The organism is Pseudomonas sp. 21 (assembly GCF_000955805.1).
Lineage (GTDB): Bacteria > Pseudomonadota > Gammaproteobacteria > Pseudomonadales > Pseudomonadaceae > Pseudomonas.
The window spans coordinates 1-57671 of the sequence record NZ_JYOA01000017.1 but is presented as its reverse complement, the minus strand read 5'-3'; the positions used below and the strand labels follow the sequence as shown (position 1 = coordinate 57671).

Here is a 57671-nt window from a genome sequence, read left to right as displayed (position 1 = left end):
ATGTTGTTCATCGGCGTTGCGATGGTTGCCAGCGTCGGCGGCAGCCAGCCCCAACTGGTGGCGTGGCACAAACAGATCGGGTTGGCCTTGCTGGTGCTTCTGCTCGTCCGCCTGCTCGTGCGCAGCGTCACGGCGCGTCCGGCCCTGCCGGCATCCGTGAATACCTGGCAGCGTCACCTGGCCGGCCTGGTACACCTTGCGCTGTATGGTCTGCTGATTGCGCAACCCTTGGTCGGCTGGGCCATGCAAGGCGCCGCGGGTTATCCGCTGCGCTTGGCGGGCTGGCACGTGCCGCCGCTGGTCGATGCCAATGCGGACCTTTATGGCCTGCTCCGCTTCGCCCACAGCTGGATAGCCTACGGTCTCTTCGCCTTGATCCTTGCGCATGCCGGCGCCGCGCTGGTTCATGCGCTGCTGCATCGCGACGGTGTCTGGCAGAGCATGTGGCGGGTTCGCTCCAGCAAGGCGTGCGACAGCTGAGCAGCGCCAGCACGTCTGTCGGCCAGCAATCCCGGCGCGGGAGGTCGTCCGCTATCGAACTGAGGCGAAGCCGACAGCTGATTGCCGGCAGCCGCCTTCAATGGACCTGCTGGCTGCGGTATTCGCCGGGCGTCATGCCTGTCCAGCCCTGAACATATGCACGGTCAGCCCCGTAAGGGCGCAGGCTATCAGTACCTGAATCACACCCCGCTTGTAGCGGAACAGGGCGATTGCGGCTGCCAGGGCGATCAGCGCCGAGGGCCAGTCAAAATGCCCCTCGAACCCGGTGGGCCAGAGCACGTGGTAGCCGAAGAACAGTGCCAGGTTCAGGATCACACCCACCACCGCAGCGGTGATACCGGTGAGCGGCGCCGTGAACTTCAGTTCGTTGTGCGTCGACTCCACCAGCGGCCCGCCGGCGAGGATGAACAGGAACGATGGCAGGAAGGTGAACCAGGTGACGAGGCTTGCCGCGACAGCGCCTGCCAGGAATGGATGGTCGGCGCCGAACATCGGCTGGACGTAGCCCCCCACGAAGCCTACGAAAGCCACCACCATGATCAGTGGCCCCGGTGTGGTTTCGCCCAGGGCCAGGCCGTCGATCATCTGGGTTGGAGACAGCCAGCCGTAGTGACCGACTGCGCCCTGATAGACATAAGGCAACACAGCGTAGGCGCCACCAAAGGTGAGCAGTGCCGCCTTGGTGAAGAACCAGCCCATCTGCGTGAGTGTCCCGTGCCAGCCGAAAGTGGCCGTCAGCAGCCCCATCGGCAGCAGCCATAGGGCCGCGCCGACCAGCAGCAGTTGCAGCAGGCGTGCCCAACGGAACCGTGCGTGATCGGGAGTAGGGGTGTCGTCATCGATCAGGGCGGGTCCGTAGCCGGCTTTGCCTGCCTGGTGCCCCCCGCCGATAACGAACTTGGTTGGCAGTAATCGACCACCCATGTAACCGAGGAGGGCAGCTCCCAGGACGATCAGTGGGAAGGGGACGTTCAGCGCAAAGATCGCGACAAAGGAGGCTGCAGCGATGGACCACAACCAGCCATTTTTCAACGCGCGTGAACCAATACGGTGGGCGGCGTGGACGACAATGGCGGTCACTGCTGGTTTGATGCCGTAGAAGAGGCCGGCCACGACCGGTACTTCGCCGAAGGCGATGTACACCCACGAGAGACCGATCAGGATGAACAGCGATGGCAGCACGAACAGCGCGCCCGCTATCACTCCGCCCCAGGTGCGGTGCATCAGCCAGCCGATGTAGGTGGCCAACTGCTGAGCCTCGGGGCCAGGCAACAACATGCAGTAGTTGAGTGCATGCAGGAAGCGCCGCTCGCTGATCCAGCGCCGCCGCTCGACTAGCTCCTGGTGCATGATCGAAATCTGCCCGGCGGGGCCGCCGAAGCTGATGAACCCGAGCTTGAGCCAGAAAAGGAAGGCGGATAACAGTCCAACCGGCCTGGCGTGATTCGCGGTGGTATCGGTCGCGTCCAGGTGTGTTTCAGCCATTACTCTTTTCCTCACTCGCAAACGCGATAAGCAAACCGTCGAATACGCCGGCAGCCGCCTGCAGGAGCAAGTCATCGTCAGTGATGCTCTCGCGCAGCCCCGCCAGTACACGCTCAATGCCGGAAGCTTCAGCGGGCTGGGCACCGCCCACGTCAAGGTAATGCACCAGACCGGCCAGACGACCGAGTCCGGGGGCTTCTAGCTGGAAGCTCTCCTGCAGTGTTTCGAAGGTGACGCGCGGCCCGTTGTGGGTGAACGTGGCACCATCAAAATCGAAACCCAGAGCATCGTTCGGGCAATCACCAGGCGACTCCAGCCAGAGAATTTGCGCATCCGAATCGATGAATCTGCGAATCAACCAGGCACTGGCAAGCCGATCCACCCATGGACGGCGGCGGGTTGCCCAGCGGCGGCCCTGGAAGTCCGCGCAAGCTAACCGCTCGATGGGGATCTCGCGAGCGCTTGGCTCATCGGGTGACAAGGCACGGCTGATGGCCGTTTCCAGGTCTTTCAATGCCAGGTCGACCTGTTCCCTTGCGTCACCTGAGAAGAAGTCGATGGCAACGATCTGTCCGAAGCTCTTGCGCAGCTTCCTGACCTGACGTGCCGTTTGCAGAGCGTTGTCGGGAGAAATCTCGGCATGGCACGCCGAGATTTCCTCGCGAAGCTTGATGTACTCCTCGGCGCGATCAAATAGAGCGGCAAAGCGCTCGGCAGGCTCCTGGACAGAAAACAGAAGGGCAGTGCCGTTGATGGCCAGGACGTCACGCTCGATGGCCTCCAGCGCGGCGCGTCCCGCCTCCTGATCAGGTAGCAGGTAGACGCCATCGCGCAGGACAGCAGCTCCACAGCCTTTCAGGGCTCGCCAGGCGCGCATGCGTTCGGTGGCGTTCGCAGTAGGTAATCCGAGTACCAGTAGCAGCCAATTCATCTATAGAGATCACAACAAAAATTGTTTGTATCTCTACAGTAGCAGTTTGCACATGTACGTAAAGTGAGACCTAGTGCGGCAACGAGGTGGTAGGGCGTTATCGGATCGGGTCAGGGGTGGTGGAACGTCCGCTCCTGGCAGGTTGCTGTCTCTGACGAGGGGCTGCTACCGACCCATAGCGGACGTCTTTGCTTCTCTCTAGGCGACCCGCATCGCATACGCGATGGCGGGTTGGGCGAACGAATTATGAGTGGGATAGGGAGGCTGATAACACCGTGTGGTGGGGGATATTTGCAAGACGCTCACCAGGTTGCAGATAAATGATCCTAACGGGGCGCCCTATAGGCGCCCCGTCGGTCAGAGGGTAGATTTTCAGAACTTCACCTTAATACCTAGTACGCCTTCGTAGCTGCGGCCTTCTCCATCGAGCGATTTCTGGTATCCCAGTGAGCCGGTGACGCTCGTCCTGTCGTTAAGCTGGTAATCCACGCCCAGGTTCAGTTCGCCCCAGGTGCCATCCATGTCGGTGCCGAAGGGGATATAGCCGTTGGCCGAAGAGAACTCCGTCTTGGCCTTGCCCTCGAACTCATGCCAGACGCTCGGACGTACCCAGGCGTTGGTGCGATGGATCTGCCCTTTGTCGTCCGTGCGGAACCAGTCCTTGTCGATCCGCACGCCCAACCGGCCGGTCAGGGAATCGACGTCTTCGAAGCGGACATCGGCGGCATCGTCATGGGCGTCGTCGAGTTTCAGGCGGCTCGCGATCACCTGGGCCTGGGGCTCGAGGTGGAGCGTCTTGTCGCGGTTGAGCTTGAGCGGGTAGCCGGCTTCCAGCGAGGCCGTGACGCCATGCCCGCGTGTCTTCAGCGAGTAGGCATCATTGGCGCGGGCCTGCATGTCGAAGCGGTTCAATTGTAGTACGCCATCGAGGTACCAGCCTTTGGAGCCGAAGTGGGTCCAGTAGCCGCCTATGCCATAGGAGCGCAGGGTATCGTCGCCGGCGCCCTGACCGTCGGTGTGATCGACGTTGCCCTTGATGCGCCCGGCCTGCAGTGACAGCCCTGCCTGGTCCGTGCTGCCGTCGGTGTCTTCGTTGCGATAGAGGTCGGCGCCGACCTGGAAGGCCTGGATGTGGTAGTCGTAGTCTGCGCCGCTGGGGAGGCTGTCGCGGCCTTTCTGGTAGATCAGCCGGCCCCAGCCGAGCGAGGGGCCGTAGGTGTCGGTATCTTCGCTGGGCAGTGGATCAGTGGCGTTGCGCCGCTCCTCGCCGACGCGTTCGTGCAGGGTGTCGACCAGGGCACGGCTGTAGCTCAACGCCATGGCGGGGAGGGCGCTGTACAGCGAGGTCTCTGCACGGTAATTGGGGATTTGCGGTGTTGGCGCAGGGGTGTCTGGTGTGACCGGGTCAGTAGGTGTCACAGGGTCCGCCGGATCAACTGGATCGACCGGATTGGCTGGGTCGACGGGATCAACAGGATCCACCGGGTCCACCGGATCGACGGGGTTGGCGTCCGTCGTCGAGCGCAGGTACCAGGCTTCGCCGTTGCTGTCGTCGAGGCTTGAGCGATGCAGCGTGTACTCATACGGGCCGGCCTTGACCCGGTTGAGCAGGTGGAAGGCGTCCGCTTGCGTGGTGCCCCCGTTGACGGCGTCTACCACCTTGATGCCGTTGCCCTCGGTCAGCGCGCCGGGGCCGCCCGCATTCTTGATGCGCAGGTTGCTCTCGCCGGTGGCCTTGCCGCCATCGATCACCAACTGGTCGGACGGCGAGTCGTCCTTGTACAGGTAGGTATTCAGGGCAATGGTGCCGTTGGCGCCGTGGTAGTCATTGGCGGTGAGCCGCTTGTAGCCACCCTCGGAACTGAAGTCGATCAGGCTGGATTCGTTGTGCAGGCTGCTCAGGTTGGAGTCACCGGTGAGCTGCCAGAGGCTGGTGTCGCGCAGGGTGACGTCGGAGTGGGCGCCGCTGGCGGTTTTCGCCGTACCGGTGACCACGGAGGATGACAGGTCCAGGCGCGCCTGGCCGGCAGCATCCTGGCTGCTGCCGATACCTTGCCACTGGCCAGTGCCCATGTCCGGAACGCTGGTGCCATCGCTGGCCACCGAGCTGTCCACGTTCAGCCATTGGCCGCTGCCGCCGGCGAGGCTGTGGCTCAGGGCGATGTCCGCGACGCCGGCCGTGGCGATAGTGGCACCGTCGCGGTTGCCCAGCGTGGCCTGGTCCATGCGTACCTGCCCGGGGAGCGCATCGGTGCCTTGCACGTAGAGCGCCGCCGATTGCCCGCCGTGGGCGGCGACCACGACAGACTAGGCGTCGACGCTGCCACCCTGGCGGGCCACCACGCCGTGGCCGAAATCGCCTTGGGTATTCACGCTCACTCCGTCCAGGCGAGCGCTGGCGGTGTTGTTGGCGAACACGCCAGTGGCCTGTTTGCCTTGCGTGCTGACGGCGCTGTTGCTCGCACTCAATGCTCCGCCGGATTCGGCCCGCAGCCCGTGGGAACCCATGCCCTGGGTGGAGATGCTGCTGTCCTTGAGATCCAGCGTTGCGGTCTCGCTCTTGTACTGCCGGCTGACCATGGCTCCGCTGGCGTGATCTCCCAGTGTCTGCACCGTCACGTGGCTGGCGCTCAGGCCGACCGTGCCCGGCTTGCACCCCGCACTGCTGCTCTTTATGCGAGCCTGCGGCCCCTTAGGCGCTGCGCCGTACGTGCGCCGACACGACGTCGTACGCCTCGCGCTCGCCGAGGTTGTTGGCGAGCGCGGTCAGCGTGTCGGATGTAGGTCTAACCAGCTACCGTCGGCATGATGTTCTTGACAGTGAGCTGAACGAAACGCTCTCGATACCAGTCATGCCACCAACGGGAGTGATGCTTGCCTACTTGGGATTTACGACGCTGAAGTTCAGGGTGCTGCCAGAGGTGGGCTACGCTTTTCTGCGAGCAAGCCGCGCGTAGGACACAAGGATGAGCCGCATCGTTATAGCCGATCCGCACCCGTACATTCGTGAGGCGCTACATCAAAGGCTCGAGCGCTCCGGTCACGAGGTAGTCGGCATCTCTGGCGACGGACGGGAATCGCTGAGTCTAGTGCAACGCCTGCAGCCGGACTTAGTGATCCTTGACCTGGATCTGCCACGTCTTGGCGGGCTGGAGCTGCTGCGGCGGTTGCGCGCAGAAAAGCCCCACCCAAAAGTGCTCGTCTTTACCAGCCTGTCAGGTGCGCACTATTACGAAGCAAGTCAGCAGGGTGGCGCAGCTGGCTTCGTCCACAAGGACAGCGTAGGCGTTCGCCTCTCGCCATAAGCGGACGCTCCAACCAATGTCAGAATCTGAGCTGATATCGCAAGTAGAGCGACAAAATGAAGTTCGTCTTCGCTCTGAGCACTAATAGCGACCGTGCTTTAGGCACGTCTAAATGGCCTTTGTGTAGGCTTGAGCGAACATTTCGACAGCCGCATCTAGCCGCTCTTTGCTAACTACCAGGGGGCTGCTGCAGTCTAGGCTGCCAACCGCCAGCAGAAGGAACTGTATAGCTGCTTGCTCGGGCTCTGGGCAGCGAGCCCAGCGGGACAGGGCCTTTGCCAGGTAGCGCTGATACGGCAGAAAGCGCTGCCGCCAGCGTTTATGTGCAATCCGGTTCGAACGCAACACCATTTGAGTAAGGGCGTGAGAGGCAGTGTGTTGGTTCTGTAGCAGCAGCTCATGTGCGGCTCTCTCCAGGCAGACGCGCAGTCCGCCTCGGGCCTGGATTGGCAGTCTCGGCTCTGGAAGTTGCTCCAGCCAATATTCGATCACTGCGCGGTAGAGCTGTGCCTTGTCGCTAAAATGGGCGTAGAGCGTTGCCTTGGTCACACCAGCCGAATCGGCTATGGCCTGCATGTTCGCATGGTCGAAGCCGAGCACCATGAACACCTCGCTCGCGGCCTGCAGCATGGCTTGTCGACGCTTGTCACGGCGCAAGTCCTTGGCGGTTGGCTGGTCCATATTCAGACCTTCCAGCGCCGGAACAACAGGCTGGCATTGACGCCGCCAAAGCCGAAGCCATTCGACAGGGCATAATGTAGGGGCATTTGCCGGGCAGTCAGAGCGACCAGATCGAGGCCTTCAGCGGTCTCATCGGGAGCGGTGAGGTTGAGCGTCGGCGGTACGACCTGATCACGCAGGGCCAGCACGGTGAAGATGGCCTCGACGCCACCGGCAGCGCCAAGCAGATGTCCCGTGCTGGATTTGGTCGAGGTGATCGCCACGCCCGATCCACTGCCGAACACCGCGCGGATGGCAGCCAACTCTCCACGGTCGCCCACTGGCGTTGAGGTGGCGTGGGCATTGATATGTTGCACTTCACTGGGGCCGATACCGGTCTGGCGTAACGCCTGTTGCATGGCGCGGCGGGCACCGTCGCCATCTTCAGGGCCGGCGGTAAGGTGATAGGCATCGGCACTGGTGCCGTAGCCGATCAGCTCGGCCAGCGGTTGTGCGCCTCTTGCCAGGGCATGTTCCAGCGACTCGATCACCAGTAGCCCTGCGCCTTCGGCCATGACGAAACCGTCGCGGTCGCGATCGAACGGGCGTGATGCTTCGTGAGGACGATCACTGTAGCCGCTGGACAGCGCCCGCGCCGCGGCGAAGCTGCCGAGCGTGACGCGATCGATGGCAGCTTCGGTACCGCCGCACAAGGCGATATCGGCCTCACCGCTACGAATCAGTCGGGCTGCGTCGCCGATGGCCTGCGCGCCGGCGGCGCAAGCGGTCACCGGTGCTCCGAGCGGCCCTTTGAAACCATGCCGGATGGAGACCTGGCCGGCCGCCATGTTGGCCAGGAACGATGGTGCGGTAAAAGGGGAAAGGCGCCGTGGGCCGCGTTGATCGGTGATCCGTACGGCCTCTGCAATGGCGCCGAAGCCGCCGACTCCTGACGCAATAATTGTCGCGGTGCGCTGGCGTTGCGCTTCGTTCGTCGGCCGCCAGCCGGCCTGTGTCAGGGCTTCCTCGGCAGCGACCAGGGCGAACTCGATGAAGCGATCCATCTTCTTGCGCTCCTTGGCGGGGATGTAGCGCTCGGGATCGAAACCGGCCTTTGGATCGTCGGCAATGCCGGGCACCTGCCCGCCAACCGCGCTGCCGGTGCCTTCGCTCAGCTCGACCGGTAACGTACGGATGCCCGAGTGGCCGGCCAGCAGGCGTGTCCATACCGTCTTGCTGCCACAGCCCAGAGGGCTGACGATGCCCAGGCCGGTAACGACGATGCGTGTGCTGTGTTCTCTGTGCATGGTGTGGTCTCGTACGTGAAGACATTAATCAGCCGAGGCCGAAGGTCTTGCGCAGGCCCGAATCGACTGGGCCCGCCGGCATGAAGCGACGCAGGCGTCTGAGCAGGGTGGCCTCGCCTTTGGGGGTATGGCGCATTTTCCACGCGCCCAGGGCAGCCTCGACGATGGTCGCGGCGACCGCATCGGGCAAAGGTGCCTTCTGCACGTTCATCTGGATGGCCTGGGAGACGGTTGCCCGCTCGCTGTCGTAGGCGGCGATGTGCAGGGCGGTCTGTGGCGCGTTGAGGTCGAGGCTGGTCTTGGTGAACGAAGGTTCGACCAGCGCGATGCGGATACCGAAGCGCCGCACCTCGTGATCCAGGGTCTCGGACAAACCTTCCACGGCATGTTTGGAGGCCGAGTACAGGCCCATGTAGGGCGCCGGTAGGAAGCCGAGCACAGAACTGACGTTGACGATGCGCCCGCTGCCTTGCTTGCGCATCTGTGGCAGTACCGCCTGGGTGACGCGCAGGGTGCCGAAGACATTGGTGTCGAACAGCGCCTGGGCCTCGTCGATGGCGGTTTCCTCCGTCGCTCCGAGCAACGTGGTACCGGCATTGTTGACCAGTACGTCGATGCGCCCGGCCTCCGCGATCACATGATCGATACTGTGGCGAATCGAGTCTTCGTCACGGATATCCAGCTGAATCAGCTCGACGCCGGGGATGGCCTGCGCGGTGGCCGGGTTGCGCACGCTGCCGAACACGCGACAGCCGCGTCGGGCGAACTGTTCGGCCGCCGTGCGACCGATGCCTGATGACACGCCGGTTATGACGACCACTGGGGAATTGGACATGGCAGTTACTCTCGCTCAAGTAAGGGGCGGTTCATGCAGGTTTTGCCTGCGCGAGTGGTTCGTGGGGGATAGGGCGGATGCCGAACCAGATGGCGTACATGGCCGGCAGGAACACCAGGGTCAGCACGGTGCCGGCGAAGGTGCCGCCGATCAGGGTGTAGGCGAGCGTGCCCCAGAACACCGAATGGGTCAGTGGGATGAACGCCAGGATCGCCGCCAGCGCGGTGAGGATCACCGGCCGAGCACGTTGCACGGTGGCTTCGACCACGGCGCGGAACGGATCGAGCCCCGCCGCCTCGTTCTGGCGGATCTGCCCGATCAGGATCAGCGTGTTGCGCATGAGGATGCCGGACAGCGCGATCAGCCCGACCAGCGCGTTGATGCCGAACGGCTGCTGGAATAGGATCAGCGTCGGCACCACACCGATCAGCCCCAGCGGGCTGGTGAGAAAGACCATGATCATCGCGGCGATCGAGCGCACCTGCAGGATGATGATGACCAGCGTGACGGCCAGCATGATCGGGAACAGCGGCAGCATGGCCTTGCTGGCTTTGCCCGACTCTTCGATGGAGCCCGCTTGCTCGATGCGATAGCCGCTCGGCAGCCTGTCGATGATAGGTTGCAACTGCTGGCTGATGGCGGCCGACACGTCTGGCGGTTGGAGGCCTTCGGCGATATCGCCACGCACGGTGATAGTCGGCACACGATCCCGCCAGCGCATGATCGGCTCTTCCATGCGCACTTCCACTTCACCCACCTGCGACAGCGGAATGCGCTGGCCATTGGCACCGGCCAGGGTGAAGTCCATCACCCGCGCCGGGTCGAAGCGGATATCGCCGGCAGCGCGGGCCATGACCTGCACCGTGCGGATGTCTTCGCGCACGGCGGTGACGGGCACGCCGCTAAGCAAAAACTGCAGCTGCTGCGCGACGGTACTGGAGGTCAACCCCACCGCCTGCAGGCGATCCTGCTGCAGATTGAAGTGCAGCGTGGGGACACGGGTGCCCCAGTCGGTATTGACCGTGCGCATCAGCGGGCTGGCATCCATCACCTGCTGTACCTCGGCGGCTATTTCGCGCAGACGCTGTGGATCCGGGCCGGTGACCCGGTAGGCCACCGGATACGGCGAGTAGGGTCCGAACACCAATTGACTGACACGCACCTGCGCCTCGCTGGCCAGCCCCTCGGCAATCGCCTTGCGCAGGCGATGCTTCAATGCCTCGCGCTCATCCGGGTTGTCGGTACGCACGACGATCTTGGCGAACGACGGATCCGGCAGTTCCGGGCTCATGGCCATGAAGAAGCGCGGTGCGCCCTGGCCGATGTAGGCCGTGACGATCTTCGCCTCTGCCTGTTGGGCCAGCCAGGTTTCGACTTTTTCCGCAGCAGCGCTGGTCTGGAGGATCGAGGTGCCATAAGGCATCTGTACTTCGACCATCACTTCGGGGCGGTCGGAGATGGGAAAGAACTGTTTCTTGACCAGCGCCATGCCGAGTACGGCCGTCACGAACAGCCCGACCACGGAGCCTGCGACCAGCCATTTGTGGGCGATCACCCTGCCCAGAATCCGCCGAAATCGGTTGTAGCGTGGGGTGTCGTAGATGGCGTCGTGACCGCCCTCGACCTTCTTGATCGCGGGCAGCAGCTTGACGCCGAAGTATGGCGTGAAGATCACCGCGACTAACCAGGAAGCGATCAGCGCGATGCCGACGATCCAGAACATGTTGCTGGTGTATTCGCCGGCCGTGGAGCGGGCGAAGCCGTTAGGCATGAAGCCGACGGCAGTGACCAGGGTGCCGGAGAGCATCGGCGCCGCTGTGTGGCTCCAGGCGTAGGCGGAGGCTCGCACGCGGTCGTAGCCTTCCTCCATCTTCACCACCATCATCTCGATGGCGATGATCGCATCGTCCACCAGCAGGCCGAGAGCGAGGATCAGCGAGCCCAGGGTGATGCGGTCGAAGTTCTTGCCGCTGGCGGCCATCACCACGAAGACCATCGCCAGGGTCAGCGGCACCGCCACCGCGACCACCACGCCGACGCGCCAGCCCATGCTGACGAAGCACACCAGCATGACCACCAGCAGCGCGACGAAGAACTTGATCATGAACTCGTCGACGGACGCGCTGATGTTGACGGCCTGGTCGGTGACCTTGCTCAGGCTCATGCCCAGCGGCAGTTCGGCATTGATCTGCTGCACCTCGTCGTTCAAGGCCTTGCCCAGGTCGAGCCCGTTCCAGCCTTCACGCATGATGATGCCGAGCAACAGGGACGGTTCGCCGCCGTTGCGAATCAGGAAAGTGGCCGGGTCTTCGTAGCCGCGCTTGACCGTGGCGACATCGGAAAGCTTCAGGGTGCGGCCTTGGGCGATGATTGGAGTGTCGCGGATCTTCTGCAACTCATCGAAGGCACCGTCCAGACGCAGGAACACGTCGGGGCCGCGGGTTTCCACGGAGCCGGCCGGGGTCAGGGCGTTCTGCCCGTTGAGCGCGGCGAACACGTCCTGAGGGCCGATACCCAGGGTGGCCAGGCGCTCGTGGGAGAACTCGACGAAGATACGCTCGGCTTGCTCGCCGATGATGTTGACCTTTTTCACGCCGGGTACATGCAGCAGGCGCTGACGCAGGGTCTCGGCGTCGCGCACTAGGTGGCGCTGCGGCTCGCCCCTGGCTTTGAGTGCGAACAGGGCGAAGGTGACGTCCGAATACTCATCGTTGACCAGCGGGCCGATCACCCCGGCCGGCAGCGTCTTGGCCTCGTCACTGATCTTCTTGCGCGCCTGGTAGAACTCCTCGGGCACCTCCGAGGGCGGTGTGGTGTCGAGCAGCGACAGGGTGGTGAAGGCCAGGCCCGGGCGGGTATAGGTTTCGCTGCGGTCGTACCAGCGCAGCTCCTGCAGACGCTTCTCGATCTTCTCGGCGACCTGATCCTGCATTTCCTGGGCGGTGGCGCCCGGCCAGGCGGTGACGATGGTCATGACCTTGATGGTGAAGGCCGGGTCTTCGGCCCGCCCGAGCTTGAAGAAGGCGACCAGCCCCGCCAGGGAGATCAGGCAGACCAGGAACAGGGTGACGGAGCGCTCGCGCACGGCGAGTGCGGAGAGGTTGAAACGACCTTCGCTCATGGCTGGCCTTCCTCGGTTGCCGCCACGGTGGCCGGCTCGGCCAGGCGAACGGCTTGGCCGTCGCGCAGCAGGTGCGCGCCCAGGGCGACGATCTGGTCGCCTAGCTTGATCGCGCCGCTGATGCGGGCGCTCTCATCGTCCAGCGACTGAACGCTGACGGGCGTCCATGCAACCTGCGTCGGCTCTCCGCGAATCATCCAGATGCCAGGCCCGTTGCCGGCGTCGTACAGCGCGGCGATGGGCACCTGCACTGCACTTGGTGAAACGGTTTGCGACTCGCTGATTTGCACGGTGATGGTGGTGCCCAGCGGCGCGTTGGCCAGCTCGCCTTCGAGCACGTAGCGCGCCTCGAAGGTGCGGGTCTGGCGGTCGGCGACATCCGACAACTGGCGCAGCCGGGTGGCGACGCTGATGTCTTGCCTACCGAAGAGCCTGGCCTCAGCACTGGAGCCGACTGCCGGGCGCAAGGTTTCCGGCAGTTGCACCAGCGCTTCGCGTGGACCGGCATGTGCAAGCCGTACCACGGCCTGGCCGGCGCTGACTACCTGGCCTGGCTCGGCCAGGGTTTCCATGACGATGCCGTCGGCATCGGCGAGCAGTTCGGCGTAGAGGGTGGCGTTACCGGCAACCTTGGCTTGGGCCTCGGCTGCACTCAGTTGCGCGCGAGCCGCATCCGCCGCTGCCTTGTACTGGTCGTAAGCGGACGCGGAAACGGCACCAGTCCCGCGTAGCGCACGGTAACGAGCCTCGTCATCGCTGGCCTGCTGAGCCCGTGCCCGCGCTGCGGCCACCGCCTCGCGCTGCGCATGGGCAGCGAGTTGCAGATCGACTGGATCGAGACGCAGCAGAACCTGGCCACGCTTGACGGTCTGGCCGGTATCGACCAGGCGTTGCAACACCTTGCCGGACACGCGGAAACCCAGATCGCTCTGCACCCTGGCCGCGACGATGCCGGTGAAGGCGCGCGATGTAGCGGTTGCCGACTGGATGGTGGTGACGCGGACCAGTGGCGCGTCAGTGCGGGGATCGGGGGGCGTCTGGTCGCTGCAGGCGACCAGCACGAACGGCATCACGCCGACCAGAGTGGACAGAAGGAGGTTGCGCCGGCGCATGAGGAACCCGTTGCGAAGTCGTAGGGAGCCTCACTTTGATTCGCGTGACCAATTTAGTCAATAGTCACTAATCAGGGTGACAGACTGCGCAACACCAGGCTGGACAGCAGGGCCGGCGCTTCATCGGTGGTTTCGAGCCCGTACTGGAGCAGCAGCGGGTTGAAATAGGGGCGCATGATCAGGTGGATCGCGCGGGTGGTTTCGTCCAGTGGCGTCTTGCGCTCGAAGTCGCCGCTCTGCCGGCCCTGCTGCAGGATCTCGCGAAGGGTCTGCTCGATGAAGCCTTCGTAGAGCAGGGTTGCCGGCCAGCGCCCGGAGGCGGCGGAGGCGGCGATTTCGTAGAGTTTGCGATCCTGGAAGAACAGCCGCAGGCAAGCTTCCACCAATGCCTTGAGCATGCGCCGCAGCTTCTCCGGCGGGCTGTCCACCTCATCGATGGCAGCATTCACCTCGGTCTGTATCTGCTGCAGGCAGTTCGCGCAGATCATCTCGCCGATGGCCTGCTTGGACTCGAAGAACTTGTAGATATAGGCCTTGGAAAAACCGATGGCCTTGGCCAAGTCGGAAACCGTGGTCTTCTCGTAGCCATACAGGCGGAAGTGCTCGGTCGCCGCTGCCACGATCTGATCACGCACCTCGTGATCCACCGGACCACGTGCTGCAACTTTGGGGGAGGGGGTCTTGTTCATGGGGGATAGCCTACAGAGCGGCAGGGTGATAGACAATTAGTGACCAAAATGTATTATGGTCACAGTTTCTGCAGTCTCCTCCCTTGCCCTGGAAGAACATCCCATGCCGTCGAAGCGACTCCTCGTTGTACTGATCAGCACCGGCCTGGTGGCAGGCTGCGCGGTTGGCCCCGATTACCAGCGTCCGGAGATATCCCTGTCCGAGCGCTTCCTGGGACAGAACACGGTCGAGCAACGGCCTGTGAGCTCTACGGCCTACTTGGTCGATTGGTGGGCAGGCTTCGGCGACCCACAACTGACTCGCTTGGTAACGCTCGCCCTGCAGCAGAACCTGGATCTGGCCCAAGCCACCGCACGTATCGCCCAAGCCCACGCCGGCCTGGGTGCGGCCAATGCGGCACTGTTGCCGTCCGGCTCCGTCAACGGCCAGGCAGCGCGCGCCTACCAATCGGTGGAGACGCCGTTGGGCCAGGTACTCGATTCCACGCCAGGGTTCGACCGCTATGGCAACAGCTACGAAACCAACCTCGGCGCCAGTTGGGAACTGGATGTCTTCGGTGGTCTGCGTCGTGATCGCGAGGCGGCACTTGCGCAATACCAAGCCTCGCAAGCGGGAGCCACTGCTACGCGACTCGCCATCGCAGCGCAGACCGCCGACACCTACATCAGCATTCGCGGCCTGCAAACCCGTATAGCCGTGGCGCGTCAGCAGGTGAAGACGCAACAGGAGCTGGTGGCCACCATCGAGTTACTGCAAGGCCAGGGGCTGGCTGCCGAATTGCAGGTGCATCAGGCCCGCGGCGCACTGGCTCAGGTAAGCGCCTCGGTGCCGGTGCTGGAGGCCGGCTTGGATGCTGCGATGAACGCTCTCGACGTGCTACTCGGTGCGCAACCTGGCACGCATCGCGCCGAGCTGGCCGGGAGTGAGGCCATTCCGGTGACACCGCAGATCGCTGCGAGCGGTACGCCTGGCGACCTGCTGCGTCGCCGGCCCGACCTGATCGTCGCTGAGCGCCGCCTGGCTGCTTCGAACGCCCGCATTGGTGCGGCCATTGCCGAGTACTACCCGAAGTTTTCGCTGAGTGGGCTGATCGGCAGTGCCACGTCGGTGTCCGATGGCAACCTGTTCAGTAGCGGCGCCAGCCAGATGAGTGGTGTGCTGGGGCTGCGTTGGCGCCTGTTCGACTTCGGCCGTATCGATGCCCAGATCGACCTGGCCAAAGGGCAGGAAGCCGAGCAACTGGCGGCCTACCGCCTCGCCGCGCTGCGCGCTACCGAGGACGTGGAAAATGCCTTCTCGGCACTGGTCAAGCGTGAGCAGCAGGCCCGTGTGCTGGAGCAGGGCGTGGACTCGCTCAGCCGCGCGCGGCAGGCATCGTTCGAGGCTTACCAGCAGGGTGTCGTCAGCCTGATCGAAGTGTTGCAGGCCGATGAAAATCTGCTGCGTGCTACAGATGCCCGAGCCCAGGCGCAAACCGAGTCGGCCCTCGCTGGCGTCGCGGCATTCAAAGCGTTGGGCGGTGGCTGGAAAGCGCCCGAGGCGCTTGCGGCCAAGTGATTGCAATGCTGTATCAGGTAGTTGCTTTGTGCTGATCTTCAGTAACTAGTGATAGCGATGCCGACAGTCCGCTATTGGCCGATAGCTGCCTCTCGCCCGCCAATTCCCACAGCGTTGCTGATGGCAGGGTTTCGCAGGGGACTCCCGCGTCCGCTGGGGTGCAATAGGCTGGCTGACGCAGGCGCTGCGCAAGAATGCGTCAATTGGATCTGTAGTGAGAAATTGAGCGCGGCCAGGGCGCGTTCTTATCGTGGGTGCGTCGGACAGCGGTCCGGCGCACAGCTCACTCTTACCGTGTGCTGCGGGCACCGGCAGGTGTCGGCGGGCGAGGGGGTGAGGTGGACTCAACTCTGGAGTTTCAGCTCATGCACGATAACAACAAGAATGCCGGAGCCGGCGGAGCCATCCCCAGGAATAGCCTGTCGAAAGGGCTCAGCAGCCGGCAGATCACCATGATTTCCATCGGCGGCGTGATTGGCGCGGGGTTCTTCGTCGGTTCCGCCAGCGCCATCATGGCCGCCGGCCCCGCCGTGCTGGTGTCGTTCGGCGTCGCGGCGGTGCTGGTGGTGCTGGTCATGGGGATGCTCGGTGAACTGGCGACCGCCAATCCCGACTCGGGGTCCTTCTCCACCTATGCGCAGAACGCCCTCGGACGCTGGGCTGGCTTCTCCATCGGCTGGCTCTACTGGTGGTTCTACGTGCTGGTGATCCCGCTGGAGGCCATAGTCGCGGCGGACATTCTCGGTGGCTGGCTCGGCCTGCCGTCGATGCTGATCGGCGTAGCGCTGATCGTCGCACTGACCTTCACCAACATCCTCAGCGTGAAGAACTTCGGCACGCTCGAATACTGGTTCTCGCTGATCAAGGTGGTCACTATCCTGGCGTTCATCGTCCTCGGTTTGAGCGCCATCGCCGGGCTGCTGCCAGGCAGTTCCGCGAGAGGCCTGGAACACCTGTGGGCCGATGGCGGGTTCGCCCCGACCGGGCTGCCGGGCATGGCTTCGGCGCTGGTGCTAGCGCTGTTCAGCTTCACCGGGATGGAGATCGTGACCATCGCTGCCGCCGAGTCGGAGGACCCGCGGCGCAACATCCACAAGGCGATCCGTTCGGTGGTCTGGCGGATGCTGATTTTCTACTTCGGCTCGATTTTCGTGATCGTCAGCCTGGTCGCCTGGAACTCCCCGGCGTTGGCCAACGGCTCCTTCCAGTCCGCGCTGGAAGCGATGAACGTGCCGGGCGCCGCCACTATCGTGCAAGCGGTCATCCTGGTCGGCGTGGCCAGCACGCTGAACTCGGCGATCTTCACCGCCTCGCGCATGGGTTACTCGCTGGCTACCCGCCGCGATGCGCCACGCTCCTGGGCGCACACCACGCAGCAGGGCGTGCCGCGGGTTTCGGTGCTGTTCGCCAGCGCCGGGGCTCTGGTGCTGCTGGTGGCCAACTACACCTTGCCACAGAGCGTGCTGGTGCCGCTGATCGCCACTATCGGCACCATCGCCCTGGTGATGTACCTGGTGATCGCCGTCAGCCAGGTGGTGCTGCGCAAGCGCGCCATTACCCGAGGCGAGCAGCTGCGGGTGAAGTTCCCGCTGTTTCCGGCGCTGTCGTACCTGACCATTGCTCTGATCGTCGCCTTCCTCGGGCTAATGGCAGTGGTGCCGGGGCACCAGATGGAGCTGCTGGTTTCCTCGATCCTCACCGGAGGGCTGATCGTAGTCGGCTGCTGGTTGCAGTATCGCGACCGCAGCCAGGCCGGGAGCGCGGCTGAACTGAGGTCGCCTGCCTGAGTCGGCAGGGCCGGCGCTGCCAGGCGCCGGCCCTGTGCGTCTGTCTGCGTCGGTGGAGCAGGCGTTGCGAAATTGAGCGCAGGGCCTGCGTCAATTAACTTGGCGGGAGCTCGCGGCCAGCTGCCGCTCACTTCGCTCCAGGTCGTTCTGACGGCCCTTCGCACCGCCTGCCAGAGTTCTCCATGTCCAGCGTCGATTCCTCCACCATCTCCGCCCGCAACCTCGCGGCCTGCCGCCTGACCTTCCTGCTTTCCGGTGCCGCCATGGGGGCCTGGGCGCCGCTGGTGCCCTATGCCCGCGAGCGCGCCGGTATCGAGGATGCCCAGCTCGGCCTGCTGCTGCTCTGCCTGGGCTGCGGCTCGATGGTGATGATGCCGCTGGCCGGTTGGGTGGTGTCGCGAATCGGCTGCCGGCGCACGATCTTCCTGGCCGCCAGCGCGGTGGCGCTGAGCCTGGCGTTTCTCGCCTCGGCCTCGTCCTTCCCGGCGCTGGTGGCGTTCCTGCTGCTGTTCGGCGCTGCGGTCGGTACCGCCGACGTCACCATGAACATCCAGGGCGTGATAGTCGAACGAGCCTGCGGGCGTTCGATGATGTCCGGCTTCCACGGGCTGTTCAGCCTGGGCTGCATTCTCAGCGCCGCCAGCCTCAGCGCGCTGCTGTGGCTGGGCGCCTCGCCGCTGCAGGCTGTTTGCGGGCTGCTGGTGGCCGGCGCGCTGGTACTGGTGATCTATGGCAATGCGTTGCTGCCCTACGGCGAGGGCGGCGCGAGTTCGCCGTTCATCCGGCCTTCCGCAGAGGTCCTGCTGCTCGGTGGGCTGTGCTTCATCGCCTTCCTGGTGGAGGGCGCGCTGCTGGACTGGAGCGCGGTGTTCCTCGCCACCGCCAGGGACGTCGACAAGGCCCAGGCCGGCCTGGGCTACGCCTTTTTCTCGCTGACCATGGCGGCGGGGCGGCTGTGCGGGGATCGCATTGTCAATCGCCTGGGGGAACGCGCCGTGCTGGTCGCCGGCAGCCTGCTGGCCATCACCGGAATGGCCCTCGCGGTATTGTTGCCACACTGGTACTTCGCCCTGTTGGGCTTCGTGCTGGTGGGGGCGGGGATTTCCAACATGGTGCCGGTGTTCTGCACCCTGGCCGGCCGCCAGCGGCGCATGTCGGTGGGCATGGCGATCGCCGCTATGACCGGCATTGGCTATCTGGGGATTCTGCTGGGGCCGGCGCTGATCGGCGGCGTTGCCCACTTGGCGAGCCTGAGCCTGGCGCTGGCAGGCAGCGCCGGGTTGCTGCTGATCGTGGTCGCCTGCGCGCCCTGGATGACCCGCAAGCGCGCAGTCTGAGGCCGGCGGTTCCATCGCTCAAGATGACGCACTAGACTGAGACATACTGCGCCGGCCACTGTCGGACGGCGCCGCGATAGGCGCCGCCAATGGACAAGCAGGAATTCCTCCCAGAGAACCTCCGCATCCTCAGCGAGAGGGCAGGCACGGTCACCGACATGTGTCGGCGGATCGGCATCAACCGCCAGCAGTTCAACAAGTACCTGGCCGGCACCCACGCACCTTCCAGGGCCAACCTGCGAGCCATCGCCAGCTTCTTCGGGCTCAACGAGGAGGTGCTGTTCAGCGCGCCGAACGATTTCCGCTCGATGATGGATGGCGGGCATTTCCACCTGTTCCGCAGCCTGGTGCAGTCCCCCGCCATGCAGCTGTTCATCGGCGAGATGCTGCGCGCGGGTGGCGGCGCAGAGTTCGCCGGCATCTACGAGCGCTACCACTATTCGTCGATCTATCCGGGGCAGATCCTGCGTTCAATCTTCTGCCTCTACGAGCGCGACGGCGTGCTCATGCACTACTACGTGGAGCGCTTCCCCAGCCTGGATGGCACCGGCAAGGTGGATTACCGCTTCAAGTACCATGGCCTGAGCTTCCTGCTGGCGGGGCGAATCTTCTCGGTGGATTTCGAGACCATCCAGAAGAACGAGATGACCTTCAGCAACCTGGCCGCGGTGAGTCGCAGTTCGCGCAAGTACATCTTCGGCGTCACCAGCGGCATCGCCGCGACCATGATGCGCCAGCCGGTGGCAGCGAAGGTCGCCATGTGCTTCGTCGCCAAGGGGCTGATCAGGAAGGAGCACATGCAGCGCGCCACCGTGCTGGCGCCCAGCGATCCCTCGATCCCCCGCGAGGTGCTGATCTACCTGAACTCCGGGAACACCTCCATCGATTCGGCGTGACCTCGGCTAGCCATTCGCATGTATTTCACAGAGTGCGTCAAGGTGCGTCAAGTTAAGCACATTTGAGAAATTGAGAGACGCACGCCCTCATCGTACTTTTCTCCCACAGGGCGGGATTCTCGCCCTGCCGATGACGCAGCCCGACCGTTGCCTCAACCGACGCCTTTCGCCCCGCACCACGCCAGCAGGGCCGGGCGCCCGGCAGGACGGCTGAGCGTGCGCATCCAGTGGCTGCCGCCAGCCAGGCTGCAGCCTCCTCGATCAGGCAGATCGCAGATGGTGCTTTCTGGCTTCGCGCCAGGGCCAGGCTGCGCCAACAAGAAAAGGTGAATGTGATGGCTGAGTGGATCAAGAAGGCGAAGCCGACCGGGCAACAGGCCGCCGCCAACGACAAGCTGAAGGCAGACGTATCGAACATCCTGCTGGACATCGAGAAGCGCGGCGATGCGGCGGTGCGTGAGCTGTCGGTGAAGTTCGATGGCTGGGACCGCAGCGACTACCGCCTGAGCGAGCACGAGATCGAACAGTGCATGGCCAGGCTGACCGACCGCGAGCGCGACGACATCCTCTTCGCCCAGGCCCAGGTGCGCCGCTTCGCCGACGCCCAGCGCGCATCGATGCTCGACTGCGAGATCGAGACCATTCCGGGCGTGGTGCTCGGCCACAAGCATATCCCGGTCAACGCTGCCGGCTGCTACGTGCCCGGCGGCAAGTACCCGTTGCTGGCCTCGGCGCACATGTCCATCGTCACCGCCAAGTCCGCCGGCGTGCGCAACATCGTCACCGCGGCGCCACCGTTCCAGGGCCAGCCTGCGCCCTACATCGTCGCTGCCCAGCACCTGGCTGGCGCGGACGCTATCTACTGCCTGGGCGGCATCCAGGCGGTGGCAGCTATGGCGATCGGCACCGACAGCATCGACCCGGTGGATATCATCGTCGGTCCCGGTAACGCCTATGTTGCCGAAGCCAAGCGCCAGCTGTTCGGCCGCGTCGGCATCGACCTGTTCGCTGGCCCCACCGAAACCCTGCTGATCACCGACGATAGCGTCGACGGCGAACTCTGCGCCACCGACCTGCTGGGCCAGGCCGAGCACGGCAAGGATTCCCCAGCGGTGATGCTGACCACCTCGCGCGCGCTGGCCGAGGACACGCTGAAGGAAATCGCCCGCCTGCTGGAGCTGCTGCCCACCGCGGCCATCGCCGGCGAAGCCTGGGAAAACTTCGGCGAGATCATCCTCTGCGAATCCTTCGAGGAGATGGTGCGCTACTCCGATGAATACGCCTCGGAGCACGTACAGATCATGACCCGCGACGACGACTTCTTCGTGAAGAACCTGAGCAACTATGGCGCGCTGTTCGTCGGTCCGCGCACCAATGTCTCCTATGGCGACAAGGTGATCGGCACTAACCACACGCTGCCGACCAACAAGGCCGCGCGCTACACCGGCGGGCTTTGGGTCGGCAAGTACATCAAGACCTGTACCTACCAGCGCGTGCTGACCGACGAGGCCTCGGCGCTGATCGGCGAATACTGCTCGCGCCTGTGCCTGATGGAAGGCTTCGTCGGCCACGCCGAACAGGCCAACCTGCGCGTGCGCCGCTACGGCCACAAGGATGTGCCCTTCGGCGAGCCGGCGCTCTGAGCCCTGCCGCCACAATAACGCTGCAAGTGAACGTGCGAAGAGTACGTGTGAGCCGGGGTGTTCCGGGGCTGGGGCCTGCGCCGGCTCACGCTACCCGCGGGGCGCTTCGGCGCTCCGCGGTTTTGCGCAGCATTCCACCACCCAGCCTGGAGATCCAGCCATGCCCAGCCTGACAACCGACATACCGGCGAAGCCGCGTTTGCGCGCCGGCATGATCGGCGGTGGCGAAGGCGCCTATTTCGCCAGCTACCACCGGGCCGCCATGCGCCTGTGCAACCGCTTCGATCTGGTAGCCGGTGTGTTCTCCTCGTCGCCGGCGAAATCGCAGGAAGCGGGCAGGGCGCTGGGCATCGACGTCGAGCGCATATACCCCTCGGTACAGGCCATGGCGGATGCCGAGCGCGGCCGTCGGGATGCGATTGACGTGGTCGTGGTGGTGACGCCCAATCACCTGCACTTCGAGGCCTGCCAGGCGTTTCTCGCCGCAGGTATCCCGGTGATCTGCGACAAGCCCCTGGTCAATCGCCTGGACGAGGCTGACCAACTACTGGAACTGGTTCGCCGGCAACCGACCTTCTTCGGCGTCACCTACACCTACCTGGGCTATCCCATGGTCCGTGAGGCGCGCAGCCGCATCCGTGCCGGCGAGCTGGGAGATATCCGTTTCGTGCAGGCCGAGTACCTGCTGGAGTGGCTTTGCCAGGGCACCGAGGGGCTGAGCGACAGCCTGGCCTGGCGCGGCGACATGGCCAAGGCGGGGGCGACCAGTGTGGTCGGCGACGTCGGTACCCATGCCCTGAGTCTTATGGAATTCGTCACTGGCCAGCGCTGCCGCAGGCTCAACGCGAATCTTTCGACGAAGGTCCCGGGCTGGCCGATGGACGACCACTGCGTCGCCCAGCTTGAGTTCGACGGCGGCGCCGACGGCCTGATGTGGCTGAGCTTCGCCGCGCCCGGCCACCGCAACGGGCTGAGCCTGAAGGTGGTCGGCAGCAAGGCGTCGCTGGAGTGGCGCCAGGAAGTGCCGGAGACGCTGCATGTCAGGCCGGTGGACGAGGCCGAACGGATCTACCGGCGCGGCCAGGCGGATAATTTCCCCCATGCCCGCGCCAGCTGCAGCCTTCCTGCCGGCTGCAGCGAGGGCTATCTGGAAGCGCTGGCGGTGCTCTACGCGGATTTCGCCGATGCCATGGCGACGGACGATCAGCAACCTGGCATCGGAAGTGCACTGTTTCCGGGGCTTGTCGAGGGAGTGAGAGGCGTGCAGTTCTGCCATGCCTGCCTGCAATCGAGCCGGGAGCGCTCGTGGGTGGAGCTGCCCAGCGCCGAATCGGAGTGAAGGGAAGGTCAGTTTTTTAGAAAGATGAGTGCCTGCAGGACCGAGGAGCGAGTCCGCAGCTACCAACCAACGGCTTGTGGCCTGCGGGCCAACTAGTCTTCAGCTGTGCTACGGAATTGTTGAAAACAAGATGAACAAGAGAAACAACAACCTGGTCACTCCACGCATTCGCCGGGCGCGCATCGCCACCTTCGCGGGCTTCATGATGATCGGCGCCATGATGTACATCTGGTCCACCGGCGTGACGGCCTTCCGCGAACAGATGGGCCTGTCGGGCAGCCTCGGCGATGTGGACTTCGGAATGATCGCGCTGAGCATCGGCGTCGGCGCCGCCATCGGCTGCATCGCCGTGGGGCGCTTCGTCGATGCGTTCGGCGCGCGCAAGGTCATCTACGCCACCGCCATTGCCTATCCGCTGTCGATCATCCCCATGGGCTACATCAGCCACTTCTGGTTCGCTGTCACCTTTGGTGGCGTGCTCGGGTTGTTCCGCGGTGCCATCGATACCGCGCTGAACTCACACGGGGTGCAGGTCGAGCGCTTCTACCAGCGGCCGATCATGTCGGCCTTCCACGCCTTCTATTCCTTCGGTGGCTTCCTGATCGGCATAGTCGGCAGCTACTTCGCCAGTCACTACACCAGCAGCGCCGCGGTGCCGTTCACCGTGCTTGGCCTGGCGATGCTGCTGATCGGCCTGGTCACCGGGCACTTCCTGCTCGACAAGGGCGAGGCGCCGGCCCAGGACATGGCCGTTGCCGCCAGTGATGCGGCGGGCCCGGCCAGCTCCGTACGGAACTGGCAGATCATCCTGATCATGGTCGGCTTCGGCATCCTGCTGCTGGGCAGCATCATCGGCGAAGGCGCGGTCTCGGACTGGGGCCAGGAATACGTACGCCGCCAGCTCGGCACAAGCGCCTCCGAGGCCGGCCTGGCGATCACGGTGTTCATCGGTGCGCAGTGCTTCAGCCGGGTCGTCGGCGACCGCATCGCCGAGCGTATCGGCGCGGCGCAGATGGTTTTCTGCAGCGGCCTGGTGGCGGTGGCCGGTCTGCTCGTGACCATCATCGGCGGCACGCCGCTGGCGGGGTTGGTCGGTTTCGGCCTCTATGGCCTGGGGCTGGCCTGCATCGCCCCGCTGATGCTCTCCAGCGCGGGGCGCAAGGACCCGGCTCATGCCGGTCGCAACATCGGCATCGTCAACGGCATCGGCTACTCGGGGATGCTGGTGGGGCCGGCGGGCATCGCTGCGGTGGTCAACTATTTCGGGCTGAGCTACCTGCTCTATGCACCGCTGATCCTGCTCGGCCTGCTGGCGATCTTCAGCCCGCTCCTGATGCGCGCCCACGTGTCATCGCCGGCAGGCAGCGGGGCGTCAACCTCACTGCCTGCGCACTAGCGGTGGCTAGTCGAGCTTGCGGGTGGAAGTGCGTACCACCAGCTGGGTCTGGAAGATCTTGCGCTTGGGCTCGTCGCCCTCGGCGGGCGGTGTGTTGAGAATGTCCACCAGGAAGCGCGCGGCGTAGACACCTTTTTCCACCAACGGCTGGCGGATGGTGGTCAGGCCGGCATTGCCGGCCTCGGCGATATCGTCGAATCCGATCACCGACAGATCGTCCGGCACCTTCATCTGCAAGGCCTGCGCGGCACCGATAGAGGCGAGCGCCATGACATCCGAGCAGGCCACGATGGCGGTGGGAGCGTACTGGTTGAGCAGGCTGGTGGCGGCCGCCTGGCCCACCGTCGAGTCGAAGCCGCCGGCCTCGAAGACATGAAGATCGCTGAACGCCAGGCCCGCTTCCTCGGCTTCCTCGATATAGCCGGTGAGCCGCTCGCGCACGATCATCTCGGTGGACGACTTGAAGCGCTTGAAGTCCACCTCGCCACGGTGGTTGTCGGGGTTGAGGCGATCGACGATGACGCCGATCCGCCGGTGTCCCAGCTCCAGCAAGTGGCGCATCTGCTGCCGGGCGGCGCCGCGGTCGTCGATGCCGACGTAATGGGCGCCGTCGATCATCGGCGAGTCCACCACCACGTAGGGAATGCGCTGCTGGATCACCGCCCGCACCATCGGGTGGTCGTCGGGCATGGTCGGGATGATCAGGCCATCCACCAGGCCACGCACCGCCAGGCTGGTGTTGCCGGGCTTGCCGTCTTCCTTGCGGATGCGCTGGTTGTTCAGCGGGAACAGCGTCAGGGCGACGTTGGACAGTTCGCCGATCTCGCCGATGCCGCGCAGCAGGGCGATCATCGAGGGATCAGCGAAGGCGTAGGACAACTTGTCCATCACCATCAGGCCAATGGCGCCGACCTTACCCGAGCGCAGACTGCGCCCCATGATGTTGGGTCCCGGATAGCCGAGCTGCTCCGCCACCGCGAGGATGTGCTCGCGCTGCGCCGCCGACAGCTTGCCGGGCTTGTTGTAGGCATAGGAAACAGCCGGCTGGGAAACCCCGGCGGCCAATGCCACGTCCTTCATCGAAACCATCGTCACACTCTTCAGCCACTTCCGTGGCGCTCATTCCTGTTCGGCCCTGGCGGCTTGTGCCTTGCCCGGGCCGCGAAGTCCCTGCGCGATCATAACGCACCTGAGGGCCGGGTATCGGCCGCAAAGCGGCGCCGGCCTGCCGAATCTGTCACCCAAGTCGTCACCTGAGAAAAGGAGTGAAACCGTGAGCACACTACTGGAAAGCGCCTACGCGACCCTGCTGCCGGCCTTTGCCGGGCTGGAGCTGGATGGCGCCGTCCGCGACTTCCTCACCAGCGGCGGCTGTTCGCTGCTGCTGGGCGAGACCCGCGCGGAATACCTGGCGCGGTCGATGTCGGCCCAGCGCCAGGGCAGCGAGAGCCGCGAGCAGTTCAGCCAACTGGTCGCCCAGGCCCGCGAACTGGCCGGGCAGGACCTGCTGATCGCCGTGGATCAGGAATTGGGCGGCATCCTGCGCCTGCACCGGCTGGTTCCCGCGCTGCCCAGCGCTGCTGAGGCCCGCACGCTGAGCACGCAGGAGCTGGCGCGGCAGGCGGCGTCGGTCGCCGAGTCGGCCCGAGCCATGGGCGTCAATCTGTTCCTGGCCCCCATCGTCGATGTCGTCACCGGCGAGAATCCCTGGTTGCAGAATCGCACCCTGGGAACCCGGGCAGAGGATGTCAGCCGTGTGAGCGGTGCCTACGTCAACGGCGTGCAGCAGGCCGGTGTCGCCGCCGTCGCCAAGCACTTTCCGGGGTACCCGGTGACGCCGCTGGACCCGGCGGTGGAAGAGGCGATCGTCGAGTGTTCGAGGGAAGAGCTGCAGCCCACCTTGGGCGTGTTCGCCGACCTGATCGCGGGCGGAGTGCAGGCCATCATGGTCGGCCCGGCGCTGGTGCCGGCACTGGATGCACGGGAACCTTCCAGCACATCGGCGACCACTGTCGGGCTGCTGCGGGATGAAATGGGCTTCACCGGGCTGATCGTCTCCGATGACCTGGACGCACCGGGCATTCACCGTGGCCGCTCCATCGAGGCGACCGCCGTGGCGTCGATCAGTGCCGGTGCCGACCTGCTGCTGCTTTCCAGCGAGGCGGGTCTGGACTCGGTCGCTCGGGCGCTGGTCGAGGCAGTGGAGAAGGGCGAGATGACCGAGGCACGCCTGCTGGATGCGGCGCGGCGGGTAAGGGCGCTGGCAGCGCAACTGGCATCGGCCAGGGGCTGAAAAAGCTGCGTTGCACTGCCGGTGGCTGTGGCAGTGCAACGCAGAAAGGATGCTCGGTCAGGCCGATTCGGCAGGCAGGGTCTGGTGCAGGGCGCAGGTGTCAGTCTTGTGCGCCAGGCCTTTCTGGATCATGTCGGCGGCTTTCTCGCCAATCATGATGCACACCGCGTTCGGGTTGCCCGACACCAGCGTCGGCATGATCGAGGCATCGGCGACCCGCAGGCCCTCGACCCCGTGAACCCGCAGGTCAGGCCCCACGACCGAACCCGGATCGGTACCCATGCGGCAGGTACCCGCCGGGTGCAGCGCGGCATGGGCCTGCTCCAGGCAGAACTTGCGCATCTCCTCGCGGTTGCGCACCTCGTTGCCCGGCACGTGGCGTCGGGCAATGAAGGGTTTGAACGCCGCCTGGCGCATGATCTGCTCGCCGACCATACAGCCATCGGTGAGCGCCTCGATGTCGTACGGGTCGGAGAAATAGTTCGGCACGATGCGCGGCGGCAGGCTGGTGTCGGCCCCGCGCAGTTCGACGTAGCCACGCGAGCGCGGGCGAATCTGCCCCAGGTTGAGGGTGCAGCCGTTGCCGCCGGGCACCGAGTCGACGCCTTCCTCGATGCCCGCGCCGACCACCATGAAGTACTGCACGTCCGGGGTTTCCTGGGTGTTGTCGCCCCACCAGAAGGCGCCGCCCTCGATCAGGTTGGAGGCCGCCGGGCCGTTGCGGAACAGGGCGTACTGCAGGCCGGCCATGGCCTTCCAGAACGGCTTCTTGTACTTGTCGTAGCTGTGCGGGCCGGTGAGTTCGTAGACCAGCGAGATCTCGATGTGGTCCTGCAGGTTCTGGCCGACGCCGGGCAGGTCGCTGACGACCTCGATGCCGTGCTCGCGCAGGTGCTCGGCCGGGCCGATGCCGGAGAGCATCAGCAGGCGCGGCGAGCTGATGGCGCCGGCGCTGAGGATGATTTCCTTGTTGGCGAAGATCTGCTGGCGGTGGCCGTTCTCGATGAACTCGACGCCTTTGGCGCGGTTGCCCTGCATGAGGATGCGCTCGACGCGGCAGCCGGTGCGGACCGACAGGTTGGCGCGACGTTTCGCCGGGGCCAGGTAGGCGCTGGCGGCGCTGCTGCGCAAGCCGTTCTTCGCGGTGATCTGGTAGAGGCCGCAGCCAGCCGGATCGCCGCTGTTGAAATCGGCGTTGTAGGGCAGGCCGAACTCCTGGCAGGCCTTGAGCCAGACCTTGGTCAGCGGGTGGATGTAGGGCACGTCGGAGACCCCCAGCGGGCCGCCGGTGCCGTGCACCTGATTGCTGAAGCGCTCGTTGTCCTCGGCCTTGCGGAAGTACGGCAGCACGTCCTGATAGCCCCAGCCCGCGGCGCCCTGGGCAGCCCAGCCGTCATAGTCCTGGGGCACGCCGCGGATGTAGATCATCGCGTTCACCGAGCTGCCGCCACCGAGCACGCTGGCCTGGACCATGGTCGGTTTTTCCGTGCGCGCCTGGTCGTCACGGGGTTCCCACTCGTAGCGCTTGAGCAGCGGGCCCTGGGCGGTCTTGTAGTAGGCGCCGGGGATGTGGATGTAGGGGCTGCGGTCGCGCGGGCCTTCCTCGAACAGCACGACGGAGGCGGAAGGGTCCTCGCTCAGCCGCGAAGCGACGGTGCAGCCGGTGGAGCCGCCGCCGATAACGATGTAGTCAACCATGAAAGCTCTCTCAGCCTGGTGGCGGAATGGGGTGGGGATCATCGGCTCAGCAGGCGTTCGAGCAGCGCCTTGAGCTCGCTGGCCACCGCGTAGCTGTCCTGCTGCTGTTGCCTGCGGCAGAACAGCTCGCAGCTCCACCAGCCCTGGTAGCCGGTGGAGAGCACGGCGTCGGTCCAGGCCTGCAGGTCGAGCGTGCCCTGGCCGGTGGGGACGTCGCGCAGCACCACTTCGTCGGGAATGCCGCCGGCGAAGGCCAGCGAGTCGCAGACGTGCACGCCGTAGAGGTGGCGCTTGTCCATCTTCGCCACGTCATCCGGGGTGTCGCCGGAGGTGTGGCAGTGCCAGAAGTCGATGACCACCTTCAGGTTGTCGCGCTCGCTGCGATCGAGCAGTTCCACCTGGTGGTCGATGCCGCGCAGAGGGGTCCAGGACAACGCTTCCAGATACAGGGTCAGGCCGAAGCCCTGCGCCAGATCGGCCAGGCGCCGCAGGTTGTTGGCCGTCAGCAGCTTCTGTTCGCGCAGATCGGTGCCCAGCAGGCCGGCATAAAGCTGCGAATGGCCCTGGCGCTCGAAGTCGCGTACCGCCTCGACGTTGATCGGCCCGGTGAGCACCTGCACGCCCTTGGCGCCCGCCGCCTGGGCCAGGGTGAACAGCGCCTCGGCCTCGGCGAACAGCGCGTGCTCCTCGGCGCCCTGGCGTTCGATGTTCGCCAGGTAGCCGACGCCGGGAATATCCAGATCGCCCAGCAGGTGCTTCAGCTCGCCGTGGGTGAAGCCGGCGTCCAGGTAGCTGGCGATCTTCAGGCCCGATGCCTCCAGCGCCTGCAGGCCGAGACGGCGGGTGATGTCGACATCGGTGGCCAGGGTGCCGTGGCGCGAAACAGTCGAGTGCAGCGCCATCGTTTGCCCGGAAATGTTCATCGTGATTCCTCTTGTTCTCTTGAAGGACGATCACTGATCGTCGCTGGTTGCCGGGTGCAGGAAGCCGTGCGCCACGCGTAGCGCGTTGGCCGCGATGGTGAGCGCGGGATTGACCGCAGCGGAGGAGGGGAACGAGGAGCTGTCGACGATCCACACATTGCTCAGGTCGTGCATGCGGCAATCGCGGTTCAGCACGCTGCGACTGCTGTCTTCGCCCATCACTGCAGTGCCGCACTGGTGGGAGTTGGTGCCGATGCCCATGCGCTCGGTGAGCACCAGCGGGTAGCCCGCCGAGCGCATCAGCGCGGTGGTCTTTTCCACCAGCTGTTCGTGGGCCTGGAGGTTGTTGGGCGTCCAGAACACCTTGATCGCATCGCGCACGGTGTCGTACTCGACGCGGTTCTGCGTCGTGGGCAGGTCTTCCGATGTCAGGTAGAGGTCAACGCTGTGGTCGGTGAGGTAGCGCGACACTGTCTTCGGCACCCAGGGACGCATGCCGGAGATCATCGGCTCGCGGATCTTGCCGAGCATCTGCACGTTGCCCAGGGGGAACATGTTGTGGCGGGTCGGCAGGTACCAGTCATTCAGCGCCAGGGTCTTCTGGAACATCACCTCGTTGCGCCGGCGCGGATCGACTGCCACCAGAAAGGTGCTGTTGTGCACCATGTAGTTGCGCCCGAGCTGCCCCGAGCTGTTGCCCAGCCCGGCAGGGTGTTGCTCGCTGGCGGAGCGCAGCAGCAGGGCCGCGGTGTTCACCGCGCCGCAGGCAAGCACGAAGCGCCCGGCCTGAATGCGTACCGGCTTGCCGTCGCGGGTGGCCGCGGCCTCGGTGACCTGGCTGCCATCCTCGCTGGTCAGCAGCCGCTCGACCTTGGTCCGGTTGAGCAGACGCATGTTGCCGCGCTGCAGAGCAGGGCGCAGGGCGGAAAGTTCGGCGTCGCCCTTGGCGTCCACCAGGCACGGGTAGCCGTCGCAGGTGGAGCAGAGCACGCAGGGGCGGTCCTCGCCGAAGTCGACCGCCGCCGGCATTGCGAAAGGCTGCAGGCCCTCGCGGCGCATGGCGGTTTCCAGCGCGCTCAGCGCCGGGTCGTGCTGCAGCGCCGGCCACGGGTAGGGTTGCGAGCGCCAGGGCTCGGTCGGGTCGGCGCCGGCGTTGCCGTGCACCTTGTATAGGGCCTCGGCTTCGCAGTAGTACGGCTCCATTTCCGCATAGCTCACCGGCCAGGCTGGCGACACGCCTTCGGCATGGCGGATTTCGCCGAAGTCGGCCTCGCGGAAGCGCGGCAGCATGGCGCCGTAGAATTTGGTATTGCCGCCGACGTAATAAAAGACGCCGGGGGCAAAGGGTTTGTTGTCGGCATCCAGCCATTGCTCGGCATTGCGGTAGCGACCTTCGCCGAACACCGCCTGGGCGCTCCAGTTGTGGATCTCGCGCGGCAGGAAGTCGCCACGCTCGATCACCACCACCGAGAGTCCCTGGTTGCGCAGCGCATAGGCGAAGGTGGAACCGCCCATGCCCGAACCGATGATCGCCACATCGCACGTCACCAGCCCGCTTTCATCAGGCTCGACCAGCGACAGGGTGCGCCGGCTGGCCGGCGCCCCCTGTTCCGGTCGCTGCGCTGAATGAGTCGAAAACAGCAGATCGCTCATCAGAGCCTTCCTCACCTCTTACAGGTGTTGTTCGGAGTTGCGCAGTTCCCAGTACTCATCCTGACGCTCGTCAGTGATGTACTCGGGGATCGGGAAGTCCCACCAGCCCGGTACCCAGGGCCCGGCCGCGTCGCGGTCGGTGGGTACTTCGATCAGCACCGGCTCGTTGCACTCCAGCGCCTGCTTGAGGATAGGTTCCAGGTCCTCGGGGCGTTCCACGCGCCAGGAGCGCAGGCCGAAGGATTCGCCCATGGCCTTGTAGTCCGGGGAGTAGGGCTCGCCGTCCGGGGTGTTGAACTCGGTGCCGATGTGGCGGCTGGTCTGCTTGCGCTGGCCACCGCGGATCGACATGTATCCGGCGTTGTTCTGGATGATGAACACCACGGGGATGCCGTTGGTCTTGCAGATGGCGATTTCCTGGTTGGTCATCAGGAAGTCGCCGTCGCCGAGGATGCACACCACCGGTTGGTCCGGCGCCGCGAGCTTGGCGCCGATGGCCGCCGGCACTGCCCAGCCCATGGACGAGAAACCGCCCGAGGTCAGGTGGGTGCGCGGCTGGTAGACCGGGAAGGTCTGCTTGACCGCGCCCTGGGTGTTGCCCGAGCCGACCACCACGATGGTGTCGCGCGGGAACACCTTGCGCAGGGCACCCAGCGGGCGTTGCGAGGTGAACGGGAAGCGGTCGGAGTCGCGGCGGGTGGCCAGCTTCTCTTCCCACTCGGTCTGGCGGGCTAGCAGGTCCTTCATGTAATCGCTGCGGTCCACGCTCTGGCCCTTGAGGGCGTCGGCCAGGTGCGCCAGCGCGTACTTGGCGTCGGAGACGATGCCCACGGTCACCGGGTAGTTCTTGCCGATCTCGTGCGGGTCGATGTCGATGTGGATCAACCGGCCCGGTGGGATCGAGAAGGTGACGCCCTTGGCGTAGCTGGAGGACGACCAGTCGGTGAAACGGCAGCCCACGGCGAGGATCACGTCGGCGCTGGAGGCCATCGCGTTGCCGCACAGGGTGCCGGTCTGGCCGACGCTGCCGGCGAACAACGGGTGGTCCTCGGGGAAGCCGCTCTTGCCGTTCCAGGTGGTCACCACCGGGATCTGCCACAGCTCGGCCAGGGCCAGGACTTCGTTCCAGGCCTCGCCGGTGATCACGCCGCCGCCGATCACCATGACCGGGCGTTTGGCCTCGCGCAGCACGTCGGCAGCCTTGGCCACCGCAGCCGGGTCGGGGAAGACCTTGCCGACCGGGGTGCGCTCCTCGATGGCGTGCAGGTTCACCTCGGCGGCTTCGGCCTGCACGTCCATCGGGATCTCGATGTGCACCGGGCCGGGGCGGCCGGTCATCATCGAACTCCAGGCGCGGTGCATGATGAAGGGCATCTCTTCAACGCGGGTGGCGACCCAGTGGCGCTTGGAGACAGCCTCGGCGATCTTCGGGAAGTCGTTGTCGGTGTAGCGCTCCAGTTCCTGCAGCAGACCATGGCCGCGCATGTGGGTGGGCGGGCCGCCGGTGATCAGCATCAGGCTGGTGGAGTCGGTGAACGCGGTGGCCATGCCGATCACGGTGTTGCTGGCGCCGGCGCCGATGGAGGTCACTGCGGCCATGGGCTTGCCGCTGACGCGGTAGTAACCGTCGGCCAGATGAACGGCGCTCTGTTCGTGGAAGACCTGGATGAACTTCAGCTTCGACTCTTCTTCGAGGAAGGCGTCGGTGAGGGTCCAGATGCCGTGGCCGGGAATCCCGGCGACGTACTCGACGCCGTAGTTCTTCAGGGTTTGGGCAACCACTTGGCTGCCGGTCAGTTTGGGCATGTCGATGCTCCTTCAGGTGGTCGGTGATGGCTCAGGCGGGCTTGCATGCGGCCCAGCTCAGGCCCTGCTTGGTCAGGCGGCGGATGTTCGGGTCGGCGAGGTTGCTCGTGTCATGGCCGATGGAGTGGTAGAAGACGCGCCCCTCGCCCCAGTTGCGGACCCAGGCGACCGGGCTGCGGTGGCCCTTGAGCCAGGGCATCGGGTTGCCGTCGAAGGTGGTTTCCGCCAGCACGTGGAGGTTCGGGTCGACCTGCATGTAGTACTGCTCGGAACGCACCTCGAAGTCCTCCACGCCCTGGGTCACCTCGTGCTCGCGGTCGATGAAATTGACCATGTACGGATGTGGGTAGCCCTCGCCGGCGGGGTGTTCGAGGAACGAGCCACCGAGCACGAAGTGGTACTTCAGGCTGGCGCGGAAGGCCGCCCCGGCGCCGTGCCAGGCGGCCAGGCCGGTGCCGCTCTCGATGGCTTCGAGCAGGCGGTTTTCCTGGGCGGCGGTGAGGGTCTCGGTGGTCACCGCGTTGTTCCAGCCGATGACGATCAGGTCATAGCCGGTGAGGTCGCGGTCGAGGGTGAAGATGTCGGTCGATTCCTCGACCTGGAAGTCGAGCTCGGCGAACAGCTCGCGGGCCCAGGCGGCGATTTCGTAGGGGAAATGGCCGGGCCAGCCGCCATACAGGTAAAGGACACGGGTCACGGTTGGTTACCTCCGGTGTTGCTGTTTTTGCGAGAGCCGGCGGCGAGCTCCGGGCAGGGGAGTGCCCGGAGCGCAGGCGGCATTGCGCTGGTTGGTTGTTCTCGTTGGTTTTCTTGAGTGGATTCAGGCGGCGCGGTGGCTGCCGCGGCCTGGGATCGAGGTGCTCTCCTGCGCCTTGGCTGCGCAGAGCGCGGCGTTCTGCGCCGGTGCGATCACCTCCGGGTAATCGGAGAGCGCAGCGGCATCGGGCAGGAAGACGAAGAAGTGACCCGCAAGGGCGTGCCGGGAGGCCGCGGGTTGCGAGCTGGACTGGCCGGCATGCGGGGTGGAGCCGCACGGGTCATGAAGGGAGCTGGCCATGGTTTCACCTCGATCTTGTTTTTGGCGTGGCGTAATCGGCTAGGGGTTATACGTATAACCTTAATTTCACATTACCACCGGCAGAAGTCTTGTCAATACCAGGCGTCGACCAAGGCGATGCCAAGCCTGGGGCGCGGCTTCCAGGCTGTATTCGGTGGCTGAAAGATGAGCCTTCGAATCGCTCGAAACGCATTTTGTCGCTTTTGGATATGTCGCCATATCCGCCGATAATGCGGCTTGTAGGCGAAATCTGAGAGGCGGTGCCGATGCTCTACGGGAATTCTGACCATTTGGTCACTGCGCCGGTTTCCTAAAAACGACTCTGCTAAACAAGCCCATTGACAAGCCAGGCGGTGGTGATAGCTTCGAAAGAAACGAGTTATACGAATAACTCGATAACAAGACACGAGCGAGGTACCCACCCATGAACACGAATTCCGGCCCGCTGGCGGGCTCGATCATCGAGGGAGTGGCGTCCAGCGGCCTGCGGGCCGACCTCGCCACCGTGCGGGCCGGCGGCGTTGCGCCGGCCGTGTCCAGCCACGTCCTGCGGCTGCGGCTCTAGCCCACTTTCTTCGCATTCCAACACTGCCGGTCAGCCGGCCGAATCGACGCTCGACCGGGCCATCCAGGGCCCCGGCGAGCCCGTACCTGGTCGTTTCATCGCTTCATCCAAAACCTACAAGACAGGAGCAACACAGGTGAAAACACACAAGCCAGCGAAGGGGCATGGCCCCGTCAATCCAGGCAGGTTCTGCGCCTGCATCGCCTTGCTCGGCGCGGCGCTGGGCGCTTCTGCCGCGATGGCCGAACAGCGTCTGGAGGTACTGCACTCCTGGGTCTCCGACAGCGAGGTGAAGGCGGTCACCGTGATCAAGCAGAACCTTGCTGCCAAGGGCGTGACCTGGGTCGATTCGGCCGTCGGCGGCATGAGCGGCAGCAATGCCCAGCAGGCGCTGCGGGCGCGGGTGACCGCAGGTGATCCGCCGGCTGCCATGCAGTTCCTCGGGCACGAAGGGATGATCTGGGCCGAACAGGGCATGCTCGCCAGCCTTGATCAGGAGGCCAAGGCCAACCAGTGGGACGCCGCGGTACCCGATCCCCTCAAGCCGTTCCTCAAGCAGGGCGGCGAGTGGAAGGCGGTGCCGGTCAACACTCACCGGCAGAACTGGCTGTGGGCCAACGCCAAAGCCTTCGAGAAGGCCGGGGTGAAGCCGCCGCACACCTGGGACGAGCTGATCGGCATGGGCGACAAGCTGCGTGCGGCCGGCTACGTACCGCTGGCGATCAGCGATGAGCCCTGGCAGATCGGCATCGTCTTCGACGCGATCCTGATCGACCTCTACGGCGCCGACTTCTACAAGAAGACCGCCATCGACCTGGACAAGGACGCCCTCGGCAGCCCGCAGATGGTCAAGGTGTTCGACACCCTGCGCCAGGTGCGTGGCCTGGCCGACAACAACTTCCCCGGCCGCGACTGGGCGGTGGCCACCGGCATGGTGATCAACGGCAAGGCGGCCATGCAGTTCATGGGCGACTGGGCCAAGGGCGAGTTCCTCGCCAAGGGCATGAAGCCGGGTAGCGACTTCCTCTGCCTGGAGACCCCCGGCAAGGAGATTTCCTTCCAGTTCGTGATGGACACCTTCGGCATGTTCAAGGTCAAGGACCCGGCGGTGCAGAAGGCCCAGGTGCTGCTGGCCGACGTGACCATGGACAAGAAGACCCAGCATGACTTCAGCCTGATCAAGGGCTCGATCCCGGCGCGTACCGATGTCGATATCTCCGACTACGACAGCTGCGGCATCAAGGCTGCCGAGGACCGCGCCACGGCGCTCAAGTCCGGCGCACTGGTCGGCGCCATGACCCATGGTTTCGCCAGCCAGGCCGAATTCGCCAACGTGTTCCAGGATGTGGCGAGCAAGTTCTTCGTGACCGACATGAGTTCGCAGGATGCGGTGAACATGCTGGTCCAGGGCATCGATAACTCGCGGTGATCGTCATGCAAGATACTTCCCTGAAGTCGCCTCGCGCCCTGGTCGAAGTGGAAGCGGGAGTGGCCGAAGTCGGCCGCTCCACGCCACCTTCCGGCGCACGGCGCTGGCTGGCCCGGCACCTGCCGAAGCTGGTCCTGGCCCCCAGTACCTTCGTGGTGCTGATCGCGGTCTACGTCTTCATCGCCTGGACGGCGTGGATTTCCCTGTCCTCGTCCAAGGTGGTGCCCATTTACGACTTCGTCGGCCTGGAACAGTACGTGCGCCTCTGGGCAACTGAGCGCTGGCACACCGCGGTGGTCAACTTGTTCGTCTTCAGCAGCCTGTTCCTGATCGGCGCAGTGCTGATCGGCCTGCTGCTGGCGATTCTGCTGGACCAGCGGGTGAGGGCGGAGGGCGCATTGCGGGCGATCTATCTGTACCCGATGGCGCTGTCCTTCATCGTCACCGGCACCGCCTGGAAATGGATTCTCAATCCGGGGCTGGGCATCCAGAAGGTGGTCAACGACCTGGGTTGGGACAGCTTCGTCTTCAACTGGATCGTCGACCCCCGCTACGCCATCTACACGGTGGTGATTGCCGGTATCTGGCAGTCCTCGGGGTTCGCCATGGCGGTGTTCCTGGCGGGGTTGCGCGGCATCGACAACTCGATCATCAAGGCCGCGCAGATCGAGGGCGCGAGCCTGCCGCAGATCTACTGGCGGATCATCGTGCCGATGCTGCGGCCGGCCTTCCTCAGCGTCGTGGTGCTGCTCAGCCACATCGCGATCAAGAGCTTCGACCTGGTCCTGGCGCTGACCAACGCCGGCCCCGGCGGCTCTACCGAATTGCCGTCGACCTTCATGTTCGCCGCCAGTTTCCGCCGCAACCAGCTGGGCGTGGGCGCGGCGAGCGCAATGATGATGCTGATGACCGTCGCCGCGATCATCGTGCCTTACCTCTACTCGGAACTGCGAGGCCGCCGCGATGAGCACTGACCTGCAAGGCTTCTCCCGTTACCTGGGCGGGCGCCTGTTCATCTACCTGGCGCTGGTGCTGGTGGCGCTGGTCTACCTGATGCCGCTGTGGGTGATGCTCGTCACCTCGGTGAAGGACCTCGATGAGATCTACAACGGCTCCTTCATCGGCTTGCCGCAGCACATCACCTTCGAGGCCTGGGACAAGGCCTGGTCCAGCGCGTGTATCGGCACCGAGTGCGTCGGGCTGCGCGGCTACTTCCTCAACTCGATCCTCATGGTGGTGCCGGCGGTGGCGCTGTCGACACTAATCGGAGCGCTGAACGGCTACACCCTGACGAAGTGGGAATTCAAGGGCGCCAATGTGCTCTTCGGCCTGCTGCTGTTCGGCTGCTTCCTGCCGTTCCAGGCGGTGCTGCTGCCGATCGCCCAGTCGCTGGGCTATCTGGGGCTGGCCGGATCGATCAAGGGTCTGATCTTGGTCCACACGGTCTACGGCATCAGCTTCACCACGCTGTTCTTCCGCAACTACTTCATCGGCCTGCCGGGTGATCTGACGCGCGCCGCGCTGGTGGATGGGGCAGGGTTCTTCCGCATCTTCTGGAGCATCATGCTGCCGGCCTCGATCCCGATCATCGTGGTCTCCTGCATCTGGCAGTTCACCCAGATCTGGAACGACTTCCTCTTCGGCGTATCCTTCACCTCCGGCTCCAACACACCGATTACGGTCGCGCTGAACAACATCGTCAACGTCACCGCCGGCCGCAAGCAGTACAACGTCGACATGGCTGCCGCCATGGTCGCTGGCATTCCAACTCTGGTCGTCTACATCCTGGCGGGTCGCTACTTCGTGCGTGGCCTGACCGCTGGCGCAGTCAAGGGGTAAAGAACTATGGCAACTCTTCAGATCGACGGCGTGAGCAAGAGCTACGGCGACCTCGATATTCTCAAGCGGGTGGATATTTCCATCGATCCGGGCGATTTCCTGGTGCTGCTCGGCCCCTCGGGCTGCGGCAAGTCCACACTGCTCAACCTGATCGCCGGGCTCGACGACATCAGCGCCGGGGAGATCCGCATCGCCGGCCAGCGGGTGAACGAGCTGTCGCCCAGGGATCGCGACATCGCCATGGTGTTCCAGTCCTATGCGCTGTACCCGACCATGAGCGTGCGCGAGAACATCGAGTTCGGCATGAAGATCCGCAAGGTCCCGGCGGCCGAGCGCGCCGAGGCAGTCAAGCGGGTCGCCGCGCTGCTGCAGATCGAGCCGCTGCTGGAGCGCAAGCCTTCGCAGCTCTCCGGCGGTCAGCGCCAGCGCGTAGCCATGGGCCGTGCCTTGGTGCGCAACCCCAAGTTGTTCCTGTTCGACGAGCCACTGTCCAACCTCGACGCGAAGCTGCGGGTCGACATGCGCACCGAGATCAAGAAGCTGCACCAGCGCCTGGGCACCACCATCGTCTACGTGACCCACGACCAGATCGAAGCCATGACCATGGCCACCAAGGTCGCGGTGATGAAGGACGGCTACGTGCAGCAACTGGCCGACCCGGAAACCATCTACGACACGCCGGCCTCTGTGTACGTGGCGCGCTTCGTCGGCTCGCCGGCGATGAACATCATCCCGGCCAGTTTCCGCCTGACCGACCGCGGCCCGCAGTTGCTGTTCCGCAAGCCGGACGGCAGCACGGTGAGCCTGGGTGACGTGCACATTTCGGACGAGACCGCACGGCAGTATTCCGGCCGCGATGTGCTGGTGGGCATCCGCCCGGAAACCTTCCGCAGCGTGACGGCCGGGCAGCCCGGCGCCTTCGACGTGGATGTCGAGGTGATCGAGCCGACCGGACCGGACACCCTGGCCTTCTTCACCCTCGGCGGCACCGAGGTGATCGCCCGCCTGGAGCCGCGCAGCGTGCAGTCCGGCCGTAGTGCCTGCCTGAGCGTGAACATGGAGAAGGTGGTGCTGTTCGACCGCGACAGCGAGAAGCGCATCCAGTAACCCAGTAAGCAACACAGGGCCCGCCAGGGATGGCCGGCACCGTTACCCAAGCAGACCGAGGACTCAAGTGATGTCGCTTTCCGAATCCGAACTTGCCTGCCACCTTAGCTTCGCCCAGGAGCTTGCCGATGCTGCCGCTGCGCAAGTGCTGCCGTACTTTCGCTCCACCTATGAGCTGGAGAACAAGGACGCGGGGCACTTCGACCCAGTGACTACAGCGGATCGTGCTGCTGAAAGATTGATGCGCGAGCTGATTGCGCAACGCTATCCGGACGACGGCATCCTGGGTGAAGAGGAGGGCAGGGTAGTCGGCCGTTCGGGACGTCACTGGGTGCTGGACCCCATCGATGGCACTCGGGCATTCATCACCGGGCTTCCCCTGTGGGGTGTGCTGGTGGCGTTCAACGACGGCAACCGTCCGCTCGTGGGCGTGGTCGACCAGCCCTTCACCCGCGAGCGCTTCTGCGGAAATGGCGCGCGGGCCTGGCTCAATGGCCGCGTGATTGGCTGCCGTCCCTGCGATCGCCTGGAGCAGGCAAGCATCATGAGCACCAGCCCGGAGAACTTCGCCACTGCCGGGCACCAGCAGTCCTTCCAGAGGGTCGCCGGGAGGGTGCGCATGACCCGCTATGGCGGTGACTGCTACGCCTTCTGCATGGTCGCCCTGGGGCAACTGGATGCGGTCATCGAGCCTGCCCTCAAGCCGTACGACATCCAGGCGCTGATCCCGATCATCGAGGGGGCGGGCGGCGTCGTCAGCACCTGGGAGGGTGGCGACGCGCAGCACGGCCGTGCTGTCGTGGTAAGCGGGGACCGGAGGCTTCATGAGCAGATCCTCGCGAGCCTGGCCGGTGGCTGAGCCGCTTGCCAACTGATTTCAACTGTTGCGCCTCGGTGCCCGAGCAGGGCCCGGGACGGGGCTCACGGTCTGGCATAGGTTGTCGGCAGCCGGTCCGGGAGCCCTTTTTTCTGTCGTCAACGCGGTAGCCCGCGTCATATCCAGAGGTGCTTGCGATGATATCCATGAAGGACGTAGCGCGTGCCGCGGGCGTTTCACAGCCAGCGGTCTCCTACGCCTACAGCGGCTCGCCAAAGGTATCGGCGGCGCAGCGTGAGCACATCTTCGCGGTCGCCGAGGAGCTGGGCTATCCGGGACCCAACCTGCGCGCGCGCAGCCTGCGCTCGGGGCGTATCGGCGCCATCGGGCTGATCGTCATGGACCAGCTGTCCTACGCCATCGACGACCCCTGGGCCACCGCACTGCTGCGCGGCATCAGCAATATCAACGAACTGTCCAACGTCGCCCTGACGCTGTTCCCCATGAACAGCCGGCGTCTGGAAGAAGATGGCCAGGGCGGCGACGTACACATGGCGGTGCGCGGCCTGGTGGACGGGCTGATCATCTCGACCCTGCCGGACGATCATCCGACCATCCAGTACCTCATCAAGCGCAAGATCCCCTTCGTCGTGGTCGACTCGCCACGCATCGAGGGCGTGCCCTACGTGGGGATCGATGACCGTGGTGCCGCGCGCGAACAGATGCGCCACGTGCTTGGCCTGGGCCATCGGCGGATAGGCATTCTGCTGGAGCGCCTCAAGCCTGACGGCTATCGCGGCATGGTCGACGAGAGACGCTACAACCGCTCCACCGAAATGATCGTTCGCGAGCGCCTGACTGGCTACCTGGAAGAGGCCGCCACGGTTGGCCTGCGCTTCGAGGACCTGCACGTGATCGAAGCCGGCGGCTTCGATACCGTGGTGGGCAAGGCCGCCGCCGAGACCCTGCTGCGCAAGCAGGAAGTGACGGCGGTGGTCGCCTGCTCGGACGTCATGGCGTTGTCTTGCCTGGCAGCGGCCCAGTCGCTGGACGTCGCCGTGCCGGGCGATGTCTCTGTGGTCGGTTTCGACGACATCCCGGAAGCGGCCGAGAAGGGGCTGACCACCATCCGCCAATCGCTATTGGAAAAGGGCGAGTGCGCGGCGAGGTTCCTTACCGATCTGCTGCATTCGCCTGAGTCCAGAATGCTGCCGCCGAAGGTAAAGATCTACCCGACCAAGCTGGTCGTCCGGACTTCCACGTCCCAGCCCAAGGCGTTTGACGGCGGATAGCGGCCGTTTGCTGACATTGGTGAAAGGCCGCAATCGACCCAAAGCGGACTATCAAAAACACCATCCGGCTGCCAGCGCAGAGATAATTCCTAGTACTTCCTGGGCTCGACCAAAGACGTGCACTAGGATTGCAACGCCCACGAGAGTGGCATCGAGGACGTTGGTCGGCTCCGATAGCGGAAAGCTCATTCAGGGAGGATGACAATTGAAGACCAATAAGTGGTTGGCGATGACATTGGCCTGCTCATTTGCGACAGCCACCAATGCCGATGAGCTTTACGAGTTCTTCTCCATCGAGTGCATCCCGGAGCTTCGCACGTTGCGGGTGTCGTCGGTGGCCATCTGGAACATCCAGGAGCAGATTTGGCCAACTGCGCCTATTCAAGACGACCGGGCCAAGTGGCTTAAGGCGAATTGGACGCGTCACGTGCACGCTCTGCAGAGGCTGGAACGTGAGCGAAATCTGTATGTGTTTGGCCAGATGTATGGGATGGCGCAGGGCGATCCGATTCAATGCTCGCTATCAGGGGTGCACATCAGCATAGATTCGCAAAAGATAGAGCGCCCAGATGACGAAATGAAAGAAGTCACTCGGGGGAATCCACGAATAGTTGCAAGCTGGGCCAATGGGAAGGAGGCGTTCAGCACTTACCTTGCTCCAGGGGATGATCTGCAGGTATCAGAAGGCGAGAACGCCTTGACGATCCTGCACTGCAAACCGGTGGATGACGACTCGCCTGAGATTCAAGAAAAAATGCATCGCTGCGTAGAACGGTTCGAGCTGCCCAACGCCAACTGATCCTTCCAAATGCTGGCCTGCACCTAGCTTTGAGTTTCCACTAAGGTTCGATTGCTGCTCCTGGCGGGGGGCAGCTACCGCCCCATAGCAGTCATTGCAATCAAGGAGACCGGACAATCCTCCCCTCATGAATTTCTTTCACGAATACCTCTAACGTGTCGGCGTCCCGCTCAAGCTGGCTAGCCATCGCTCGTAGCTCATCCCTTAAAGCCGGGACAACCGACGATAGTGATATAAGGCGATCTGCAACAGCTGCATTATTGAACGAGGTCGTGCGCAGCGCTGTGAGCATCTGTTTCTCAACTCCATTCATTGCAATGCAGCTATGCCTCCGTCCTGCACACGCTCTGCCAACGACCGTAAGGTCGCTGCATTCTTGCGAAGCAACTCGATAACCTCTATCACCTCGCCACCTAACCCAGGCGGCAACTCCAGGACTGCCCGTTCCAGCACTACCGCCGCCGCTTCGCCCTGAAACGAAAGCTCAGCCAACGTAACCCGAACCTCCTCTGTAGATCGACTCCGAGACATCACGCGCTCCTCGTTATCACTTCAGTTAACCCTGCTTGTAACCATAGCCCCTGTCAGCAGCGGCGGAAAACGACTCAAAACGCACTCTCATTTACACGCATCCTGCAGGCTAGCCTCTTGGCCTGTGCAGTAGCACCTCGCCCCTAATCGAGACGTAACCTAGGGCTGAAGCAACTCCCCTCGAAGAATCGTGATCTGCTTAGGTGCATCAATGCTTACTCGAATTTGGTTAGGGTTCGAGGTTGAATTGATTTGGATAGTGATGCCGTTACGCATAAGTTCTTGGAATAAGATTTCGGCATTGGTGCCTGGCTCAATGATCAACCGGATTTGCTCGCCATCGCGGCGATTTAGGCCCAGAAATCCCATACGAACATCCTTCTTAATTGAGGGAGCCAGATAATGCTGATGTCAGCTTAGAGCATGAAGAGAACTGGAACGAACGTCGGACTATAGGGCAGGCGCGGGAGGGCAGCCATGAGCGACAGCTTCGCGCTGCTGCTTTACAACATCTGTTATCAACCCAAGGCGGACTATGAAGGTGAGGAAGCGCGTGATGGCCGATTTTCCATGTCCGCCAAGCGCGAGAGCGAGGGCTTGAGCCATTCCAAGTTCGCTTGCAGTGTCTTCTGAACGATCTCTTGACTCCACACAGGCACACCTGGGTTGAGCCTGTAGTGCACCCAAGTAGCATCCCGTTTAGATGTGAGAAGGCCGCAGCGAACCATGTGGGCCAGATGACGGCTAACCTGAGGCTGGATCATTCCCATGGCGTGCATCAACTCCAACACGCAGAGCTCACCCTCGTGGGCAATTAACAAAAGCGTGCGGGCGCGCCCCTCAAGGGCAAGGCATTGGAAAAGCGGATGCAGGGCGATAGTCGAATCTCCCGTCTCGCATAGCTGGATCAAGACCAGAGAGTAGAACCAAACCACCTCGATGTCCGCTTCTGGCCGGAAGCGGACAAATCCTGTCTAAGGAACGGCTGCATCAACCCGTTCGGCGTGCACGCCCGCTGTGCTGCGTTCATCCTGGCTGCGCCCCATCGTTGATGGTCTGTCGATGTTCGCCTGCACATTGACTCGCGGACTCTCATGCGAAGGTTCGTCGCTGGCACGGATCGTACCGGCCTGGGCGGCCACCGCAGCTGCGACGGCAACGGTCGGATTCATGCTGTCGACCATGGAGCTGGGAATGAGGATGGTGGTTCCGCGCTCCTTGGTGGTCTCGTAGATGATGTTCATTGCGCGCAACTGCAGGGCCGTAGGCTGGCCGGCATAGATCGTGGCTGCTTCCACGAATCGTCCGGCGATTTCCGCTTCTGCGGAGCCCAGGATGATTCGCGCCTGCTTCTCGCGTTCGGCCTGCGCCTGGCGTGACATGGCGTCCTGCAATGCCACCGGGATGGCCACGTCGCGGATCTCCACCGAGCCAACGGTGACACCCCATTCCTGGGTCTTTTCACCAATCTCGCGGCACAACTGCTGATCGGAGCTGCGTCGATCGGATAGCAGCGCGGCCAGCATCGACGAGCCGATCATTTCCCGCAGAGAGGTCTGTGCTACCCGGTCGATGGCCTGCCGGTAGTCGGTGATAGCCAGTGCCGCTTTGCGGGCGTCGTGCACGTGCCAGAAGATGATGGCGTCGACGTTCACCGGCACTGTATCGCGGGTCAGTGCCTGCTCGGCATTGAACGCCGTGGTCTGGATTCGCTCGTCGATCACAGCGACGACGCTGTCCAGGACCGGAATGATCATGAACAGTCCGGGGCCGCGCACGCCTTGCAGGTTGCCTGCGCGCAACACGACGAATTTCTGCCAGGTATTGGCCATCTTGAGGGACAGCGAGACGACCAGTGCGCACACCAGCACAACGATGCCCACAACCGAGTGGCCAAGGTAGATGAGGACGGCACCGATGGCCGTCAGAACCATGACGATGAAGAGGGTGATGGGGTTCATGGTGTCCTCCCGCATTCAAGCGCAACGCTCATTTGAAGATTGCGCCTGAGGCGTTCGTCTGTCTGTGCGCTAGACCACTGGAGCAATCCGCTGGGAAGGTCCCCGCGAGCACTGCCGGTCTTTGTGAGGGGTTAAGCGCGCTTGCGTACCGACGCCAGGAGTTGCGACCTGCCATGGTTGCATTCCGTCAACACCGAGCTGGCCTGGCGTTTCGGTACGTCCTGGCGATTAGCAGTGATCGGTTCACCAGAGGTCGCCATGAAAAAACAACCGGGAACAGTTCCGGACAGCCCGTCGCCAACCGGTGGTGGTGTCAGGCCCACACTGCCGGGCGGTGAATATGGCTCTCCCGCCGAGCGATATTCATTTCGAGATCGCGACAAGAAGCAGCCGCCGCTGCCGCCCTCGGTTAATCCGGCTGAAGAACCATCACAGGCTCCGCCCAAGCCTCCGGTCGATCCCTCGGAGGAGTAGTCCCCACCGAGCGTGCGATGGCGCACGGAGGGCCATCCTGACGCTGTTGTTCGTCGGCTGCCCGGAGTCGCCCGCTGCGTCGTCATGTGCCAACTCAGACCAGGCTGATGTCCATGTGCGCACCGACTCCGGGCGCTCTTTCGATGACTTCGAAGGCGCGCAGGGTTTCGCGCGCCGAGTGGGTCTCGGCAAGCAGAACGACATTTCCTGGCAAGAGGGTGTACCCGAAGGGATGGTCGTCCTGGCTGACGTTCGCCGAAGCGCCGATTGCTGCGCCCGCCAGCCCTCCCACGACAGCACCCCAGCCCAGCAATTCAAGTAGCGGCGAGCCGCCGAAGAGGCCTGCCCCGGCGTTCGTCATCGCGATTGCGAACAGCACACTGACCAGCAGGCCGAACAGCGTCCCTACGGCAACGCCCTTGATGACTTGCCTGAAGGGGCGCCTCTTCGCGCGCAGGCGCCCGGAGGGCACCAGTTCCTGGTTGTCGAATATGCGCACTCGGTCCAGACGAATGCCTAACCCCAACAGGTCCTGTTTCGCGCAATCGGCCTGTGATCGTCGGGTGAACACACCTGAGACCTGATGGCAGTAGTGGGTCATGGTTGCTCTCCTGGAGTGCGACTTTTCGAACCAGTTTCCAGCATCCGCGAAGCCAATGCGTCGGTCCGTCTGTTAACGCACGTACCGGTGCCCGTTATTGGGTGACCAGCGCAAGTGGGCTACCGCACCGACAACCTGGTGAAAGGTTGTCATTGTCGCTCCCTCCACACTCTGCAAGGTGCAGGAGTGGGAAGCGCGGCGAGGCGACCATGAACCAGACAGGCAAGCAAGGCCCCCATGGCGGCGCCGCTGAACCCAAGGGGAAGACTCATCCGCAAGGCAGACGCAACGAAGCGCCGCGTTTGCCGGGCTCAGATAACTACTCCAATCCGAAGACCAGAGCGGAAGCGGTACTCCAGCAATCGCTGGAGGTCGATTCTGCTGGAAATCCGACCTATCGACCGGAGAAGGGCACGAAGCCCGGCCGCGCCGGAGATGTTCATGACCAGTGATGCGCCATCGATGGATGACTACAGAAAACGCAGTGTGGCGGCGGGTCTGCGGCGCCAATGGCGGCATGCGGTGATTCTCTGCAGGAGGGCATGGCGTCAGCTGTCCATGACGACACACCCTGTGCCGCAGGCCAATCGCCAGATCAGGGTGAAAGAAACGCCGGTGGTTCGGCGCAGGCCGCGTCGTTGATCGTGCAGCTGCCGGTTACGATGGAGGTCACCAGAGCCCATGAACAGATTGTCACTGATCGCTGCCGGGAAAATGCTCGACACCTGGCTTCCGGGTTACTCATGCGCACTCTCTCGGTCCGCCATGGGCTCCATCAGCCTTCAGCTCATGTCCTTGCTGCAGGGGGAGGGGATTACGTTCGTGGGCATCGGCCAGCATTGCCTGCAAGGCGCGCAAGCGCTGAGAACGCTCAGTCAATCGTTGCAGGGAGAGCTGGCCCTCGTCTTCACCCCGCCTGCAGAGGAAGCACAGGTTCCGGCACGCAGAGTTACCGAGGATGAGAGCCTGGACTTCGAGTGTCAGTAGCCGTCGATTGCAATCAGGGCTCCTCCTCACCACCAGGCGTCCTTCGTTCCAGGAGCGCACGAAGAGTGCCCTCGAGCGTTGCGAGGTCCCATGGCTTGGCCAGGAACGTCGAGTTCTCGAGCGGCTTTCTGCGCTCCGGCCCATTGAGTCCCGAGGTGATCACGACGGGCGTCGAGGGACAGTGCCGCAGAGAGAGTCTGGCAACGTCGTAGCCGTCGAGCAGCCCGACCATCTGAATGTCGGTGATGATCAGATCCACCCGCGTGTCCGGCTGCTTCAGGTACTCGATTCCATCTTCGGCGCTGGAGAAGGCGGTGACCTGCGCGTCGAGAAGATTGGCCAGGATCTGCGTCATCAGAATGCGGACGGTCAGCTCGTCCTCCAGCAGGAGGATGTGCGGTGAAATACTGCCCATGTCGTTGTCATCCAGTCCAGGTTGCCAATGCTTGAAAGCTCCCGTGGGACAGGGAGCGCTCGGCTATGTGATCCTCTGCTGGTGTGCGGGCGCCCATCATGGCTTGCCTCCAGTATCCCCGGGCAAGCTCGGCGCCTGGTCTTCCGCACGGGCTGATGTGGCCGCGGTTTCCTCCGGCAACGTGGCCTCTATCTGATGCGGCGCCTCCACTCCCAGTTCCTCCAGCATGGGTAGCAACTCGGTGCAGAACTGCTGCAACTGGGTCTCGGAGAGCGCCGCAAAGCCATGGGCGAGGATGTAGCGGGCGATCACATCCTGCGGACTGTCCGGCGTGAACGCCGATTGCGCGATCAGATGGCGCAAGTCCTCGTAGAACCGTGCATTGATGTCGTTCGATTCCATGACAGTCACCTCTTCAGCGGACTAGCGAATTGCCCTGAGACGTATCGGCGCTCGGGGGCTGGACGTGCATTCGATGCATGGAACGGAACCAGCGTTTCCTGTGGGGGGAGGCAATGACACAGGCCATTGATTAGACGACCTGCCTTTCATTGGAATAGTGCGATAAGAATGATCAATGCGCCTGGCAGGCACCGAGCCGAGCCTCAGGCGGCCCTTAAGTGCGCAACCGCACCGACGTCGTAGTCCTGGTCTGCGAAGGTTGGAGTCAGGTATGCCCCACTTCAGGAGCCTCCGGGTACCGACATAGGGGGCCTTTTCTGTACGTGCCACCCTGGCGCTCGTGTCGACCTGCCAGGTTTCCGCCGCACTTCCGGAGCATTGCCATGATGTCGCTCCATTTCCGGGCCTTGCGCCGCGGCCGATCGAAGCCTCCTTGGGACAGTCTGGTACCGGTTCGCGAAGAACTCTTCGGCATCGAACGGCTCGAACAGCACGCGCAGAGCCTGGCCCTGGCACAACAAGTGACGGATACGCCAAGGCGTGTACTGCCGTTGCATGTGCGCCTGGATGACAACGCCCGTGTCCTGCTGGCTGCCTACCGGGCCAGCGCTGTCGAGTTGGAAAGGGGCAATGGTGTGGTACCGGCTGCCGAGTGGCTGCTGGACAATTACCACATCGTCGAAGAACAGATCCGTGAGGTCCGCGACGACCTGCCGCCTGGCTACTACCGGCAGTTGCCCAAGCTCGCCGATGGACCGTTCGCCGGCTACCCACGGGTCTTCGGCCTGGCCTGGGCCTTCGTGGCGCACACCGACAGCCACCTCGATGTGGAGCTGCTGCAGCGCTTCATCCATGCCTACCAGCGAGTCCAGCCACTGACCATCGGCGAACTGTGGGCGGTGGCGATCACCCTGCGCATCGTCCTGATCGAGAACCTGCGGCGCCTGGCCGAGCAGATCAGCGCCGGCCGCATAGCCCGTGCCGATGCCGATGCCCTGGCCGAGCGCCTGCTCTCGCCAGGGCACGCTCGCTCGGCGCTGGAGGCGGATATCGCCGCGCGCTCGACTGGTCCGCTTTCCGAGGTGTTCTCCGCCCAACTGGCCAAACGCATGCGCGACCAGGACCCGCGCACGACACCGACACTGGGTTGGCTCGAAGAGCGCCTGCACGAACAGGGCGTCAGCGTCGAAGCGGCGGTCCAGCATGCGCAGCAGCGCCTGGGCGCCTCCAATGTCACAGTGCGCAATGTGATCACCAGCATGCGCCTGATCTCCGATATCGACTGGGCACAGCTGTTCGAGAACGTCAGTCTGGTCGACGCGCGGCTGCGCGACGGCAGCAACTTCGCTGCCATGGACTTTCCCACTCGTAACCTCTATCGCAGCGCCATCGAACAGTTGGCGCGCGGCTCTTGCCTGGACGAGCTCCAGGTGGTCGATCACGCCCTGGAGGCTTGCCGTCAGGCTGTGGCCGATCATTCGGAAGGTGAAGACCCCCGCCGTGAATTCGATCCCGGATTTCATCTGATTGCTGAAGGCCGCCCGACGCTGGAGCGCGCCATCGGCTTCAGCCCGACGCTGCACCTGCGCCTGAATCGCTTCAGCGTGCGCCTGGGCATGGGCGGCTACATCGGTACCATCGGCCTGCTCAGCCTGGTGCTGCTGGGATTCGTATTCCATCTGCTGAATCAGCCTGCGCCCTCCTGGGGCTGGATGCTGGCCTTCCTGGCCTGCCTTTGCGTTCCGGTGACCGAAGTGGCCACGGCACTCATCAACCGCTTGGTGACCTGGAGCTTTGGCGCGATAACGCTGCCTGCGCTGGAACTCCTGGCCGGCGTGCCACAGGCGTTGCGCACCGTGGTGGCGGTGCCGACCTTGCTGACCACTGAGGCCGATCTGCTGGAGCAGATCGAGCGGCTGGAGGTCCACCATCTCGCGGGTATCGGCGGTGACCTGACCTTCGTGCTGATTCTCGATGGCGTCGACGCGCCACAGGAGATCCTGCCCAGTGATGCACCGCTGCTCGCTGTTGCGGCTGCGGCCATCGACCGCCTGAATCGGCATTACGGCCAGGGTCCCGGCGGCCAGCGCTTCTTCGTGCTGTTTCGCAGGCGCTGCTTCAACCCTGCCGAGGGCTGTTGGATGGGCTGGGAGCGCAAGCGCGGAAAGTTGCATGAACTGAACCGGCTGTTGCGCGGCGCCACCGATACCAGCTTCGTGGCGATTGCCGGAGAGCCGCCGCGAGTGCCGAGCGAGGTACGCTTGGTCATCACCCTCGACGCCGATACTCGCCTGCCCCGCGAGGCGGCCCTGCGCCTTATCGGCAAGATGGGCCACCCGCTGAACCAGCCGCGCTTCGATGCCCTGCAGCAGCGAGTGATCAACGGCCACGCGGTACTCCAGCCGCGGGTGACGCCATCGCTGCCGATGGGCGGGGAGGGCTCGTTGTACCAGCGCGTCTTTTCCGGCCCGGCAGGCATGGACCCCTACGCGGCGGCGGTGTCGGACGTTTATCAGGATCTGTTCGGTGAAGGCTCCTTCACCGGCAAGGGGATTTATGACGTCGATGCCTTCGAGCGCGCGATGGCCGGCCGGGTCGCGGACAATCGACTGCTCAGCCATGATCTCTTCGAAGGCATCTTCGCCCGCGCAGGGCTGGCGTCGGATGTCGAGGTCGTCGAAGAGTCGCCGTCGCGCTTCGATGTGGCGAGCAGGCGTATGCACCGCTGGACCCGCGGCGACTGGCAGCTATTGCCGTCGATGCTCGGCCACTGGCGCGGGCCGCAGGCGATGCCGTTGATCGGCCGCTGCAAGATGCTCGACAACCTGCGCCGGTCGCTGGTCGTGCCCTTCGCCCTGGCCAGCCTGCTGCTCTGCTGGTGGCTGCCATTGCCGCAGGCACTGCTGGCCGCGACGTTGGTCATTCTGACCCAGGCGATCCCGCCGTTACTGCCGATCTACTGCGCGTTGCTGCCAGCGCGCTCCGGTGTTCGATTACGCAGCCACTTCGCCATGCTCGGCGCCGACTTCCGTCGTGCGTTGCTGCAGATCCTGCTGTCGCTGGCCTTTCTGCCAAACGATGCCTGGAGCATGGTCGATGCCATCCTGCGCACGCTTTGGCGGATGTACGTCAGCCAGCGCAACCTGCTGGAGTGGACCACTGCCGCACAGTCCTCACGCAAGCCGCGCCCTGGCTGGCTCGGCAGCTATCGGCAGATGGCCGGCGGGACGGCCCTCGCCGCATCGGCCGGCATCACCGGGTTGGCATTGCAGCCGGCGAACTGGTTGCTGATCCTGCCATTGACCCTGCTCTGGTTGAGCGCGCCTCTGCTCGCGTTCTACAGCAGCAAGCCCACGCAGCCGTCGCGTCGTTCGGGCCTGGAGGAGGATGACGCAACCGCACTGCGCCTGTGCGCACGGCGAACCTGGCGCTTCTTCGAGACCTTCGTCACGCCGGCGGACAATCTACTGCCGCCGGACAACTTCCAGGAGCAGCCCAGGCCTGTGCTGGCTCACCGCACCTCGCCTACCAATATCGGCCTCTACCTGCTGTCCGCGGTGGCCGCTCGCGATTTCGGCTGGGCCGGCGGCCTGCAGACACTGGAGCGCCTGGAGGGCACCCTGGCGGTGCTGGAGAAGCTGCCGCGCAGCCACGGCCATTTCTTCAACTGGTACGGAACCCGCGACCTGCGAGCCCTCGAACCGAGGTACCTGTCCTCGGTGGACAGCGGCAACCTGGCTGGGCACCTGATCGTGCTGGCCAACGCGTGCGAGGAGTGGCGCGCCAGCCCGCTGGTGGAGGAAGCCCGCCAGGGCCTGCTCGACACCCTGCACCTGGCACGGCAAGCCGTCGCAGCGCTGCCGCTGGCTGAAGATGTCGGGTTGCTGCAGGTGAAGGACGACGTGCGGGAGATTCACCGGGCCCTCACCGGCCCACAATCGCTCGACGCCTTGCTGCCCGCCCTTGGGCACCGCGCGGAAAAGGCCGTGCGTTGCGTCGCGGGCCTCGCGCCGGCTGGCGAGGAGGTCGGCGACCTGTCGTTCTGGTTCGACGCACTGCGCAGGGCCTTCGCCGAGCACAGCCGAGACCGACGGCATGGCGATGAAAAGGCATTGGACCGACGCCTTCAGGCCCTGGCCGATACGGCGCGCCGGCTGGCTCTGGAGATGGATTTCGGTTTCCTGCTCAACCAGGAGCGCAAGCTGCTGTCCATCGGCTATTGCGTGGACGACAATCGCCTGGACCCCAGTTGCTACGACCTGCTGGCCTCCGAGGCGCGCCTGGCCAGCCTGTTCGCCATCGCCAAGGGCGATCTGCCGACCCGCCACTGGTTCCGCCTGGGCCGCACGGCCACGCCGGTGCCCGGTGGCTCGGCGCTGATCTCCTGGTCCGGCTCGATGTTCGAGTACCTGATGCCCTCGCTGGTCATGCGGGCGCCGGCCGGCAGCCTGCTGGAGCAGACCAACCGCCTTGTCGTGGCGCGGCAGCAGGCCTACGGGGCCGCGCTGGGCATCCCCTGGGGCATTTCCGAATCGGCCTACAACGCCCGCGATCTGGAATTCACCTACCAGTATTCGAACTTCGGCGTGCCGGGACTTGGTCTCAAACGCGGATTGGCCGAGAACGTAGTCATAGCGCCCTATGCCACGGCGCTGGCGACCATGGTCGATGCGCAAGGGGCGCAGCGCAATTTCGATCACCTGACGGCTGTCGGTGCGCTCGGCCGCTATGGCTTCTACGAGGCTCTGGACTTCACCCGCTCACGCCTGCAGGACGGGGAAAGCGTCGCCATCGTCTGCAGTTTCATGGCCCACCACCAGGGCATGAGCATCGTCGCCATCGCCAATACCCTGCAGCACGGGCGCATGCGCTGCCGCCTGCATCGCGAGCCGATGATCCAGGCCAGCGAACTGCTATTGCAGGAGCGCGTCCCGCGCGATGTGGCGCTGGGGCATCCCCGCGCCGAGGAAGTAACGGTAGCGCCCAGCGACACCATTGCCGATGCGTCCACGCTGCGCCGAGTCGATGCAATGCTCGATGGGCCGCCGATCACTCATCTGCTGTCCAACGGCCGCTACGCATTGATGCTGACTGCCAGCGGTGGCGGCTACAGCCGCTGGGGAGATATCGCAGTGACGCGCTGGCGCGAGGATGCCACCTGCGACGACTGGGGCAGTTTCATCTTCCTGCGCGACCTGCAGAGTGGCGCACTGTGGTCGGCCACGGCGCAGCCTGGCGGACAACCGGTTGAGAATGGCGAGGTACTGTTCGACGAGGACCACGCCGAGTTCATCCATCGCGACGCCGCGCTGCTGACCAGCCTGGAAGTACTGGTGTCCGGCGAGGACGATGGCGAGGTGCGGCGGGTGTCGCTGACCAATCATGGTCGCCGCGCACGCGAAATCGAACTGACTTCCTATGCCGAAGTGGTGCTGGCAACGCCGGCAGCCGATGGCGCGCATCCGGTGTTCTCGCGGATGTTCGTGCAGACAGAATACCTTGCCGAGTTCGGCGCCCTGGTCGCCACGCGACGCCTGCGCTCGCCGGACGATCCGTCGATCTGGGCGGCCCATTTCGCAGTGGTCGAGGGCGAGTTGATCGGCGAGACGCAGTATGAGTCCGACCGCGCCCGCTTCCTCGGCCGTGGCCGAACCCTGCGGGAGGCGCAGGCAGTTCTGGGCCACCGTGCCCTGGGCAACTCCCAGGGCAGCGTGCTCGATCCGATTTTCTCCCTCCGCCTGCGCCTGCGGGTGGCGCCTGGCAAGGTTGCACGGGTGGCATTCTGGACACTGGTAGCCAGTACCCGGGAAGCCTTGCTTGACCTGATCGACAAACACCATGAACGCAACGCCTTCGAACGCGCCAAGACCCTGGCCTGGACCCAGGCCCAGGTGGAATTGCGCGACCTGGGCATCGATGCCGAGGAAGCCGCCGATTTCCAGCGCCTGGCGGCGCCGATTCTCTATGCGGATTATCGCTGGAGGGCACCGCAGGAAGCCCTCCGGCGCGGCGCAGGGCGCCAGTCCGGGCTCTGGCCGCTGGCGATTTCCGGAGATTTGCCGATCGTCCTGTTGCGCATCGACGAAATCGACGATCTGTCGCTGCTGCGGCAGCTCCTGCGCGCCCGCGAGTACTGGCGGATGAAGGGCCTGGACGTTGACCTGGTGATCGTCAACGAACGAGCCTCGTCCTATGTCCAGGATCTGCAGACCGCCATCGAAACCGCCGTACGCAGCAGCCCCTCGCGTCAACGCAGCGAGGGCCAGGCCTCGCGCGGCGCCGTGTACACCTTGCGCGCCGACCTGATGACCGTGGAGGCGCGGGAACTGCTGAACGCCGTGGCGCGGGTCAACCTGATGGCGCGCCGCGGCTCCATCGCTGCCCACCTGGGGCGTCTGCCGCCGGCCAAGCCGCGGCCGTCTGCCGCCCGGCATGCACCGGCGGCCTTGCCGCTGCTGCCCGCGACCGAGGGAGCGAGCAGTGATGAGCCGCTGGAGTTTTTCAACGGGCTGGGCGGCTTTGCGCTGGGCGGGCGCGAGTACAACATCATTCTGAACAATGGCCACACGACCCCGGCGCCGTGGATCAATGTGATCGCCAATCCAGCGTTCGGCTTCCAGGTCTCTGCGGAAGGCAGCGGCTACACCTGGGCCGGCAACAGCCGGGACAATCAGCTCAGCCCCTGGTCCAACGACCCGGTCATCGATCCTGCAGGTGAGGCTTTCTACCTGCGCGACGAAGACAGTCTGGCATTGTGGGGCGTTACCGCCCGGCCGATCCGCGACGCAGGCTTGTACCGCGCCGCCCATGGTTTCGGCTACAGCCGGTTCAGCCACACGGCCCACGGTATCGAGGCGCAACTGCTGCAGTACGTGCCGCTGGATGACCCGCTGAAGATATCGCGGCTCACACTGCGCAATACCTCCGGCCGGCCGCGCCGGCTATCGGTGACGGCTTACGTGGAATGGGTACTGGGTACCGCGCGCGGAGCCTGTGCCCCTTTCATCCTGACTGGGGTGGATGTCGACAGCGGCGCGCTACTGGCACGTAACCCGTGGAGCATCGCTTATTCCGAGCGGCTGGCTTTCGCCGACCTGGGCGGGCGGCAGAGCAGCTGGACCGCCGATCGCGGCGAATTCATCGGCCCTGCCGGTAGCCTTTCGGCTCCTCGGGCGCTACTCGGCGCCGCGGCGTTGTCGGGCGCCACCGGCGCTGGCTTCGATCCTTGCGCTGCCCTGCAATGCATCGTCGAGCTGGGTGTCGGCGAGTCCGTGGAAGTGCTGGCGTTGCTGGGGCAAGCCGGATCGGACGAAGAGGTTCGTGGTCTCGTGGAGCGATATCGCAGCATCGATCTCGATGCGGTATTGGCCGATGTGACACGGCACTGGCAGCAGCGGCTGGGCACAGTCCAGGTGCGCACGCCTGATCGCGCCATGGACCTCATGCTCAACGGCTGGTTGCTCTACCAGACGCTGGCGTGCCGCATCCATTCCCGTTCGGCGTTCTACCAGGCCAGCGGTGCTTATGGTTTCCGTGATCAGTTGCAGGATGGTCTGGCGCTGTCGTTCGCCTGCCCAGAGCTGACCCGCCACCACTTGCTGCGGGCCGCCGGGCGCCAGTTCGTCGAGGGCGATGTGCAGCACTGGTGGCTGGAACAGACGGGGCAGGGAGTGCGCACGCGAATCTCCGATGACCGGGTCTGGTTGGCCTATGCCTGTGCCAGCTATATCGAGTCATCCGCGGACCTTGCGGTGCTCGACGAAATGCTGCCTTTCCTCGAAGGGCCACAGCTGCATCCTGGCGAGAGCGATACGTTTTTCCAGCCGATGCTTGCGGAGGAGAGCGCCTCGCTGTTCGAGCACTGCGCTCGTGGCCTGGACCAGTGCCTGGAGATGGCCGGCGCCCACGGCCTGCCACTGATGGGGAGCGGAGACTGGAACGACGGAATGAACCGTGTGGGCGTCGGCGGGCAGGGCGAAAGTGTGTGGCTCGGCTGGTTGCTGTTGCATACCCTGGAGCGCTTCGGAGCGCTGGCCGAGGGGCGTGATGAGGTGCGGTGCGTGCGCTGGCGGAAACATTCGGCGGCGCTGCAGCTGGCCTTGGAGGAGCATGGCTGGGATGGCCAGTGGTATCGCCGAGCGACTTTCGACGACGGCACCTGGCTCGGTTCGGCGGCCAGCGACGAATGCCGGATCGATTCCATCGCCCAGTCCTGGGCGGTGCTTTGTGGCGGCGCGAATCCCGAGCGCGCAGCCACTGCCATGGCTTCGCTGGAGCGCTGGTTGATCCGTCAGGATGAGGGGTTGGCCTTGCTGTTCACTCCACCCTTCGATCAATCGCCGCGCGATCCTGGCTACATCAAGGGATATCCGCCGGGCCTGCGCGAGAACGGCGGGCAATACAGTCATGCGGCGATGTGGAGCATCCTGGCGTTTGCCCGTCTCGGTGAGGGCGACAAGGCGGCCGGGCTGTTCTCCCTGCTCAACCCGATCAACCATGCACGTACCGCAACAGAGGTGGAGTGTTACAGGATCGAACCCTATGTCGTCGCGGCCGATGTCTATTCCGTTGAACCCCATGTCGGGCGTGGTGGCTGGAGCTGGTACACCGGCTCCGCTGGCTGGATGTACCGTGCGGGGGTGGAAGGGATTCTGGGGCTCCGGCGCGAGGGTGCAAGTCTGCTCATCGATCCGTGTATTCCGCTGGACTGGCCGGGGTTCGACGCCAGCGTGACGGTGGATAGTTGCCATTACAGCATCGTCGTGGCCTCGGCCGGGACGCACTGCCGCGGCATCCAGCGTGCGCTTCTGGATGGCCTTTCACTGGTCTGCGGCGAAAGCCCGGTGCGGGTGCCGCTGGCGGTTGGCGAGCATCGCCTCGAGCTGTTCCTGTAAACTCGTGTCACTCCGCCGCATGGCCTGGACGACGGGGAACGTAGGGTAGCAAACGGTCGGTTTCCGCCTTCACCACCGCGTAACACTCGCAGCTCAATGCCTCCAGGCGCGGGCGGTCCAGCACGGTGATCCGCCCCCGGCTGTACTCGATCACACCTTGCTTCTGCAGTTTGCCGGCCGCTTCTGTGACGCCCTCTCGCCGTACACCGAGCATGTTGGCGATGAGCTCCTGGGTCATGATCAGCTGGTTGCCGGGCAGGCGATCGAGGGACAGCAGCAGCCAGCGGCAGAGTTGCTGGTCGATGGAGTGATGGCGGTTGCAGACTGCCGTCTGGGCCATCTGAGTGATCAATGCCTGGGTATAGCGGAGCAACAACATGAGCATGTCGCCGTGGCGACTGAACTCGTCCTTCATTCGTTGCCCCGCGAGCCGGTAAACGCTGCCGGCGCTTTGCACGATAGCGCGGCTGGGGGTGCTCTCGCCGCCCATGAAGACGGCTATACCGACCAGCCCCTCGTTACCGACCACGGATATCTCGGCCGATGCACCACTTTCCATCACGTACAAAAGCGAAATGATGGAGTCGGTGGGGAAGAACACGTAACGCATCGCATCACCGGGTTCGTAGATCACCTTGCCCAGTTCCAGGCGTTGCAGCTCCAGATGGGGGAAGAGGCGTTCCTGAACCTCTCGGGGGAGTGCGGCCAGTAAATGGTTCTGCGCGGGGGAGGGAGTCTCTCGCATGGCGGCCTCCTCACGGGGCGTATCGCGACTATTCAAGCATACAATTTCAGGCCTTTGCCGGTGGTGCAAAGTTCCCTATCGCACAGACCGGGCTCCTATTTGCGCGCAGCCTGGAGCTTGCGGCGGCGGATGCTGATTTGGCGCCTTGTACGACCCTGTCATCGCATCGTTCCAGGGTGGGCGTGAACATTAAAGATCGCGATTACTGCGGTATTTACGAGCCATAACGGCATAGTCGCCGATGACCATTCCTGCCCCGGCCGGGCGCAGATAGGCTCATCGGGAGTGACAACTGCAACTCCGAGGACGAAGGCCTTGGCGGCCTCAAGGAAATCGTGCTGGATTCGCAAAGTGGGCAAGTTGCCTGTGCCGGGCTGTCATTCGGCGGAATCCTGGAGATGGGAGAAAAACTGTTTGCAGTTCCATGGAGGCGGGATACGGCGAACAAGCGCTTCGTGCTTGACGTCGATCTGGACCGCCTGAGCAGCGCGCCGGGGTTCGACTAGGATAATTGGCAGGACATGCAGCATTCGACATTGGGCGGGAAATACCTAATCATTATCATTATGAAGCCGCGCCAGTCGAAGCTCCCAGCTTCTGATTGATTGTGCCTGGCCGTGCCCTGCCTTTTTTGCTAAATTGAAGCCGGCCAGATGATTCTTAATCAGCGGATTGGAAATATATTCGAGATTGACTGGATATTGGCCCGCTTGAGTGAGTCCATGATCACGGCGACACATTCAAGTTGTTGTCTGATTCTGGCGAGACTCTCCCTATTCGTGGAGGATTCGGAACTGACTTCTTCTGCCACAAGATCATTTATCGCCTGTGTCAGGCAACTGCTTGCAATATTAAGGCTTTGCCCAAATCGCTTTTCTTTCATGTCGAATCCCCGCTATTTTCCTGAGAATCGCATGGCTTGAGCCCAATGAGAGACCCCGCAGTTAGCGGGGTCTGGGGATTTCACAGTACTTTAACCTGCTCGGCCTGGTCACCTTTAGGGCCAACGCCCACCAGGAAGCTCACGCGCTGACCTTCATCCAGTGACTTGAAGCCTGGAGTGTCGATTTCTCGAAAATGGACGAATATGTCCGGCCCCATCTCGGGGGTAATGAAGCCAAAACCTTTTACTGCGTTGAACCATTTTACGGTTCCATTCTGACGAATAGCCATGATGATCTCCACGGGAATGGCTGCAGAGTGAAGTGGCCGAGGAGATGGGCGTCATGCATCAAGACGGAGCCGCTAAACACGGCAGAGGAATTAAATTATACAGCGAGCGGGGAGGTTTGCAGGGATTTTAAGATTAATTTTGATTATTCGGATGAATGGTCTGCTGGATGAGCATCGATATTATGTATTTCATGATTTTTTATTTGGTCTTTCTGTTTTTTTGACTTCTCTGAGATGTTGGGTAGAGGTTTTGATGGTCGCAGTTGCGGGGATGTTTCCCTAATGGGTGAATCGCCCCTAGTTTCGTA

General features: G+C 64.1%; 47 protein-coding genes and 1 pseudogene (1 of these 48 running past the window's edge). 23 read left to right on the top strand and 25 right to left on the bottom strand.

All coding sequences use genetic code 11. From position 1 onward, the window contains the following. Nucleotides 1–480 carry the 3' portion of a cytochrome b gene (locus tag UB43_RS28000; RefSeq protein WP_082085935.1) on the top strand. It extends 75 nt beyond the left edge of the window, so only the last 480 of its 555 coding nucleotides appear in the window; the start codon falls outside the window, past its left edge; its stop codon occupies nt 478–480. A 132-nt stretch (nt 481–612) separates the two neighbouring features. On the opposite strand, the gene chrA is transcribed toward UB43_RS28000, so the two are convergent. The 4 genes from chrA to UB43_RS30155 form a co-directional block, all read right to left on the bottom strand. Continuing rightward, a complete protein-coding gene (chrA, locus tag UB43_RS27995) occupies nt 613–1986 on the bottom strand; it encodes a chromate efflux transporter (RefSeq protein WP_045217876.1) in 1374 nt (457 codons plus the stop codon). Then, nucleotides 1979–2917 carry a chromate resistance protein ChrB domain-containing protein gene (locus UB43_RS27990; RefSeq protein WP_082085934.1) on the bottom strand — a complete coding sequence of 313 codons (939 nt, stop codon included), beginning with the start codon at nt 2915–2917 and terminating at the stop codon, nt 1979–1981. Before UB43_RS27990 ends, chrA begins: the two co-directional genes overlap by 8 nt. A gap of 372 nt (nt 2918–3289) precedes the next feature. Further along, nucleotides 3290–5218, bottom strand: a complete 1929-nt coding sequence (locus UB43_RS27985) for an autotransporter outer membrane beta-barrel domain-containing protein (RefSeq protein ID WP_256205376.1) — start codon at nt 5216–5218, stop codon at nt 3290–3292. A 6-nt stretch (nt 5219–5224) separates the two neighbouring features. Further along, on the bottom strand, nt 5225–5536 hold the full coding sequence (locus tag UB43_RS30155) for a hypothetical protein (RefSeq protein WP_256205375.1): 312 nt from the start codon (nt 5534–5536) through the stop codon (nt 5225–5227). 347 nt (nt 5537–5883) lie between these two features. Between UB43_RS30155 and UB43_RS27980 the strand changes: the two genes are divergently transcribed. Further along, nucleotides 5884–6222 (top strand): response regulator transcription factor, encoded by a 339-nt coding sequence (locus tag UB43_RS27980; protein ID WP_052969627.1) that lies wholly within the window; start codon nt 5884–5886, stop codon nt 6220–6222. 108 nt (nt 6223–6330) lie between these two features. Here UB43_RS27980 and UB43_RS27975 read toward each other — a convergent pair whose 3' ends face one another. The 6 genes from UB43_RS27975 to UB43_RS27950 all read right to left on the bottom strand — a co-directional run bounded on the left by UB43_RS27975 (nt 6331) and on the right by UB43_RS27950 (nt 13946). Beyond that, a complete protein-coding gene (locus tag UB43_RS27975; RefSeq protein ID WP_045217874.1) occupies nt 6331–6903 on the bottom strand; it encodes a TetR/AcrR family transcriptional regulator in 573 nt (190 codons plus the stop codon). Nucleotides 6904–6905: 2 nt separating this feature from the next. Next, nucleotides 6906–8189 carry a beta-ketoacyl-ACP synthase II gene (gene fabF / locus UB43_RS27970; protein WP_045217873.1) on the bottom strand — a complete coding sequence of 428 codons (1284 nt, stop codon included), beginning with the start codon at nt 8187–8189 and terminating at the stop codon, nt 6906–6908. 28 nt (nt 8190–8217) lie between these two features. Next, nucleotides 8218–9024, bottom strand: coding sequence for an oxidoreductase (locus UB43_RS27965; protein ID WP_045217872.1), 807 nt, complete (start codon nt 9022–9024; stop codon nt 8218–8220). A 31-nt stretch (nt 9025–9055) separates the two neighbouring features. Next, the gene (locus tag UB43_RS27960; protein ID WP_045217871.1) at nt 9056–12145 is read right to left on the bottom strand and encodes an efflux RND transporter permease subunit; all 3090 of its coding nucleotides are present in this window, start codon (nt 12143–12145) and stop codon (nt 9056–9058) included. Then, a complete protein-coding gene (locus tag UB43_RS27955) occupies nt 12142–13257 on the bottom strand; it encodes an efflux RND transporter periplasmic adaptor subunit (RefSeq protein WP_045217870.1) in 1116 nt (371 codons plus the stop codon). The genes UB43_RS27960 and UB43_RS27955 overlap by 4 nt, the downstream gene beginning before the upstream one ends. Nucleotides 13258–13328: 71 nt before the next feature. Continuing rightward, nucleotides 13329–13946, bottom strand: coding sequence for a TetR/AcrR family transcriptional regulator (locus UB43_RS27950; RefSeq protein ID WP_045217869.1), 618 nt, complete (start codon nt 13944–13946; stop codon nt 13329–13331). Nucleotides 13947–14049: 103 nt separating this feature from the next. Between UB43_RS27950 and UB43_RS27945 the strand changes: the two genes are divergently transcribed. The 7 genes from UB43_RS27945 (at nt 14050) to UB43_RS27915 (ending at nt 23902) form a co-directional block, all read left to right on the top strand. Continuing rightward, nucleotides 14050–15504 carry an efflux transporter outer membrane subunit gene (locus UB43_RS27945; RefSeq protein WP_045217868.1) on the top strand — a complete coding sequence of 485 codons (1455 nt, stop codon included), beginning with the start codon at nt 14050–14052 and terminating at the stop codon, nt 15502–15504. A gap of 365 nt (nt 15505–15869) precedes the next feature. Next, the gene (locus UB43_RS27940; protein ID WP_045217867.1) at nt 15870–17291 is read left to right on the top strand and encodes an amino acid permease; all 1422 of its coding nucleotides are present in this window, start codon (nt 15870–15872) and stop codon (nt 17289–17291) included. Nucleotides 17292–17473: 182 nt separating this feature from the next. Continuing rightward, entirely contained in the window at nt 17474–18628 is a 1155-nt protein-coding gene (locus UB43_RS27935; RefSeq protein ID WP_045217866.1) for an MFS transporter, read from the top strand. Nucleotides 18629–18717: 89 nt separating this feature from the next. Next, nucleotides 18718–19524 (top strand): helix-turn-helix transcriptional regulator, encoded by an 807-nt coding sequence (locus UB43_RS27930; RefSeq protein WP_045217865.1) that lies wholly within the window; start codon nt 18718–18720, stop codon nt 19522–19524. 335 nt (nt 19525–19859) lie between these two features. After that, complete coding sequence (gene hisD / locus UB43_RS27925; protein ID WP_045217864.1) at nt 19860–21167, top strand: histidinol dehydrogenase; 1308 nt, start codon at nt 19860–19862, stop codon at nt 21165–21167. Nucleotides 21168–21327: 160 nt separating this feature from the next. Then, a complete protein-coding gene (locus tag UB43_RS27920) occupies nt 21328–22506 on the top strand; it encodes a Gfo/Idh/MocA family protein (protein ID WP_045217863.1) in 1179 nt (392 codons plus the stop codon). A gap of 130 nt (nt 22507–22636) precedes the next feature. Further along, complete coding sequence (locus UB43_RS27915; protein ID WP_045217862.1) at nt 22637–23902, top strand: MFS transporter; 1266 nt, start codon at nt 22637–22639, stop codon at nt 23900–23902. A gap of 6 nt (nt 23903–23908) precedes the next feature. Here UB43_RS27915 and UB43_RS27910 read toward each other — a convergent pair whose 3' ends face one another. Further along, nucleotides 23909–24991, bottom strand: coding sequence for a LacI family DNA-binding transcriptional regulator (locus tag UB43_RS27910; RefSeq protein ID WP_045217861.1), 1083 nt, complete (start codon nt 24989–24991; stop codon nt 23909–23911). 184 nt (nt 24992–25175) lie between these two features. Here UB43_RS27910 and UB43_RS27905 point away from each other — a divergent pair, with 184 nt between their 5' ends. Then, the gene (locus tag UB43_RS27905) at nt 25176–26195 is read left to right on the top strand and encodes a glycoside hydrolase family 3 N-terminal domain-containing protein (RefSeq protein WP_045217860.1); all 1020 of its coding nucleotides are present in this window, start codon (nt 25176–25178) and stop codon (nt 26193–26195) included. Between the two features lie 57 nt (nt 26196–26252). On the opposite strand, the gene UB43_RS27900 is transcribed toward UB43_RS27905, so the two are convergent. The 6 genes from UB43_RS27900 to UB43_RS27875 form a co-directional block, all read right to left on the bottom strand. Beyond that, entirely contained in the window at nt 26253–27893 is a 1641-nt protein-coding gene (locus UB43_RS27900) for a GMC family oxidoreductase (RefSeq protein WP_045217859.1), read from the bottom strand. A 38-nt stretch (nt 27894–27931) separates the two neighbouring features. Continuing rightward, nucleotides 27932–28816, bottom strand: coding sequence for a sugar phosphate isomerase/epimerase (locus tag UB43_RS27895; RefSeq protein ID WP_045217858.1), 885 nt, complete (start codon nt 28814–28816; stop codon nt 27932–27934). A gap of 30 nt (nt 28817–28846) precedes the next feature. Continuing rightward, complete coding sequence (locus tag UB43_RS27890; protein WP_045217857.1) at nt 28847–30469, bottom strand: FAD-dependent oxidoreductase; 1623 nt, start codon at nt 30467–30469, stop codon at nt 28847–28849. Nucleotides 30470–30487: 18 nt separating this feature from the next. Then, complete coding sequence (locus UB43_RS27885; RefSeq protein WP_045217856.1) at nt 30488–32275, bottom strand: thiamine pyrophosphate-binding protein; 1788 nt, start codon at nt 32273–32275, stop codon at nt 30488–30490. A 31-nt stretch (nt 32276–32306) separates the two neighbouring features. Further along, nucleotides 32307–32972 (bottom strand): ThuA domain-containing protein, encoded by a 666-nt coding sequence (locus UB43_RS27880; RefSeq protein ID WP_045217855.1) that lies wholly within the window; start codon nt 32970–32972, stop codon nt 32307–32309. Between the two features lie 123 nt (nt 32973–33095). Then, complete coding sequence (locus tag UB43_RS27875; protein WP_045217854.1) at nt 33096–33332, bottom strand: hypothetical protein; 237 nt, start codon at nt 33330–33332, stop codon at nt 33096–33098. Nucleotides 33333–33756: 424 nt separating this feature from the next. On the opposite strand from UB43_RS27875, the gene UB43_RS29735 reads away from it, so the two are divergent. From UB43_RS29735 to UB43_RS27840, 8 genes are all read left to right on the top strand, one after another. Then, nucleotides 33757–33897, top strand: a complete 141-nt coding sequence (locus tag UB43_RS29735; protein ID WP_156160524.1) for a hypothetical protein — start codon at nt 33757–33759, stop codon at nt 33895–33897. A gap of 136 nt (nt 33898–34033) precedes the next feature. Beyond that, on the top strand, nt 34034–35326 hold the full coding sequence (locus UB43_RS27870) for an ABC transporter substrate-binding protein (protein ID WP_052969626.1): 1293 nt from the start codon (nt 34034–34036) through the stop codon (nt 35324–35326). A 5-nt stretch (nt 35327–35331) separates the two neighbouring features. Then, nucleotides 35332–36300 carry a carbohydrate ABC transporter permease gene (locus tag UB43_RS27865; RefSeq protein WP_045217901.1) on the top strand — a complete coding sequence of 323 codons (969 nt, stop codon included), beginning with the start codon at nt 35332–35334 and terminating at the stop codon, nt 36298–36300. Then, nucleotides 36290–37165, top strand: a complete 876-nt coding sequence (locus tag UB43_RS27860; protein ID WP_045217853.1) for a carbohydrate ABC transporter permease — start codon at nt 36290–36292, stop codon at nt 37163–37165. The genes UB43_RS27865 and UB43_RS27860 overlap by 11 nt, the downstream gene beginning before the upstream one ends. A gap of 6 nt (nt 37166–37171) precedes the next feature. After that, a complete protein-coding gene (locus tag UB43_RS27855; RefSeq protein WP_045217852.1) occupies nt 37172–38272 on the top strand; it encodes an ABC transporter ATP-binding protein in 1101 nt (366 codons plus the stop codon). A 70-nt stretch (nt 38273–38342) separates the two neighbouring features. Beyond that, a complete protein-coding gene (gene hisN / locus UB43_RS27850; protein WP_045217851.1) occupies nt 38343–39131 on the top strand; it encodes a histidinol-phosphatase in 789 nt (262 codons plus the stop codon). Between the two features lie 155 nt (nt 39132–39286). Then, a complete protein-coding gene (locus UB43_RS27845) occupies nt 39287–40381 on the top strand; it encodes a LacI family DNA-binding transcriptional regulator (protein ID WP_045217850.1) in 1095 nt (364 codons plus the stop codon). Nucleotides 40382–40586: 205 nt separating this feature from the next. Then, entirely contained in the window at nt 40587–41180 is a 594-nt protein-coding gene (locus UB43_RS27840; RefSeq protein WP_045217849.1) for a hypothetical protein, read from the top strand. A gap of 690 nt (nt 41181–41870) precedes the next feature. Here the strand turns inward: UB43_RS27840 and UB43_RS30405 are convergent. Beyond that, the gene (locus UB43_RS30405; RefSeq protein WP_045217847.1) at nt 41871–42080 is read right to left on the bottom strand and encodes a carbon storage regulator; all 210 of its coding nucleotides are present in this window, start codon (nt 42078–42080) and stop codon (nt 41871–41873) included. A 108-nt stretch (nt 42081–42188) separates the two neighbouring features. On the opposite strand from UB43_RS30405, the gene UB43_RS30400 reads away from it, so the two are divergent. Next, nucleotides 42189–42344, top strand: a complete 156-nt coding sequence (locus UB43_RS30400) for a hypothetical protein (protein WP_371319007.1) — start codon at nt 42189–42191, stop codon at nt 42342–42344. 38 nt (nt 42345–42382) lie between these two features. Here the strand turns inward: UB43_RS30400 and UB43_RS30395 are convergent. The 3 genes and pseudogenes from UB43_RS30395 to UB43_RS29730 all read right to left on the bottom strand — a co-directional run. Beyond that, nucleotides 42383–42646: pseudogene (locus UB43_RS30395) on the bottom strand (ArsR/SmtB family transcription factor); the annotation flags it as partial. A gap of 39 nt (nt 42647–42685) precedes the next feature. Beyond that, the gene (locus UB43_RS27825) at nt 42686–43672 is read right to left on the bottom strand and encodes a slipin family protein (protein ID WP_082085933.1); all 987 of its coding nucleotides are present in this window, start codon (nt 43670–43672) and stop codon (nt 42686–42688) included. 568 nt (nt 43673–44240) lie between these two features. Further along, a complete protein-coding gene (locus UB43_RS29730; RefSeq protein WP_045217846.1) occupies nt 44241–44747 on the bottom strand; it encodes a hypothetical protein in 507 nt (168 codons plus the stop codon). Nucleotides 44748–44956: 209 nt separating this feature from the next. Here UB43_RS29730 and UB43_RS29725 point away from each other — a divergent pair, with 209 nt between their 5' ends. Then, a complete protein-coding gene (locus UB43_RS29725; protein WP_143514267.1) occupies nt 44957–45199 on the top strand; it encodes a hypothetical protein in 243 nt (80 codons plus the stop codon). A 229-nt stretch (nt 45200–45428) separates the two neighbouring features. Then, nucleotides 45429–45734 (top strand): hypothetical protein, encoded by a 306-nt coding sequence (locus UB43_RS27815; protein WP_045217845.1) that lies wholly within the window; start codon nt 45429–45431, stop codon nt 45732–45734. Nucleotides 45735–45747: 13 nt separating this feature from the next. Here the strand turns inward: UB43_RS27815 and UB43_RS27810 are convergent, their stop codons facing one another. Next, on the bottom strand, nt 45748–46149 hold the full coding sequence (locus UB43_RS27810) for a response regulator (RefSeq protein WP_052969625.1): 402 nt from the start codon (nt 46147–46149) through the stop codon (nt 45748–45750). Nucleotides 46150–46245: 96 nt separating this feature from the next. Further along, a complete protein-coding gene (locus tag UB43_RS28925) occupies nt 46246–46551 on the bottom strand; it encodes a hypothetical protein (protein ID WP_052969624.1) in 306 nt (101 codons plus the stop codon). Between the two features lie 383 nt (nt 46552–46934). Here UB43_RS28925 and UB43_RS27800 point away from each other — a divergent pair, with 383 nt between their 5' ends. Beyond that, nucleotides 46935–55445: a GH36-type glycosyl hydrolase domain-containing protein gene (locus UB43_RS27800; protein WP_218187707.1), complete on the top strand. Its 8511-nt coding sequence runs from the start codon at nt 46935–46937 to the stop codon at nt 55443–55445. Between the two features lie 7 nt (nt 55446–55452). Here UB43_RS27800 and UB43_RS27795 read toward each other — a convergent pair whose 3' ends face one another. Beyond that, nucleotides 55453–56190, bottom strand: coding sequence for a Crp/Fnr family transcriptional regulator (locus UB43_RS27795; RefSeq protein ID WP_045217844.1), 738 nt, complete (start codon nt 56188–56190; stop codon nt 55453–55455). Between the two features lie 251 nt (nt 56191–56441). On the opposite strand from UB43_RS27795, the gene UB43_RS29345 reads away from it, so the two are divergent. Next, complete coding sequence (locus UB43_RS29345; RefSeq protein ID WP_082085932.1) at nt 56442–56696, top strand: PRC-barrel domain-containing protein; 255 nt, start codon at nt 56442–56444, stop codon at nt 56694–56696. A gap of 457 nt (nt 56697–57153) precedes the next feature. Here UB43_RS29345 and UB43_RS27785 read toward each other — a convergent pair whose 3' ends face one another. Continuing rightward, nucleotides 57154–57363: a cold-shock protein gene (locus UB43_RS27785; protein ID WP_045217843.1), complete on the bottom strand. Its 210-nt coding sequence runs from the start codon at nt 57361–57363 to the stop codon at nt 57154–57156. Nucleotides 57364–57671 lie beyond the last annotated feature (308 nt).

Bases quoted from the DNA above. Each gene is read 5' to 3' on its own strand.
- chrA (WP_045217876.1), bottom strand. From the start codon at position 1,986: ATGGCTGAAACACACCTGGACGCGACCGATACCACCGCGAATCACGCC.
- UB43_RS27990 (WP_082085934.1), bottom strand. From the start codon at position 2,917: ATGAATTGGCTGCTACTGGTACTCGGATTACCTACTGCGAACGCCACC.
- UB43_RS27980 (WP_052969627.1), top strand. From the start codon at position 5,884: ATGAGCCGCATCGTTATAGCCGATCCGCACCCGTACATTCGTGAGGCG.
- UB43_RS27975 (WP_045217874.1), bottom strand. From the start codon at position 6,903: ATGGACCAGCCAACCGCCAAGGACTTGCGCCGTGACAAGCGTCGACAA.
- fabF (WP_045217873.1), bottom strand. From the start codon at position 8,189: ATGCACAGAGAACACAGCACACGCATCGTCGTTACCGGCCTGGGCATC.
- UB43_RS27965 (WP_045217872.1), bottom strand. From the start codon at position 9,024: ATGTCCAATTCCCCAGTGGTCGTCATAACCGGCGTGTCATCAGGCATC.
- UB43_RS27960 (WP_045217871.1), bottom strand. From the start codon at position 12,145: ATGAGCGAAGGTCGTTTCAACCTCTCCGCACTCGCCGTGCGCGAGCGC.
- UB43_RS27955 (WP_045217870.1), bottom strand. From the start codon at position 13,257: ATGCGCCGGCGCAACCTCCTTCTGTCCACTCTGGTCGGCGTGATGCCG.
- UB43_RS27950 (WP_045217869.1), bottom strand. From the start codon at position 13,946: ATGAACAAGACCCCCTCCCCCAAAGTTGCAGCACGTGGTCCGGTGGAT.
- UB43_RS27945 (WP_045217868.1), top strand. From the start codon at position 14,050: ATGCCGTCGAAGCGACTCCTCGTTGTACTGATCAGCACCGGCCTGGTG.
- UB43_RS27940 (WP_045217867.1), top strand. From the start codon at position 15,870: ATGCACGATAACAACAAGAATGCCGGAGCCGGCGGAGCCATCCCCAGG.
- UB43_RS27935 (WP_045217866.1), top strand. From the start codon at position 17,474: ATGTCCAGCGTCGATTCCTCCACCATCTCCGCCCGCAACCTCGCGGCC.
- UB43_RS27930 (WP_045217865.1), top strand. From the start codon at position 18,718: ATGGACAAGCAGGAATTCCTCCCAGAGAACCTCCGCATCCTCAGCGAG.
- hisD (WP_045217864.1), top strand. From the start codon at position 19,860: ATGGCTGAGTGGATCAAGAAGGCGAAGCCGACCGGGCAACAGGCCGCC.
- UB43_RS27920 (WP_045217863.1), top strand. From the start codon at position 21,328: ATGCCCAGCCTGACAACCGACATACCGGCGAAGCCGCGTTTGCGCGCC.
- UB43_RS27915 (WP_045217862.1), top strand. From the start codon at position 22,637: ATGAACAAGAGAAACAACAACCTGGTCACTCCACGCATTCGCCGGGCG.
- UB43_RS27910 (WP_045217861.1), bottom strand. From the start codon at position 24,991: ATGGTTTCGATGAAGGACGTGGCATTGGCCGCCGGGGTTTCCCAGCCG.
- UB43_RS27900 (WP_045217859.1), bottom strand. From the start codon at position 27,893: ATGGTTGACTACATCGTTATCGGCGGCGGCTCCACCGGCTGCACCGTC.
- UB43_RS27895 (WP_045217858.1), bottom strand. From the start codon at position 28,816: ATGAACATTTCCGGGCAAACGATGGCGCTGCACTCGACTGTTTCGCGC.
- UB43_RS27890 (WP_045217857.1), bottom strand. From the start codon at position 30,469: ATGAGCGATCTGCTGTTTTCGACTCATTCAGCGCAGCGACCGGAACAG.
- UB43_RS27885 (WP_045217856.1), bottom strand. From the start codon at position 32,275: ATGCCCAAACTGACCGGCAGCCAAGTGGTTGCCCAAACCCTGAAGAAC.
- UB43_RS27875 (WP_045217854.1), bottom strand. From the start codon at position 33,332: ATGGCCAGCTCCCTTCATGACCCGTGCGGCTCCACCCCGCATGCCGGC.
- UB43_RS29735 (WP_156160524.1), top strand. From the start codon at position 33,757: ATGAACACGAATTCCGGCCCGCTGGCGGGCTCGATCATCGAGGGAGTG.
- UB43_RS27865 (WP_045217901.1), top strand. From the start codon at position 35,332: ATGCAAGATACTTCCCTGAAGTCGCCTCGCGCCCTGGTCGAAGTGGAA.
- UB43_RS27860 (WP_045217853.1), top strand. From the start codon at position 36,290: ATGAGCACTGACCTGCAAGGCTTCTCCCGTTACCTGGGCGGGCGCCTG.
- UB43_RS27855 (WP_045217852.1), top strand. From the start codon at position 37,172: ATGGCAACTCTTCAGATCGACGGCGTGAGCAAGAGCTACGGCGACCTC.
- hisN (WP_045217851.1), top strand. From the start codon at position 38,343: ATGTCGCTTTCCGAATCCGAACTTGCCTGCCACCTTAGCTTCGCCCAG.
- UB43_RS27845 (WP_045217850.1), top strand. From the start codon at position 39,287: ATGATATCCATGAAGGACGTAGCGCGTGCCGCGGGCGTTTCACAGCCA.
- UB43_RS30405 (WP_045217847.1), bottom strand. From the start codon at position 42,080: ATGGGATTTCTGGGCCTAAATCGCCGCGATGGCGAGCAAATCCGGTTG.
- UB43_RS30400 (WP_371319007.1), top strand. From the start codon at position 42,189: ATGAGCGACAGCTTCGCGCTGCTGCTTTACAACATCTGTTATCAACCC.
- UB43_RS27825 (WP_082085933.1), bottom strand. From the start codon at position 43,672: ATGAACCCCATCACCCTCTTCATCGTCATGGTTCTGACGGCCATCGGT.
- UB43_RS29730 (WP_045217846.1), bottom strand. From the start codon at position 44,747: ATGACCCACTACTGCCATCAGGTCTCAGGTGTGTTCACCCGACGATCA.
- UB43_RS29725 (WP_143514267.1), top strand. From the start codon at position 44,957: ATGAACCAGACAGGCAAGCAAGGCCCCCATGGCGGCGCCGCTGAACCC.
- UB43_RS27815 (WP_045217845.1), top strand. From the start codon at position 45,429: ATGAACAGATTGTCACTGATCGCTGCCGGGAAAATGCTCGACACCTGG.
- UB43_RS27810 (WP_052969625.1), bottom strand. From the start codon at position 46,149: ATGGGCAGTATTTCACCGCACATCCTCCTGCTGGAGGACGAGCTGACC.
- UB43_RS28925 (WP_052969624.1), bottom strand. From the start codon at position 46,551: ATGGAATCGAACGACATCAATGCACGGTTCTACGAGGACTTGCGCCAT.
- UB43_RS27800 (WP_218187707.1), top strand. From the start codon at position 46,935: ATGATGTCGCTCCATTTCCGGGCCTTGCGCCGCGGCCGATCGAAGCCT.
- UB43_RS27795 (WP_045217844.1), bottom strand. From the start codon at position 56,190: ATGCGAGAGACTCCCTCCCCCGCGCAGAACCATTTACTGGCCGCACTC.
- UB43_RS27785 (WP_045217843.1), bottom strand. From the start codon at position 57,363: ATGGCTATTCGTCAGAATGGAACCGTAAAATGGTTCAACGCAGTAAAA.